This is a genomic window from Caballeronia sp. EK, from assembly GCF_014384845.1.
GTDB classification, from domain to species: domain Bacteria; phylum Pseudomonadota; class Gammaproteobacteria; order Burkholderiales; family Burkholderiaceae; genus Caballeronia; species Caballeronia jiangsuensis.
Genome location: NZ_JACSUE010000014.1, coordinates 113,612 through 155,577 on the forward strand (window position 1 = coordinate 113,612; position 41,966 = coordinate 155,577).

The 41,966-nt window shown below is 64.4% G+C and carries 40 protein-coding genes and 1 pseudogene (1 of these 41 cut by a window edge); 26 read left to right on the forward strand and 15 right to left on the reverse strand.

What is annotated here, in order from left to right; all coding sequences use genetic code 11:
• The 7 genes from cyoB to IAG25_RS32250 all read left to right on the forward strand — a co-directional run.
• Positions 1–452: the end of a cytochrome o ubiquinol oxidase subunit I gene (gene cyoB / locus IAG25_RS32220; protein WP_187608461.1), read on the forward strand. The gene continues 1,558 nt to the left of window position 1, outside the view; only the last 452 of its 2,010 coding nucleotides appear in the window; its start codon lies beyond the left edge, outside the window; the stop codon is at positions 450–452.
• On the forward strand, positions 452–1,060 hold the full coding sequence (gene cyoC, locus IAG25_RS32225) for a cytochrome o ubiquinol oxidase subunit III (protein WP_187608462.1): 609 nt from the start codon (positions 452–454) through the stop codon (positions 1,058–1,060). Before cyoB ends, cyoC begins: the two co-directional genes overlap by 1 nt.
• Positions 1,060–1,392, forward strand: coding sequence for a cytochrome o ubiquinol oxidase subunit IV (gene cyoD / locus IAG25_RS32230; protein ID WP_187608463.1), 333 nt, complete (start codon positions 1,060–1,062; stop codon positions 1,390–1,392). Before cyoC ends, cyoD begins: the two co-directional genes overlap by 1 nt.
• A 189-nt stretch (positions 1,393–1,581) precedes the next feature.
• Positions 1,582–2,109: a 2,4'-dihydroxyacetophenone dioxygenase family protein gene (locus IAG25_RS32235; protein WP_187608464.1), complete on the forward strand. Its 528-nt coding sequence runs from the start codon at positions 1,582–1,584 to the stop codon at positions 2,107–2,109.
• 50 nt (positions 2,110–2,159) lie between these two features.
• The gene (locus tag IAG25_RS32240; protein WP_187608465.1) at positions 2,160–3,461 is read left to right on the forward strand and encodes an MFS transporter; all 1,302 of its coding nucleotides are present in this window, start codon (positions 2,160–2,162) and stop codon (positions 3,459–3,461) included.
• 11 nt (positions 3,462–3,472) lie between these two features.
• Positions 3,473–4,201 carry an SDR family NAD(P)-dependent oxidoreductase gene (locus IAG25_RS32245; protein WP_187608466.1) on the forward strand — a complete coding sequence of 243 codons (729 nt, stop codon included), beginning with the start codon at positions 3,473–3,475 and terminating at the stop codon, positions 4,199–4,201.
• A gap of 10 nt (positions 4,202–4,211) precedes the next feature.
• Positions 4,212–5,009: an IclR family transcriptional regulator gene (locus tag IAG25_RS32250; RefSeq protein ID WP_255504100.1), complete on the forward strand. Its 798-nt coding sequence runs from the start codon at positions 4,212–4,214 to the stop codon at positions 5,007–5,009.
• Here IAG25_RS32250 and IAG25_RS32255 read toward each other — a convergent pair.
• Positions 5,006–6,460, reverse strand: coding sequence for an AarF/UbiB family protein (locus tag IAG25_RS32255; RefSeq protein ID WP_187608468.1), 1,455 nt, complete (start codon positions 6,458–6,460; stop codon positions 5,006–5,008). The genes IAG25_RS32250 and IAG25_RS32255 overlap by 4 nt on opposite strands.
• Before the next feature lie 357 nt (positions 6,461–6,817).
• On the opposite strand from IAG25_RS32255, the gene IAG25_RS32260 reads away from it, so the two are divergent.
• A complete protein-coding gene (locus IAG25_RS32260) occupies positions 6,818–7,228 on the forward strand; it encodes a hypothetical protein (RefSeq protein ID WP_187608469.1) in 411 nt (136 codons plus the stop codon).
• Here IAG25_RS32260 and IAG25_RS32265 read toward each other — a convergent pair.
• Positions 7,204–7,671 carry a response regulator gene (locus IAG25_RS32265; RefSeq protein WP_187608470.1) on the reverse strand — a complete coding sequence of 156 codons (468 nt, stop codon included), beginning with the start codon at positions 7,669–7,671 and terminating at the stop codon, positions 7,204–7,206. The genes IAG25_RS32260 and IAG25_RS32265 overlap by 25 nt on opposite strands.
• A gap of 210 nt (positions 7,672–7,881) precedes the next feature.
• Here IAG25_RS32265 and IAG25_RS32270 point away from each other — a divergent pair, with 210 nt between their 5' ends.
• Positions 7,882–8,121 carry a hypothetical protein gene (locus tag IAG25_RS32270; RefSeq protein WP_035502222.1) on the forward strand — a complete coding sequence of 80 codons (240 nt, stop codon included), beginning with the start codon at positions 7,882–7,884 and terminating at the stop codon, positions 8,119–8,121.
• On the opposite strand, the gene IAG25_RS32275 is transcribed toward IAG25_RS32270, so the two are convergent.
• Genes IAG25_RS32275 through IAG25_RS32285 form a run of 3 tightly spaced genes read right to left on the reverse strand, consistent with a single transcriptional unit; the run spans position 8,118 to position 12,409 of the window.
• Positions 8,118–9,656 carry an efflux transporter outer membrane subunit gene (locus tag IAG25_RS32275; RefSeq protein ID WP_187608471.1) on the reverse strand — a complete coding sequence of 513 codons (1,539 nt, stop codon included), beginning with the start codon at positions 9,654–9,656 and terminating at the stop codon, positions 8,118–8,120. The two genes, IAG25_RS32270 and IAG25_RS32275, sit on opposite strands and share 4 nt — an antisense overlap.
• A 1-nt stretch (position 9,657) precedes the next feature.
• Entirely contained in the window at positions 9,658–11,244 is a 1,587-nt protein-coding gene (locus IAG25_RS32280; protein ID WP_035502226.1) for a DHA2 family efflux MFS transporter permease subunit, read from the reverse strand.
• A 4-nt stretch (positions 11,245–11,248) separates the two neighbouring features.
• Positions 11,249–12,409 carry an HlyD family secretion protein gene (locus tag IAG25_RS32285; protein WP_187608472.1) on the reverse strand — a complete coding sequence of 387 codons (1,161 nt, stop codon included), beginning with the start codon at positions 12,407–12,409 and terminating at the stop codon, positions 11,249–11,251.
• Positions 12,410–12,719: 310 nt separating this feature from the next.
• Between IAG25_RS32285 and IAG25_RS32290 the strand changes: the two genes are divergently transcribed.
• The gene (locus IAG25_RS32290; RefSeq protein ID WP_187608473.1) at positions 12,720–13,274 is read left to right on the forward strand and encodes a universal stress protein; all 555 of its coding nucleotides are present in this window, start codon (positions 12,720–12,722) and stop codon (positions 13,272–13,274) included.
• On the opposite strand, the gene IAG25_RS32295 is transcribed toward IAG25_RS32290, so the two are convergent.
• Positions 13,253–13,999: an IclR family transcriptional regulator gene (locus IAG25_RS32295; protein ID WP_187608474.1), complete on the reverse strand. Its 747-nt coding sequence runs from the start codon at positions 13,997–13,999 to the stop codon at positions 13,253–13,255. The two genes, IAG25_RS32290 and IAG25_RS32295, sit on opposite strands and share 22 nt — an antisense overlap.
• Before the next feature lie 101 nt (positions 14,000–14,100).
• Here IAG25_RS32295 and IAG25_RS32300 point away from each other — a divergent pair, with 101 nt between their 5' ends.
• On the forward strand, positions 14,101–15,294 hold the full coding sequence (locus IAG25_RS32300; RefSeq protein ID WP_187608475.1) for a fumarylacetoacetate hydrolase family protein: 1,194 nt from the start codon (positions 14,101–14,103) through the stop codon (positions 15,292–15,294).
• A gap of 7 nt (positions 15,295–15,301) precedes the next feature.
• On the opposite strand, the gene IAG25_RS32305 is transcribed toward IAG25_RS32300, so the two are convergent.
• From IAG25_RS32305 to IAG25_RS32315, 3 genes are all read right to left on the reverse strand, one after another.
• Positions 15,302–16,285 carry a substrate-binding domain-containing protein gene (locus tag IAG25_RS32305; RefSeq protein WP_187608476.1) on the reverse strand — a complete coding sequence of 328 codons (984 nt, stop codon included), beginning with the start codon at positions 16,283–16,285 and terminating at the stop codon, positions 15,302–15,304.
• A 70-nt stretch (positions 16,286–16,355) separates the two neighbouring features.
• Positions 16,356–16,754 (reverse strand): DUF302 domain-containing protein, encoded by a 399-nt coding sequence (locus IAG25_RS32310; protein WP_187608477.1) that lies wholly within the window; start codon positions 16,752–16,754, stop codon positions 16,356–16,358.
• A 1-nt stretch (position 16,755) separates the two neighbouring features.
• The gene (locus tag IAG25_RS32315) at positions 16,756–17,262 is read right to left on the reverse strand and encodes a GAF domain-containing protein (RefSeq protein WP_187608478.1); all 507 of its coding nucleotides are present in this window, start codon (positions 17,260–17,262) and stop codon (positions 16,756–16,758) included.
• Between the two features lie 350 nt (positions 17,263–17,612).
• Here IAG25_RS32315 and IAG25_RS32320 point away from each other — a divergent pair, with 350 nt between their 5' ends.
• From IAG25_RS32320 to IAG25_RS32335, 4 genes are all read left to right on the forward strand, one after another.
• Entirely contained in the window at positions 17,613–18,854 is a 1,242-nt protein-coding gene (locus IAG25_RS32320; RefSeq protein WP_187608479.1) for an ROK family transcriptional regulator, read from the forward strand.
• On the forward strand, positions 18,844–20,388 hold the full coding sequence (locus tag IAG25_RS32325) for a sugar ABC transporter ATP-binding protein (protein WP_187608480.1): 1,545 nt from the start codon (positions 18,844–18,846) through the stop codon (positions 20,386–20,388). The genes IAG25_RS32320 and IAG25_RS32325 overlap by 11 nt, the downstream gene beginning before the upstream one ends.
• Before the next feature lie 106 nt (positions 20,389–20,494).
• Positions 20,495–21,451, forward strand: coding sequence for an ABC transporter permease subunit (locus IAG25_RS32330; protein WP_371883985.1), 957 nt, complete (start codon positions 20,495–20,497; stop codon positions 21,449–21,451).
• A 71-nt stretch (positions 21,452–21,522) separates the two neighbouring features.
• The gene (locus IAG25_RS32335) at positions 21,523–22,470 is read left to right on the forward strand and encodes an ABC transporter substrate-binding protein (RefSeq protein WP_187608482.1); all 948 of its coding nucleotides are present in this window, start codon (positions 21,523–21,525) and stop codon (positions 22,468–22,470) included.
• A gap of 7 nt (positions 22,471–22,477) precedes the next feature.
• On the opposite strand, the gene IAG25_RS32340 is transcribed toward IAG25_RS32335, so the two are convergent.
• The gene (locus tag IAG25_RS32340; protein WP_187608483.1) at positions 22,478–23,392 is read right to left on the reverse strand and encodes a hypothetical protein; all 915 of its coding nucleotides are present in this window, start codon (positions 23,390–23,392) and stop codon (positions 22,478–22,480) included.
• 113 nt (positions 23,393–23,505) lie between these two features.
• On the opposite strand from IAG25_RS32340, the gene IAG25_RS32345 reads away from it, so the two are divergent.
• From IAG25_RS32345 to IAG25_RS32355, 3 genes are read left to right on the forward strand one after another with little or no spacing between them, the layout of a single operon-like run.
• Positions 23,506–24,006, forward strand: coding sequence for a molybdopterin-dependent oxidoreductase (locus IAG25_RS32345; RefSeq protein WP_187608484.1), 501 nt, complete (start codon positions 23,506–23,508; stop codon positions 24,004–24,006).
• Positions 24,003–24,551, forward strand: coding sequence for a nitrogen fixation protein NifQ (locus tag IAG25_RS32350; protein ID WP_187608485.1), 549 nt, complete (start codon positions 24,003–24,005; stop codon positions 24,549–24,551). The genes IAG25_RS32345 and IAG25_RS32350 overlap by 4 nt, the downstream gene beginning before the upstream one ends.
• 57 nt (positions 24,552–24,608) lie before the next feature.
• Entirely contained in the window at positions 24,609–25,010 is a 402-nt protein-coding gene (locus tag IAG25_RS32355; protein WP_187608486.1) for a winged helix-turn-helix domain-containing protein, read from the forward strand.
• Here IAG25_RS32355 and IAG25_RS32360 read toward each other — a convergent pair.
• Complete coding sequence (locus IAG25_RS32360; protein ID WP_187608487.1) at positions 25,007–26,317, reverse strand: DUF2325 domain-containing protein; 1,311 nt, start codon at positions 26,315–26,317, stop codon at positions 25,007–25,009. The genes IAG25_RS32355 and IAG25_RS32360 overlap by 4 nt on opposite strands.
• A 235-nt stretch (positions 26,318–26,552) precedes the next feature.
• On the opposite strand from IAG25_RS32360, the pseudogene IAG25_RS42155 reads away from it, so the two are divergent.
• Together IAG25_RS42155 and lpdA are read left to right on the forward strand one after the other, a co-directional pair.
• A pseudogene (locus tag IAG25_RS42155) lies at positions 26,553–26,771 on the forward strand (biotin/lipoyl-containing protein); the annotation flags it as partial.
• 165 nt (positions 26,772–26,936) lie between these two features.
• A complete protein-coding gene (lpdA, locus tag IAG25_RS32365) occupies positions 26,937–28,346 on the forward strand; it encodes a dihydrolipoyl dehydrogenase (protein WP_309243993.1) in 1,410 nt (469 codons plus the stop codon).
• Here lpdA and IAG25_RS32370 read toward each other — a convergent pair.
• Entirely contained in the window at positions 28,343–31,792 is a 3,450-nt protein-coding gene (locus IAG25_RS32370) for a response regulator (protein WP_187608489.1), read from the reverse strand. The genes lpdA and IAG25_RS32370 overlap by 4 nt on opposite strands.
• Before the next feature lie 346 nt (positions 31,793–32,138).
• On the opposite strand from IAG25_RS32370, the gene IAG25_RS32375 reads away from it, so the two are divergent.
• From IAG25_RS32375 to IAG25_RS32395, 5 genes are all read left to right on the forward strand, one after another.
• A complete protein-coding gene (locus IAG25_RS32375; RefSeq protein WP_187608490.1) occupies positions 32,139–32,444 on the forward strand; it encodes a DUF4148 domain-containing protein in 306 nt (101 codons plus the stop codon).
• A gap of 348 nt (positions 32,445–32,792) precedes the next feature.
• Positions 32,793–35,387 (forward strand): type VI secretion system Vgr family protein, encoded by a 2,595-nt coding sequence (locus IAG25_RS32380; RefSeq protein ID WP_187608491.1) that lies wholly within the window; start codon positions 32,793–32,795, stop codon positions 35,385–35,387.
• A complete protein-coding gene (locus IAG25_RS32385; RefSeq protein WP_187608492.1) occupies positions 35,350–35,571 on the forward strand; it encodes an RHS repeat protein in 222 nt (73 codons plus the stop codon). Before IAG25_RS32380 ends, IAG25_RS32385 begins: the two co-directional genes overlap by 38 nt.
• Positions 35,572–35,729: 158 nt before the next feature.
• Positions 35,730–37,139, forward strand: coding sequence for an MFS transporter (locus IAG25_RS32390; protein ID WP_187608493.1), 1,410 nt, complete (start codon positions 35,730–35,732; stop codon positions 37,137–37,139).
• 65 nt (positions 37,140–37,204) lie between these two features.
• Positions 37,205–37,432 (forward strand): hypothetical protein, encoded by a 228-nt coding sequence (locus IAG25_RS32395; protein ID WP_187608494.1) that lies wholly within the window; start codon positions 37,205–37,207, stop codon positions 37,430–37,432.
• A 6-nt stretch (positions 37,433–37,438) separates the two neighbouring features.
• Here the strand turns inward: IAG25_RS32395 and IAG25_RS32400 are convergent, their stop codons facing one another.
• From IAG25_RS32400 to IAG25_RS32410, 3 genes are all read right to left on the reverse strand, one after another.
• On the reverse strand, positions 37,439–38,191 hold the full coding sequence (locus tag IAG25_RS32400; RefSeq protein ID WP_187608495.1) for a TetR/AcrR family transcriptional regulator: 753 nt from the start codon (positions 38,189–38,191) through the stop codon (positions 37,439–37,441).
• Between the two features lie 236 nt (positions 38,192–38,427).
• Positions 38,428–39,642: a trypsin-like serine peptidase gene (locus tag IAG25_RS32405; protein ID WP_222946746.1), complete on the reverse strand. Its 1,215-nt coding sequence runs from the start codon at positions 39,640–39,642 to the stop codon at positions 38,428–38,430.
• A gap of 610 nt (positions 39,643–40,252) precedes the next feature.
• Positions 40,253–40,699 (reverse strand): hypothetical protein, encoded by a 447-nt coding sequence (locus IAG25_RS32410; protein ID WP_187608496.1) that lies wholly within the window; start codon positions 40,697–40,699, stop codon positions 40,253–40,255.
• Between the two features lie 185 nt (positions 40,700–40,884).
• Between IAG25_RS32410 and IAG25_RS32415 the strand changes: the two genes are divergently transcribed.
• On the forward strand, positions 40,885–41,966 hold a 1,082-nt coding region (locus IAG25_RS32415), incomplete at its 3' end, for a hypothetical protein (protein ID WP_187608497.1).

A 41,966-nucleotide genomic window follows, 5' to 3' on the forward strand; every position in this document is an offset into this window, starting at 1 on the left:
TCCGTCGCAACCAGCCCGCGTATCGCGACATCAGCGGCGATCCGTGGAACGGCCGCACGCTCGAATGGACGATGAGCTCGCCGCCGCCCGTCTACAACTTCGCGAATATCCCGGCCGTGCGTGCACTCGACGATTTCGCCGATGCCAAGGAACACGGCCGCATCGATGCGCGTCCGTACCGCGACATCCAGATGCCCTCGAATACGAGCGCGGGTCTCGTGATCGGTCTGTTCGCGCTCGCATTCGGCTTTGCCGCGATCTGGCACATCTGGTGGCTGGCGATCGCGGGTCTCGTCGGCATCGCCGCGACGGTGATCGGCTACAGCTTCCGTGAGAACGCCGGCTTCATCATCCCGGCTGCGACCGTGAAGTCGACCGAAGAGCGCAATCGTCCGCCGAAGTCGCCTAAGAAGTCCGCTACGGAGCGCGAACTCGAACTGGAGGCAATGTAATGTCGCAATCGACACTTTCCGCGCAGCACGCGCACGACCATGAGCACGAGCACCAGCCGCATTCGGTGTTCGGCTTCTGGGCCTACCTGATGACCGACTGCGTGCTGTTCGCGTCGCTCTTCGCGGCCTTCGCGATGTACGCGATGCAGACAGCAGGCGGCCCCACGGGCAAGGATCTCTTCAACCTGACCGACGTCGCATACGAAACGGCGCTGCTTCTCACGAGCAGCCTGACCTTCGGTTTCGCGATGATCTCGGCAACGCGCCGGAAGTCGGGTGCGGCGCTCGCGTGGCTCTTCGTCACGTTCGTGCTGGGCGCGGGCTTCCTGTGGCTGGAAGTGCACGAGTTCGCGCACCTGATCGCTGAAGGCGCGGGTCCGCAACGCAGCGCGTTCTGGTCGTCGTTCTTCACGCTGGTCGGCACGCACGGCCTGCACGTCACCATCGGCCTGATCTGGCTGGTCGTGCTGGCGGTGCAGATCGCGAGCAATCCCGAGATGAATGAGCGCGAACTGCGTCGCCTCGCCTGCCTGAGCCTCTTCTGGCATTTCCTCGACATCGTCTGGATTTGCGTGTTTTCCTTCGTCTATCTCGGGAGCGTCGTCTGATGGCACATGCTCATACCAATTCGAGCGACCTGCCGCACGTCACCGTGCGCGGATATCTCATCGGCTTCGTGCTGGCCGTGGTGCTGACCGTGGCGTCGTTCTGGGCAGCGACATCGGGCGCGTTCAGGGGCGAAAGCGCAATCGTCGCGCTTGCGGTGCTTGCCGCGGTGCAGGTCATCGTGCATGTGGTGTTCTTCCTGCACGTGAATGCGTCGAAGGGACAGCGCTGGCATGCGATGTCGTTCGCTTACACCATTCTCATGTCGCTGATTCTGATCGTCGGCACGGTCTGGGTGATGCATAACGTGCATATGCTGATGATGGCGCGATAACTCGCTCGACTTCATCGAGCGAATCGAAAGGCGGGCCCGCTTGCGGGTCCGCCTTTTTTTCGTCCGCGAATCTGGCTGCGTTCTGCACGATTTCGGCATCCGATGAAGAATCTTGACAATTCTCCGAACGAGGCAGAATATTTGTCCATAATTTGAATTCATCATCCACAATATGGACAAGGAGACGCAATGAGCGCGCCAAAGCCCGCGGCGGACGCCATGACGCCGTATCAACTTCCCTTCCCGAAAGAAGCGCAAAAGGAAATCGTCGTGCCTGCCGCGATTCCCGTCGACGAGCGCGAATGGGTTCCGCAAGCCGAAAACGTCTGGTTCCGCCCGTTGTGCCTGAACGTATCGACTGGGTACTGGATGAACCTTTTGCGCGTGCGCAAATCCGGCGTGCTGTCGCGGCATCGTCACCCTCAGGCCGTCCACGGGATGGTGCTGAAAGGCCGCTGGCGCTATCTGGAACACGACTGGGAAGCGACCGAAGGCAGCTACGTCTTCGAGCCGCCCGGTGAAACGCACACGCTCTATGTGCCGGAAGACGTCGAAGAGATGATCACCTACTTCCAGGTGAACGGCGTGATGTTCTATTGCGACCCGTACGGCAACTACACCGGCTACGAGGACGTGTTCACCAAGGTCGACATGTGCCGCAAGCACTACGAGTCGGTTGGTCTCGGCGCGGATTTCGTCGATCAGTTCATTCGTTAATTTCCCAAACCACCTCTAGCAGACTCAAAAGAGCATTCGGAGGAGACACCATGCTGGAAAAATCACCGCGCCTGAAGCGCGTTCAGATCGTCGCGATCGCCTTTCTGATGCTCGCGGGCATCGTGAACTATCTCGATCGCAGCACGCTATCCATCGCGAATCACTCCGTCACGCAGGAACTCGGCCTCTCCGCTTCGCAGATGGGCCTGCTGCTCTCCGCGTTCTCGTTCGCCTATGCGTTCTCGCAGTTGCCCATCGGCGTGATGCTCGACCGCTTCGGCGCGCGCATCATGCTCGGCCTCGGCATGTTCGTCTGGTCGGTCGCGCAGTTGTTCGGCGGGCTAGTCACGAACCTGCATCAATTCCTCGCGGCGCGCATCGCGCTCGGTATCGGCGAGGCGCCGCAGTTTCCGGCGGGCGCGAAGGTCGTGTCGGAATGGTACGCGCAACGCGAGCGCGGCAAGCCAACTGGCATTTTCGTCACGTCATCGACGATCGGACCCGCGCTCGCGCCGCCGATCCTCACCGTGCTCCTGCTCAACTTCGGCTGGCGCAACATGTTCGTCATCATGGGCGCGCTCGGCATTGCGGTGTCGATCGGCTGGTACATCGTCTATCGCAATCGCCGCGACGTGAAGCTCGAAGCGCATGAGCTCGCGCATCTGACCGAAGGCGAGCCGGCGCAGCGCGCGGAACGCAACATGACCTTCGCGGAATGGCGCGGCCTCTTCGGCAAGGCGACCACGTGGGGCATGATCTTCGGCTTCATGGGCGTGATCTACATGGTGTGGCTGTACCTCACGTGGCTGCCCGCGTATCTCGAACACGAGCGTCATCTGACGATCGCGAAGACCGGCTGGGTCGTGACGATTCCGTATCTCGCGGGCACGCTCGGCATGCTGTCGTCGGGCTTTATCGCCGATGGCCTGATGGCGCGCGGCGTCGCCCCGATCCGCAGCCGCAAGTGGCCGATCTGCTCGGGCCTCATCGGCGGCGCGCTCTTCACGGTGCCGGCCGCGTTCACGCCGAACCTCACGCTCGCGATCGTCTATCTCTCGGCCGCGATGTTCTTCGTCAACATGGCGAGCGGCGCGGCATGGGCGCTCGTGTCCGTCGCGGCGCCGCGCCACATGGTCGCGTCGCTCGGCAGCATCCAGAACTTCGGCGGCTATTTCGGCGGCTCGTTCGCGCCGTTCATCACCGGTCTCGTGGTCGACAAGACGCACTCGTTCGTGAACGCGTTCCTGATCAGCGCGGGCGTCGCGTTCGCCGCCGCGCTCGTCTACATGTTCGTCGTGCGTTCGCCGATCGAAGACGCCGAGCAGCAGGCCGCGCCCGTACCCGCCGTCTAAATCACACCGTTATGACTTTTCAAGCTGATCTCTTCAAGGGCAAGACCGTCGTCGTGACCGGCGGCACGCAGGGCATCGGCGCGGGCATCGCGCAGCAGTTCGCGGCGCTCGGCGCGCGTGTCGTCGCAGCGGGGCTCGCGCCGACCGATGACCAGCGCGACGCCTTGGGCAAGGGCATCGAACTCGCCGCGCTCGATGTCGCCGATGCCGCCAGCACCGCCGCGCTGTTCGCAACGCTCGACTCGCTCGACGTGCTCGTCAATTGCGCCGGCATGATCCGTCGCGGCGACGAGCACGACATCGAAACGTTCGAGCGCGTCATCGCCGTGAATCTCAACGGCACGATGCGCATGTGCGCGGCCGCGCGCCCCTTGCTCGCGAAGAGCCGTGGCTCGATCGTCAACACGGCGTCGATGCTGACGTTCTTCGGCGGCGGTCTCGTGCCCGCGTACAGCGCGAGCAAGGGCGGCGTCGCGCAACTGACGAAGTCGCTCGCGATCGCCTACGCCGCCGACGGCATCCGCGTGAATGCGGTCGCGCCCGGCTGGATCGCGACGCCGCTCACGCAGGCGCTGCAGGAAGACGACGGCCGCTCGCAAGCGATCCTCGAGCGCACGCCAATGAAGCGCTGGGGCCTGCCGGAAGACGTCGCGCGGGTGACGGCGTTTCTCGCGTCGCCGGCGGCGTCGTTCATGACGGGCGCGATCGTGCCCGTCGATGGCGGTTATCTCGTGGCATGATTCACGCATCATGCCTTCAGACATCACTTCCCTCGACGCCGCCAGGGCCTCCGGCACCGCCGCCTTCTCGAAGTTCATGGCGGTGCTGCAACTCATCGCCGATGCCGACGAGCCACCGACCATCGCGCGTCTCACGGCCGCGAGCGGCTATCCGCGCCCGACGGTGTATCGCATCGTCGGCGCGTTGCTCGCGGAAGGGCTGGTGGTCGAAAGCGCGCGCGGCGGATGCTACGCGCTAGGCCCGCGTCTGATGTCGCTCGCGAGCCGAAGCTGGGAGCGCTCGGACCTGCGCATCGCCGCTGCTGATGCCTTGCAGACGCTGCGCGACGCAACGCAGGAAACGGTGCATCTGGCGGTGCGCAGCGGCTCGGAGATGGTGTATGTCGAAAAGCTCGAAAGTCCGCACGCGGTGCGCATGGCTTCGCGCATCGGCACGCGCGTGACGCTTTATTCGAGTTCCGTCGGCAAGGCGTATCTGTCGACGCAATCGCCCGCCGAACGCGACGCGCTCCTGCAAGGCATCGCGTTCGCGCGCTTCACGCCGAACACGATCGTCGATCGTAAAGCGCTCGACGCCGAACTCGACGCGACGCACACGCGCGGCTACGCCGAAGACCGCGAGGAAAACGAGGCGCAGATTTTCTGCTACGGCAGCGCGATCGTCGGCGCGAACGGCGCGACGCTTGGCTGCGTGAGCGTCAGCATTCCGCTGTTCCGAAAGAGCGCGACGCCGCTCGAAACCTATATCACGCCGCTCAGGGAAGCGTGCCGCGCGATCGCGGAGCGCATGAGCCCGGGCACGCGCTAACGAAACACCGTACCGCGCGTGCGTTGCGTCGCCGCCGCGTAGTGCGCGATGAGCGACGGCAAACGCGGCAGCGTATGCGGCCAGTGCGTCGCTTCATGCGCGAGGCGCGCCGCCAGGCTTCTGAAACTCAACTGATCAGCGGCGAGCCGCACGATGACCTTGCGCGCGATCTTCCACACATCGACATCCGGCGCGATGTCCTCAGCGACACGCTCGATCCTTTCCGCCGCTCTCGACAGCAACACCGCCCGCGACGCGATGCGCCCGTGCGCCGCGCTGAACATATGCTCGGCGGGCGCCTTGCCGATCGCGCCGAACAGATGCGCGACACCGGCGCCGTGCCTTGCATGCGGCGACGCGAAACGCTCCGCCTCCCGCCGATACGTCGCTTCGACGCGCACCTCGTGATGCGTCACGTTCGCGCCGGGCCGGCCGTGCTCCAGATGCGCGCGGGCCGCCGCCTTGTGATCGCCCTCCATGAGCGCATGCGACACGCCGACGAGAAAATCGCGCTCGTGAGCGGCGAAGATCATCATCGGGTTATCGGCTTCGAGAACGATCTGGCCGCGCGTGTCCGGCTCGATGCTCACGCGCGCGCCCGCCGCATCCAGTCCCGCGTGATACAGCCCGACGCCCAGCGCCATTTCGAAGAACGCTTCGATGAGCGTCGCGAGGACATCGGCCTGGTCGAGCCCGCACGATGCGAGCGTTTCCGCATCCGATAACGCCGCCGTTTCGATCGCGCGCGTGGTCAGCACGGCATCGTTGCAATAGTCCCAGAGCACTTCGGGCACGGCGAGGCGGTTGTCCTCGCGCAGCCGGAAGCGCAGGTAGCTCTGATCGGCGGCGCGCTGACGCAGGTCGATCATTGCGTCGACGCTCTCTCGCGCGCGACGAACCCATTCCACCGGATGCATGTCGCGCGCTTTCGTCGAGCGTCGCTCCGCGAAACGCGCCGCCGCGAGCGCGAGATCCAGATCGTCCTCGAGTTCGGCACGCGTGTCCGCGCGCAATAGCGTGACGCGCACGGGCAATGCGCCGATGCGCGCGACGTGCGTTTGCTCCGCGACGCCCGAGCGTAGCGGCACATCGCTCAGTGCCGTGAGTTCGAAGGACAGCGTGGCGGGAAACGCCGCTTCGCAAGCCGTGCGAAAGCGTTCCGCATCGTAAGGCGTAAAGAGTCCGTCGAGTTCGGAAAGCGCGACGCGCACCGCCGTTTCCGCAAGCGCGGGATGACGCGCGAGCGCGCCGGATGCGTTCTCCAGCACGCGCGAAAGCTGCGAGAGCGCGGGCACGCCGGCGCCGAGCGGCGCGGCACGCGCGCCATGCGTTGCGAAGAAGCGCGCGACGCGCGTCATCGCCGCGCCGTCGTCGGTCAGATGCGTCTGATGGCTTTCATGCACGAACGCGCGGCCAAGTCGCCAGAGCGTCGCGAGTCGTCGGACGAACAAATTCAGGCTCGCTGAAAGTGAGTTGGAAACCGCTGAAAGGCTGAAATGCCGTCGTGCATGGCATCCGGATTGGTCAATGTGTAACACGATTCGGCCGGGCGTGCACGTGGATCGCCGTTTGTTTCGGCATCCTTCGTAGATGCATTTCGTCTCGGGCGTTTCGATTTCCGATTCAGTTCGAGATCCGTTTTCAGCGCAGCAAATTGTTCACCACTGTATCTTTTTGTCGATGCACAATTCAGAACAGTCCTAATACGGTATCTTATTAATACGCAAAGTACAGCGTATCAACATCAAGTCCGAGGTAACTTCGAGCGCCTGTGCAAGAAGACTCATAACGATAAATCGAGAGGCGCCATGCAAGACCATTCCGAGCCGCCGATGGCGAAAGCGATGTACATCCTTGGGCAGATCGGCGCGATCATCTGCCATGAACGCGGCCCGCGCCCGCAGACAGCGGTGCTCACAAAAATGGCATCGCGGCCCGCAGAAGGGTTTTCGATCGCCGTCGCGAGAATGAACGAAATGTGCCCGCCGCGACGCGGATATCGCCGCGCGCTGCTGCGATGGAAGCACAAGGAGATCGACCGTCTGAGCAGGATGCTGCCCGATCCTCTGCCGACAGCCGCTTCCGCGCACACGCAGATGCCGTTCTGGGCCGGTTATTGCCAGTACTGGGAAGACATGCTGAAAGAGCACGCTCAGCGCGATATCAATCATCTCGTGCTGAAGCTCGACGTCATTCAGCGCATGCGCACCGATGCGTGATCGCCTTCGCCTTCCCGCGTCGAAAAATAGCCGCGCAGCACCGCGATCATTCCGTCGAGTTCCGTTGGCTTGACGAAGTAGCCGTTGAAGCCGGTGCGCTGCGCGCGCGTCAGGTCTTCCGGGTCCGTGCGGCTCGTATGCGCGATCAGCAGCATCGAGAGATCGATCGCGCGGATTGCTTCGGCCGCCTCCCAGCCATCGCCGAGCGGCATCATCAGATCGAGCAGCACGACGCCCGGCCGCCATTTGCGCGCGATCGACACCGCGTCGAGCCCCGTGTGCACCGCGCGCACGGTGAACTCGGCGTCTTCAAGCGCAAGACAGATCGCGCGGGTCGCCTCCAGATCGTCATCGGCGATGAGCACGCGCGGCTCGTCGTGGCGCGTCGCGCACGGCGGAATCTGCCACAGCGCTTGCGAAGAAACACGGTCGTGTCGTTGCATCGTTTGGGCCTCGGAATGGATGGAGATGACAGCAACGATCATTCCCTCGCGAGCGTTCGGAAGTCATCGTCAGGCGGCATGCGGCTCGCCGACGTTACACTTCGGGAATACCCGGTGGCTGTCACGGCGCGCCGATGCACGGGCGCCGTGCAGGATCTTCATCGCCGTGCGTGACGATGGTGCATACATCCCCAAACGAGAGGCTAAACGATGTTCGTCGTGTATTGGCTCGGCGGCAACCCTGATATCGAGGGCGCGGCGCATTTCAAAAGGTTCGATGAAAACGCGCTCGCCGACGCGCTGCGCTTTGCGGAAGAACTGCGCAAGCGCCAGGCCGATGGCGACGACATCGGCTTCGTCACGCTATGCAGTGAAAACCCGCATGCGGTCGGTAAGCCCGGCGTTGCCGATCCGCCCGCCGATTACGACTGGAAAAAGCGCCGCCGTTAATTTTGCGCGGTCGCGGATTCATCGTCCTGCCATCCGCCGCCGAGCGATTTGTAAACAGCGATGAGATCGGTCGTCACGTTGACCGTCGATTGCGCGAGTTGCTCGCGCGTCTGCGCAAGCTGGCGCTCGGCATCGAGCACGGTCACGAAGGGAGTGATGCCTTTGCGATAGCTCTCCGTCGCGAGTTGCAGGCTGACGCGGTTCGCTTCGACGGTGCGCGTGAGCGCCGCGCGCCGATCCTGCTCCGTGCGATACGACACCAGCGCGTTATCCACTTCCTGCAACGCATTGAGCACGGTTTGCCGATACTGCAACGCCGCCTGCCCCGCCTGCGCCTTCGCCACACGTACGTTCGCACGCAACGCGCCGCCCTCGAAGATCGGCAGCGAAATGCTCGGCCCGATCGACCAGAACAGACTCGACCAATGCGCGAGATAGCGCGCCTTCGTCGCACGCGTGCCCACCTGTCCAGTTAGTGAGATATCCGGATACATCTGCGCGACCGCGACGCCCACTTCGGCCGTCGCCGAATGCAGTTGCGCTTCGGCCCGACGGATATCGGGACGCCGGCGCGCGAGCGTCGATGGCAAGCCGACCGGCACCGTCGGCGGCACGGGCGGCACCGCGCGCGCATCCGACAGTTCCGCGTCGAGCGTGCCCGGCGCGCTGCCGGTCAGCACGGCGAGGCCGTTCAGCGCCTGTGCGATCTGCGCGTCGAGCGTCGGCAGTTGCGCCTGCAACGATCCGACTTGCGCGCTCGCGCTTTGCACGTCCTGCTGACTCGTCAGGCCGACGCGCGCCTGTTCGCGCGTGAGGTCGAGAATCTGTTGCTCGGCGTCGATCTCGGCGAGCGTGATCTGCTTGATCGTCTGCGCGCCGCGCAACTGTGCGTACGTACGTGCGACTTCCGATTCGAGCGACACGAGCGCATCGTTGCGGCTTTCGATCTCCGCCTGCGTCTGCGCATTCGCCGATTCGACCGAGCGCCGCACGCGACCGAAGAGATCCAGTTCCCACGATGCATCGAAGCCGTCCTGAAAGAGCGTGACCGGGCCCGTCGCGGAATCGATGCCCTGACGTATCTGCGCGCCGTTCGCGCCGAGACTGTCGAGCCGGTCGTACACGCCCTGCGATTCGAGCAAACCTTTCACGCCCAGTTGCTGGCGTTTCACACTCGCGCTCGCACTGACTTGCGGCAAGCCCTGCGCCGCCGCCGACACGCTTTCTTCGCGCGCCGCCGCGATGCGCAGCACCGCGCTCTGCAAATCGAGATTGCCCGCGACCGCGCGATCGATCAGCGAATCCAGCGTCGGATCGTTGAACTGCTTCCACCAGCGCGGATCGGGATCGGCCGAAGTCTGCGCCGTCGATGGCGAATCCGCATGCGGCACGCGCGGATCGTCCGGCGCGTTCTGCGCGCGCTGCGTGTCGCTCCAGTCGGCGGGGACATCGGCTTTCGGCGGCGTGTAATCGGGGCCGACCGCGCAGGCGCTCAATGCGAGCGCGAGCATCGGCATACTGTGACGTAATCTCATCTCAATGCCCTCCCGCCTGGCCGGACGCCTTCACGGGCGAAAAGAAGAACGTCAGCGGAATGAACAGGAACGCGAAGATCGCGCACGCGGCGAACACGTCGAGATACGCGAGGATCGTCGCCTGCGAAACGAGCGTCTTGTACATCTGGCCGGTCGCAGCAGACATCGCCTGCGTCATCGTCTGGCCGGAGTCCATCAGCGTGCGCGCGATGCGCTGCACCGCTTCGTTGTAGGGCTGATTGAGCGGCGTCAGATGCTCGACCATATGCGCCATGTTCGCCTGCGTGCGCTCGCGGATCATCGCGGTCGCGAGCGATATGCCGATCGAACCGGCGACGTTGCGGAACATCGTGAAGAGCGCGGACGCGTCGTTGTTCATCGACTTCGGCAAGGACAGATACGCGAGCGTCGTCACCGGCACGAACAGAAAACCGATGCCGATGGACTGCGCACTGCGCATCTTCGTCAGCGTCACATAGTCGATGTTGGGCACGAGATGATGCGAATACAGCAACGCGCATCCCATCAGAAAGAAGCCGAATGCCACGAGAAAGCGCGTCTGGATCACGTTCATCAGCTTGCTGACGATGGGAATCAGAAACACGATGCATATCGCGCCGGGCGACAGCACGAGACCGGCGAGCGTCGCGGTGTAGCCGAGTTGCTGTTGCGCGAGTTGCGGTATCAGCACGGCGCTGCCGTAAAGCACCGACGCGAAGCCGACGATCGCCGCCGAGCCGAGCGCGAAGTTGCGGTCCTTCAGCACGCGCAGATCGACCACGGGTTTCTTCGCGTACAAGAGCCACACCGTCGCGCCGACGATACCCACCGCCGCGAGCACCGCGAACGTCACGATGAAGTTCGACGAGAACCAGTCGTCGTCCTCGCCGCGATCGAGAAACACTTGCAGACAGCCGAGCCCGAGCGCGATCAGCCCGATGCCGACCACGTCGATACCCACCTTCTTCGGATCCTGCCGCTTTTCCCACGGCGGGTCTTCGACGAACTGCGTCACCGCGATGGTCGTCAGCACGCCCACCGGCACATTGATGAGAAAGACCCAGCGCCACGTGAAGTTATCGGTGATCCAGCCGCCGAGCGTCGGGCCGAGCACCGGCGCGACGACGATCGCGACCGCCGAGATCGAGAACGCGCGGCCGCGTTGCTCGGGCGGAAAGGTATCGAGAATGATCGACTGCTGGCTCGGCTGCAGGCCGCCGCCGAAGAAGCCCTGCAAAATACGAAAGATGATGAGTTGCCCGAGGTTCGTCGCGATGCCGCACATGAAGGAGCAGACGGTGAACGCCGCGATGCAGATGAGGAAGTAGCGCTTGCGGCCGAGTATCTTCGAGAAGTACGCGGACAGCGGCAGCACGATGCCGTTCGCGACGAGATAGGACGTGAGCGTCCACGTCGCTTCGTCGTAGCTCGCGGACATGGTGCCGGAGATATGCGGCAGCGCGACGTTCACGATGGTCGTGTCGAGCACTTCCATGAACGCCGCGAGCGTCACGACGACCGCGATCAGCCACGGATTCGCGCTCGGCTTCCAGCCGCTGTGATCGTGTTGCGCGGTGGTATCGCTCATGGTTTCAATGCCGCAGCATGACGGTCGGCACCACGGACAATCCGAGCGGCAGCGAGGTGCCCGGCTTCAGTCCATCGTCGATGAGAATCTTCACGGGCACGCGCTGCACGATTTTCACGAAGTTGCCCGTCGCGTTTTCGGCGGGGAACGCGGAGAAGCGCGAGCCGCTGCCGAGCTGCACGCTGTCGACATGACCATGCAGCTTCATCGCGGGATATGCATCGACATCGATATCGACCTTGTCGCCCGGCTGCATCCGATTCAGTTGCGATTCCTTGAAGTTCGCGGTGACCCAGACGCGCGTCGTGACGAGCGTGAGAATCGACGTGCCCGCCTGCAGGAACGTGCCGAATTGCACGTTGCGCTTCGTGATCCAGCCATCGGCCGGTGCGCGCAACTCCGTGTACGAGAGATTCAGTTGGGCCGCCTCGACTTGCGCCTGCGCCTGACGCACCTGCTGACGCCGCTCCTCGACTGTCGCGAGCACCTGCGCGATCTGCTGCGGCACGAGGCTCGCGGTGCGCACCTGCGCGCGTGCCTGCGCGACGTTCGCCTGCGCGCTTTTCTGCTGCGCGTCGGCGGTGTCGATGTTCTGTTGCGAGGTCGCGCGAATATCGACGGAATGCTGACGCTCGTAGGCCGCGCTCGCCTGCACGAGATTGGCGCGCGCCGTGAGTTCCTGCGCCTGAGCCTGCGCGAGCTGCGCGGGATACTGCACGCGCGCGACTTCGAGCTGCGTTTCCGATGCATGCAGTTGCGCCTGCGCGAGTCCGAGTTGCGCGCTCGCCTGATCGAGTTGCGCCTGATAATCGCGCGGATCGATCTTGATGAGCAGATCGCCCTGATGCACGAAGCGGTTGTCGTCGATATTCATCGTCACGACATAGCCCGACACCTTCGGCGCGATCGTGACGGCGTCGCCGTCGGTGTAGGCGTCGTCGGTGCTGACCTGATTGCGCGTCAGGAACCACCAGACGAATGCGCCGATCGCCAGCACGACGACCACGATGCCCAGAATGATGAGCGGCTTCTTGCCGGGCTTTTTGGCGGGCTTCTTTTCGTCGTCCTTCGCATCTTTGTCTTTATCGGCTGCATCGCCTTGCGAAGACGCGCGCTCGCGTTCGCGCGCGTCGTCTTGGGTATCGGAGTCGTCTCGATCTGACATCGCCGCTCACTTTCGGGTGGTTCCCGGACGAACGCCGGGCGGAACCGCAGGCTGAACTTGCGTGGAATGCGCGAATACCGCTCGTGCAAAGGCATTCGGGCGACGGGAAGCAAACACCGTTCCCCAGGCAGCGCGATGCGCTCGAAACCGAACGTGTGTGCGGGCTGGCGCGAAAAGCGCAGCCGGCGCGCGCCGAAGCCCGGTCGCGCGATTGTTAAGTTCCTTTGTAAAAGATGCAGGCTCGCGCTCATTCGCGGCTAACTTTGCGCGCCGATCATCCGGTCTGAGCGAACCACACCGGAGACATACCATGTACAAGCACATTCTCGTCGCGGTCGGCACGAGCCTCAGCGAAAGCGCCCTCACCACCGCCATCACGCGCGCCCGCGCCTGCAATGCGCGGCTCACGGCACTGCATATCGTCGATCAGATGCCGTGGTGGGCCATCGTCACCGCCGACAGCAATCCGGGCGACACGCTCGATGTCATCGACGATCACGCGCGGGCCGTGACACGCTATGCGGCGCGCCTGATCGACAGCGCGGGCATCGACGGCGTCGCGCGCAGCATCACGCAGCCGCTCGACGGCACGAGCGTCGGCGAGCTGATCGCGAAGGAGGCGAAAGCGGCGGGCGCGGATCTCATCGTGCTCGGCGGCGAAGCGGATACCGGCTGGCGTCACGGCGAAGCGCGTCTGCGCGACGTGGTCTGCTCACACGCGCGCTGCGATGTGCTGATCGCGGCGCACGCGGCGGCGCCGTTGCATGCGGAGAAGGAAATGGCATCGATCGAGGCGCGCTTCGCCGCTTCGGCGGGCCGTGTGGACGCGCGCGCGTCGCATCGTCAGAGCGACGCGCGCAAGTGAGACGCGAGTTGCACGATGCCGATCGAAATCTGCTTTTCACGCTTCGGATCGAGCCGTCCGATGGGCACGCTCGTCGATACCGCGACGCGCTTGCCCGCCGGCGTCCTCCCGACATAGGCCGCGAAGCACGCAAGACCTTCGGCGACTTCCTCGCGCTCGACGGCGAGCCCGCTCGCGCGGATCGACGCGAGTTCGCGTAACAACGCCGCGCGCCGCGTGATGGTGCGCGGCGTTACTGCTTCGAGACGCTCGGGCAGGCGTTCGATCACGGTTTCATCGGCCATTCCGGCCAGCAGCGCCTTGCCGAGCGCGCAGCAGTGCGCGGGCAAGCGCGAGCCGAGATCGGACACGAGCCGAACCGGACGATGCGCATCCTCCCGCGCGATATAGACCACTTGCACGCCGTCGAGCACCGCGAGCTGCACGACTTCGTTGTGCTTGTTGATGAACGCGCCCGCGCCTTCGCGAAACGCGGCCTGCAGCTTGTCGTGACGCACGTACGCGTTGCCGAGCTCGAAGAGGCCCACGCCGATCATGTAGCCGTCGTCGTGCTTTTCGATCCATTGCATGCGGGCGAGCGTTTCGAGCATCAGATAGAGCGTGCTGCGCGAGAGGCCGGTCTCTTCGGCGAGCGACGCGGCGCGCACCGGTTTCGCGGCGGCAGCGAGGGCTTCGAGAATGTCGCTCGCGCGGCGTAGCGCGGGGACGTCGTAGGTTTTTTCCATGTGCGAATATTCCAACAGGTTGGATAATTAATCAACCCGATGGACACTGCCACGCACGCGGGCTACGATCGGTTTTCCTTTCCCGCCCGTCATTCGCATACATGCAAACCGTCAACGTCTCCTCCTTTCTGCCCGAAGATTTCGCCGACGCCGTGCTGATCGGCCGTGTGTGGCGTCCCGCGCCCGTGAACGGTCCCGCCGTCGTCGCGGTGCGCCGCGGCGAGGTGTTCGACATCACGCGCGCCGCGCCGACGACAGCCGATCTCTTCGACAGCGCCGATGCGCTCGACATCGCGCGCAATGCCGAAGGCGAGCATCTCGGCAACGTTCAGGATCTGCTGCAAGCGACGCTCGACGGTTCCGCCGATGCCGCACGCCTGCTCGCGCCCTGCGACGTGCAGGCCGTGAAGGCGTGCGGCGTCACGTTCGCGGTGAGTCTGCTGGAACGGGTGATCGAGGAGCAGGCCGGCGGCGACGCGAGCCGCGCGCAGGAAGTGCGCGACACGATCAACAAGCTGATCGGCGCGGACCTGTCGAAGATCAAGCCGGGTTCCGAAAGCGCGGCGAAGCTGAAGGCCGAACTCGAGCGACGCGGCGCGTGGTCGCAATACATGGAAGTCGGCATCGGGCCGGACGCGGAGGTGTTTTCGAAGTCGCAGCCGATGTCGTCGGTCGGATTCGGCGCGGACGTCGGCCTGTATCCGACATCGCAATGGAACAACCCCGAGCCGGAGATCGTGCTCGCGGTGAACGCGCGCGGCGAGATCGTGGGCGCGACGCTCGGCAACGACGTCAATCTGCGCGATATCGAAGGCCGCAGCGCGCTGTTGCTCGGCAAGGCGAAGGACAACAACGCGTCGTGCGCGATCGGCCCCTTCGTGCGGTTGTTCGATGGACGCTTCACGCTGGATTCGGTGCGCGCTTCGAGCCTGTCGCTGCGCATCGAAGGCGCGGACGATGGCTTCGTGCTCGACGGCGTGAGCCACATGAGCGAAATCAGCCGCGATCCGGCCGATCTCGTCACGCAGACGCACGGCGCGCATCATCAGTATCCGGACGGCTTCATGCTGTTCCTCGGCACCATGTTCTCGCCGATCAAGGATCGCGATACGAAGGGCGGTGGATTCACGCATCATCTCGGCGATGTCGTGACGATCTCGACGCCGAGCCTCGGGGCGCTGGTCAATACGGTGAGGTTGTCGACCGAGATCGAGCCCTGGACGTTTGGGGTGAGGGCGTTGTATCAGAGTCTTGCGGCGCGGGGGTTGTTGGGGAAGGCGGGCCAGGCAAGCTGAACCCCTCTCACGACGCCCCGAACCGAAACCCCTTCGCCTGCCCCTTCGTCACCAGCTGAACCGGCGTCTCCATATACGGCGACAAATCCCTTTGCCGCCGCTTTTCGAGCAGCGCCTTCACCGCGACATCCACGCCGAACACCGCCTGCCGCGCGCCGAACTGCTCGACCGTCGCGAGCAGGCGGCCGTCGTCGAGCATCGGCTGCACGGCGTCGATATTGTTGTAGCCCGTCACCAGCACGCGGCCCTTCTTGCCGGCGATACGGATCGCGTCGATCGCGCCCATCGCGATATTGTCGTTCGCGCAGAGCAGGCCGCGCACATCCGGATGCGCGTAGAGCATCTGCAACGCGATCGACTTGCCGCTCGCCGCGGTCCAGTCGCCGCTGTCGGCATCGGCGATGCGCAGTCCCGCCGCGTTCATCGCATCCTTGAAGCCGAGCGTGCGCTGCTGCGCGTTGAGATCGTTCGGCGGACCCTCGATGATGCCGACCTCGTCGCCCGCCTTCAGCCTCGAGCCGAGATATGCGCCGACGAGCTTCGCTCCGCGCCGGCTATCCGGCCCGACGAACGGAATCGTGATGTTCGCCGCGTCCTGCGCGGCTTCGTCGAATGGATTGTCGATCGCGATCACGATGATGCCCGCGCCGATCGCCTTCGCGGCCACGGGCAGCAGCGCCTTCGAGTCCGCGGGCGCGATGACGATCGCGTTGACTTTCGCGTCGATCAGCGTTTCGACGATGTGGATCTGCCCGGCTACGTCGTTGTCCGTGAGCGTGCCGTTCGTCGCGAGATCGAGCTGCGACGCGTAGTGCCGCTGGTAATTGCGCGCGCCTTCGATCATCGACGTGACGAACGGATCGTTCAGCGACTTCATGACGAGCGCGACGGTGGCCTTGTCGGACGCCGCGCGCACGTCGCGCGCACGCACGAACGCGCAAGCGCTCAGGGCGCAGGCGGCAAGCAGGCGTCGGCGGACAAGGCTCGTCATGGAATATTGAGACGGAAGGAAAACGTCTCATTGTAGACGCAGGCGTACGGCCGCCGATGACGTCGGAATGTCAGCGCGCCGCCGCCTCCACGAGCGCGGCCACGCCGCTGACGGGCTTCATCGCGTCGGCGTCGAGCCCGTGACGCGCGCGCAAGTATTCCGTCGCGTTATAGGAGAGCCACGCGCGGCCGTCCGCGTCTTCCCACGACAGAATCTTGAGCGGCAAATCGAGCGCGGCGGTCGGCACGGCCTGCATCAGCGGCGTACCCGCCTGCGGATTGCCGAACACGAGCAACTGGCTCGGCGGCATCGTGAGGCCGGCGCGGGCGGCGTCGCCGCTGAAGTCGATGCGCGCGAAGAGCATCAGTCCGCGCGCGCGGATCAGCGCTTCGAGTTTGTCGGCGGTGGCGATGGCGCCGTGCGCGCTCGCAATCGTGACGACGCCGTTATCGGTCGGCCCGGTGGACATATCAACGCTCCGTTTGCTTGCCCCACGCGAGCGCGACGAAAGCCGTGCACAGCGCTTCCATGCCGAGCGCGTCTTCATCGTCGAAGCGGTTCGGCACGGGGCTATCCACATCCCATACGCCGATCAGCGTGCCATCGCTCGCGACGAGCGGCACGACGATCTCCGAACGCGACGCCGAATCGCACGCGATATGCCCGGGAAACGCATGCACGTCCGGCACGACCTGCGTGCGCCGCTCACGCGCCGCCGTGCCGCAGACGCCGCGTCCGAGCGCGATGCGCACGCACGCCGGCTTGCCCTGAAACGGCCCGACGACGAGCTCCGTGCCATCGAAGAGATAGAAGCCGGCCCAGTTGAGATCGGGCAGCGAGTGATAGACGAGCGATGAAAAATTCGCGGCATTGGCGATGAAGTCGCTTTCATCGGCGATGAGCGCGCGGGCTTGCTGCAGCAGGTCGTCGTATTGCGCGGCCTTGCTGGCGTGCGTGGCTTGGGAAATCGAGAACATGAAGCGACGAAGGAAGTGTCGAAAAGTGTCGCCGACGATAGCACATCGATTCGCCGGGCGCTTCGCCTGGCGCCGCCCGTCGAAAGCTGGTTTATCGCCGTCCGTAAGCTCGGTGGAAAGCATCGGCGCGCGGCTTGGCACTGCCGGTTGCATCGCCTAGTGTGGAAGCGCACCGGGTCCGCGATTTGCGTCCGCAGAGCATCGCGCCTCATGCGATCGCCTCCTCAATGCATACTTAAAAAGCAGCTCCGGGATTTCCCTCCTTTACTTCGACGCGCCGTCAGTCTTAAATAAATCAACTTGATTTAATTAATGGCCGCGACTCGATGGCCGTCCTTCGGAGACAGCGCGTGAAATCCCCAAGCGGCAGAGGAAGCAACTCCGCAACCGTGCGCCGGTACAACGAGCGCCTGCTGTTGCAGGCGCTGCGGCGCGCCGAGCCGGCATCGAAAGCCGAACTCGCGCGTCACGCGAATCTGACGAGCACGGCGGTCGGCAGCATCGTCGAGTCGCTGGAAAATGCGGGACTGATCGAATACACCGGGCGCCGTCTCGAAGGCCAGCGCGGCCAGCCCGCGTCGCTGATCCGGCTCGATCCGCGCGGCGCGTTCGGTATCGGCGTGCGGCTGGATCGCACGGGCATCGAGACGGTGCTCGTGAATTTCGCCGGCGACGTGCTCGCGCGCAGCGCACTCGATGCCGTGCTGCCGCATCCGACCGAGGCGCTGGAGATCGTGCGGCGCGACATCGCGAAGATGCTCGGCCTGCTCTCGGCCCCGGAGCGCGAGCGGCTGGCGGGCGTCGGCATCGCGCAGCCGTTCAATCTCGGTAGCTGGCTGCGCGAACTCGGCCTGCCCGCCGAAACCTTCCGCGCCTGGGACGAAACCGATTTCGCCGATGAACTCGGCCGCGCGCTGTCGCTGCCCGTCTTCAGCGAAAACGACGGCAACGCCGCCGCGACCGCCGAGCTCTTCTACGGTCACGGCCGCCGTTGCGACGACTTCGTTTATCTCTTTCTCGGCTCGGCGATCGGCGGCGGCATCGCGATCAACGGCGACTGTCTGCGCGGCGCGTCGGGCAATGCGGGCGACATCGGCGTGATTCCCGTGCCGCCGAGCCGCCTGCCGTCCGCGCCGCAGCCCGCGGGACCGTGGGACATCCTGCTGTCGCGCGCGTCGCTGAACGCGCTCGTGCGGCATCTCCACTACTGCGGCGCGGCGGCGGACAACCGCATCGACCTGCAGGCGTGCATCGAGCAGCGTCTTCCGGCTGTCGATGAATGGATCGACGACTGCATCGAGGCGCTCGCGCCCGCCCTGCGCGCGACGCTCTGCGTGCTCGACGTGCCGATGGTCGTGATCGATGCCGATATCGACGGCGGCCTGCTCGACCAGCTCGTCAAGCGCCTCTCGACGACGCTTACCGCCAACGCGCCCGAAGCGCGCGGCACCCCGACGCTCGTGCGCGGCTCCTTCGGCCCGGATGCGGGCGCGATCGGCGCGGCCACGTTGCCGATGTTCTTCAACTTCTCACCGCGCGCGGCGATTCGCCACGCGGGCATCAAAACCCAAGAGGTGAACCATGCCGCATGACCCTTCCACCCGAACGCCGCTTCTGGAAATGCGCGGCATCAGCAAGACCTTTCCCGGCGTGCGCGCGCTCAACGACGTGCGCCTGTCCGTCTATCCCGGCGAAGTGCATTCGTTGATGGGCGAAAACGGCGCGGGCAAGTCCACGCTGATGAAGATCCTGTCGGGCGCGTATCAGGCCGACGCGGGCGGCCAGATTCTCATCGACGGCAAGCCGGTCACCATCGACGGGCCGCTCGCCGCGCGCGCGCTCGGCGTCGCGGTGATCTATCAGGAACTGAGCCTCGCGCCGAATCTTTCCGTCGCGGAGAACATCCACGCGGGACGCGAGCTGCGGCGCAACAGGCTTGTCGATCGCAAAGGCATGGAGCGCGGCTGCGAGGATGTGTTGAAACGCCTCGGCGCGAGCTTCAAGCCGCATACGCTCGTCGGCGATCTGTCGATCGCGGAGCGGCAACTCGTCGAAATCGCGCGCGCCGTGCATGCGCATGCGCGCATCCTCGTGATGGACGAGCCGACCACGCCGCTTTCGTCGCGCGAAACCGATCGTCTCTTCGAGCTCGTGCGCACGCTGCGCGCGGAGGGCATCGCGATCATCTACATCAGCCACCGGATGGCGGAGATCTACGAGCTGTCGGATCGCGTCTCGGTGCTGCGCGACGGATCGTACGTCGGCACGCTGATGCGCGAGGAACTGTCCGCCGACAGCCTCGTGAAGATGATGGTCGGCCGCGACATCTCCGGCTTCTACAAGAAGCAGCACGCACCCTACGATCCGGGCAACGTCGTGCTGTCCGTGCGCGATATCGCCGACAACAATCGCGTGAAAGGATGCAGCCTCGACCTGCACAAGGGCGAAGTGCTGGGCATCGCGGGACTGGTCGGCGCGGGCCGCACGGAGCTTGCGCGCCTCATCTTCGGCGCGGAGGAAAAGGCGCGCGGTGAAGTGTCGATGCACGGCAAGCCGGTGAAACTGCGCACGCCGCGCGACGCGATCGACGCGGGCCTCGTCTATCTCACCGAAGACCGCAAGGGCCAGGGCCTCTTCCTCGACATGAGCGTGCGCGACAACATCAACATCACGGTCGCCGGACGCGATGCAAAAGTGGGCGTGATGGATCTGCCGCGCGGCAACACGCGTGCGAAGGACGCGATCGCCGCGCTCACCATCCGCGTGCCGAACATGCGCGTGAACGTGGGCGCGCTGTCGGGCGGCAATCAGCAGAAGGTGCTGCTGTCGCGTCTGCTCGAAACGAAGCCCGAGGTGCTGATCCTCGACGAGCCGACGCGCGGCGTCGATATCGGCGCCAAGTCGGAGATTTATCGAATCATCAACGATCTCGCGCGCTCGGGCGTCGGCGTGATCGTCATCTCGAGCGAGCTGCCGGAAGTCATCGGCGTGGCGGACCGCGTGCTCGTGATGCGCGAAGGCGAAATCGCGGGCGAACTCGGCGGCCATTCCGGCAAGCCGATTTCGCAGGAAGGGATCATCGAACTGGCGACGGGCTCGAAGGTCGCGCTCGATCAGGCGGCTTAAGACACCAAGGAATCTGGAGAGAGACATGGCTAACACGACGAAACACCACGACACGGGCACCACGCCGGTTGCGAAGGCGGAAAGCACATCGCAACGACAGAACCGCATCGAACATCGCGAGCGCATGCAGGTGCTGATGCGAACCGCGGGCATGCTGCCCGTCCTGATCCTGCTGTGCATCGGCTTCGGCGTCGTGACGGACGGCTTCTTCAGCTTCCAGAATCTGTCGATCGTCACGCAGCAGGCTTCGATCAACATCGTGCTCGCAGCGGGCATGACCTTCGTGATTCTCACGGGCGGCATCGACCTGTCGGTCGGCTCGGTGCTGTCGGCGGCGGCGGTCACCGCGCTGCTCGCGTCGAATATACCGGGCTGGGGATGGCTCGGCATTCCGGCCGCGCTCGCTGTCGGCCTCGGCTTCGGCGTCGTCAACGGTCTCCTGATCGCGCTCCTGAGACTGCCGCCGTTCATCGTGACGCTCGGCTCGCTCACCGCGGTGCGCGGTATCGCGCGGCTGATCGGCCACGACACGACCATCTTCAATCCGCAACTGTCGTTCGCGTTCATCGGCAACGACACGCTCTTCGGCGTGCCCTGGCTCGTGATCATCGCGATTGCGGTCGTGATCGTGTCGTGGTTCGTCCTGCGCCGCACCGTGCTCGGCCTGCGCATCTATTCGGTCGGCGGCAATCCGGAGGCGGCGCGTCTTTCGGGTATCAAGGTGTGGGGCATCCAGCTCTTCGTCTACGCGATCTCGGGCTTGCTCGCGGGTCTCGGCGCAGTGATGTCCGCCGCGCGTCTCTATGCCGCGAACGGTTTGCAGCTCGGCCAGTCGTATGAACTCGATGCGATCGCCGCGGTCATTCTCGGCGGCACGAGCTTCGTCGGCGGCGTGGGTTCGATCGTCGGCACGCTGGTGGGCGCGCTCATCATCGCGGTGCTGACGAACGGTCTCGTGCTGCTCGGCGTGTCGGATATCTGGCAGTACATCATCAAGGGCCTCGTGATCATCGGCGCGGTGGCGCTCGATCGTTACCGTCAGCGCGGCTCGGCTCGCACCTGATTCTCGCTATCCGGGCGCACTCGGTCCGCGTGCGCCCGCTCTCGAAAAAAGGACCAACTGGAGACAACAACATGCGCAAACACAATAAGCTTTTCGCCAGCGTCGCACTCGCTCTCGGATTCACCCTGTCGCTGTCGGCGCACGCCGCCGACAAGCAGTTGAAGTCCGTCGGCATCACGGTCGGCTCGCTCGGCAACCCGTACTTCGTCACCATCTCGCGGGGCGCGGAAGCGAAGGCCAAGTCGATCAACCCGAACGCCAAGGTGCAGGCGGTGTCGTCGGACTACGACATGAACAAGCAGTTCACGCAGATCGACAACTTCATCTCGGCGCACGTCGATCTGATTCTGCTCAACGCCGTCGATCCGAAAGCGATCGAGCCGGCCGTGAAGAAAGCGCAGAAGGCGGGCATCGTCGTGATCGCGGTCGATGTCGCGGCGGCGGGCGCGGACGCGACCGTGCAGACCAACAACGTGCAGGCCGGCGAGATCTCCTGCGATTTTCTGGCGAAGAAGCTCAACGGCAAGGGCAATGTCGTGATCGAGAACGGTCCGCAGGTGTCGGCGGTGATCGATCGCGTGAACGGCTGCAAGACCGTGCTCGCGAAGAATCCGGGCATCAAGATCCTGTCCGACGATCAGGACGCGAAAGGCTCGCGCGAAGGCGGCATGAACGCGATGCAAGGTTATCTCACGCGCTTCCCGAAACTCGACGGCGTGTTCGCGATCAACGATCCGCAAGCGATCGGCACGGACCTCGCGGCGAAACAACTGCATCGGAACAACATCGTGATCACGTCGGTCGATGGCGCGCCCGATATCGAAACGGCGCTCAAGTCCGACACGATGGTGCAGGCATCGGCGAGCCAGGATCCGTGGGCGATGGCGCAGCAGGCGGTCAGCGTCGGCTATGACCTGATGAACGGCAAGAAGCCGAGCAGCACGACGATCCTGCTGCCGTCGACGCTCGTCACGCGGGAAAACGTCGGCAGCTACAAGGGCTGGTCGTCGCCGCGCTAACGCAGCGTCATTTGATCGGCACTATGCGCAGCGCGCTCGGCTTGTCCGGCGCGCTCGACCGGTCCACCGCGATCAGCCGTTTGCGCGCGACATCCACCGCGACGCCGCGCGGCGCTTCGAAACCGTCGGCGACCACGGTGGCCCGGCCGCGCTTCGAAAAGCTGCACACGGCGTGCGCGCCGCACTTCGTGTAGAGCGTGCCGTCGGGTGACGCGGCCATCAGGTCGGGCGCATCGACGGTCGCGAAGACATCGCTCGCGGGCACGGGCGCGCTCGCCGCCCGCGCCGCCTGCAAATCCACTTTGTAGATGCGATTCGCGGCCTGATCGCTGACGTAGAGCATGTCGCCGACCGCCGCGAGCCCGACTGGCTTCTCCAATCCGGTGACGATGTCGCGCTCGATCATCTGCCGGGGCGCCGTGCCGCGCGTGATCACGCTGACGCCGCCTTCGGGTGGCGCGCTGCCTTCCTTCACGAACCAACTCGACAGAAACGTGCCGCTGTCGAGCACGAGCAGGCCCAGACGCCGCCGCGCCGAATTCGTGTCCGACGCGAGCGCGACCTGGCCGCTCGGCGCGACATCGAAGACCGCGGCCGCCGTGCCGAAGCCGAATTGCTCGACGAGCAGATGTCCGTTCGGCGCGAACGCGATCTGGCTCAAGCCGGTGCGCTCGCCCGCGGCCGCCGGAATGCGCGCATAGACCGAGAACGCGGGCGCGTCATCGTCGCCGATATGCGTCGTCATCACGATGCCGTTGGTCCTGTCATCGGTGACGAACACCGCGCCGTCCGAATCGCGCACCGCGACGCCGTTCGGCGTGCCCGCGAGCGGCACTTTCTGCGCGGTCGTGCCTGGCGCGACCGAGCCGCACGCCGCGAGGAAAACCGATACCGCGATTGCCGCCATCAGGCGTCGATTCATGCGCTTCTCCCGTCGATAAGCCGAAGATCATGTCCGATATGCCGCGAGAAACATGGCATCGCGCCGGACGTCGTAATATATTCGGAGACATAACGCTGCTCAAGGCCACATTCATGGACCTCGCATACTCGATTCCTTCGCCGTCGATCGCCGCTCAACCCGTTCTCGTCGAGATCGGCGGCGCGGTGCAAAGGCCGCTCACGCTCGATCTTGCCGCATTGCGCGAATTCGCGTGCGCGAGCATCGAGCCGTTCGACCTCGTGTGCTTTTCGACGGGCCGCTACATCCGTCCGATGGGAAGCTATCGCGGCGTGCAGTTGCGTGCGCTGCTCGACGCGGCGGGCGTGCGCCGCCTGGACAACACGGATTTCAAGCGCACCGTGTTTCTCGCGCACGCGCACGACGGCTATGCGGTGACGTTTTCATGGCACGAGCTGTTCAATACGCCGATCGGCGCGCAGGTGATCATCGCGTATGAGTGCGCGGATCGCGAACTCGGCATCGAGGATGGCTTGCCGGTGCTCGTGTCGGGTGCCGACACGGTTCACGCGCCGCGCCACATGAAGCGCCTCGTGCGCGTGGATGCTCACGTGCTGGGCACGTCGCATCGATGAACGAATCAGCGCGTGCGCTGCTCGCGCACGCCGTACATCCCGATGCGCCCGATTCCGTGCTGTTCGCGCGGCTCATCGGCGCGCGCGTCGAATCGGGCGATCTGCTTCTGCTCGGCCTCGACGCCGGCGCGCTCTCGCGGCTCATCGGCCGGCATTTTCCCGGCGCGAAGATCGATCGTCCTCCGGGCGCGATGCTCTGGTCGGCGCACTGGCCGTTCGTGCGCGATCTGCGCGGCCTCCTGATGTGGCACGACCGCACGGCGGCGCGGCATCGGGAAGACGCCGTGTGTCTCGCGGCGATCATATCCGCCGCGTCGCTGCGGCCCGATCATCTGTGGCGCGATCTCGGCCTCGCCGGACGCGACGACGTCACCGATATGCTCGGGCGTCACTATCCCGATCTCATCGCGCGCAATGTCGCGAATTTGCGCTGGAAGAAGTTTCTCGCGCAGGAAGTCGCGCACGCGCGAGGTGAAGCGCCGACATGCGCGCCGGGCTGTCCCGGATGCGAGGATTACGCTTTCTGCTATCCGGACAACCGATAACGCCGACGGCTTATCCGTGAAACGCCCGTCCGATTTCCTTCGTGTATTCTCTCGGGCATGGCGACGACCCAGAAAACCACCGCAAGCGCAAAGGTCACTGACACGGCGAACCAGCCCGCCGAAGTGCGCTTTCGCATACGCATCATGAAAGGCGAAACCATCGCGATCGGTCCGGGCAAGGTTTCGCTGCTGGAAGCGGTGCGCAAGCACGGCTCGATATCGGCGGCGGCGCGCAGTCTCGACATGTCGTACCGGCGTGCGTGGCTGCTCATCGACGAGCTCAATCGCGCGCTCAAGTCGCCCGCGACCATTTCCGAGCAAGGCGGCCAAAGCGGCGGCGGCTGCGTGCTGACGCCGGTCGGCGAGAGCATCGTCCGGCTTTATCGCGATGTCGAAGCGCAGGCGCAAGCGGCCTGCGCCGGGCAGATCGAATCGCTCACGCAGTTGCTCAAGCCTTAACCGTGACGCAGGCAGAATGCGGAGGGCGGCGGCGCGCTCGCGTGCTTGTTCTGCGCGCTCGCGGTCAGCCGCGCGACAAATTCCACGAAACTCGCGACGCTCGCCGTGCGCAGCGGCGAATACTCGACGCCATGCCGCTCGCAGACGCGCTTCAGCATGCTCATCGAATCATGATCGATGCAGTCGACGGGAAAGAGCACCACATCCGCGTTAGGCAGCGCGGCCGCGAGTAGCCCCTTGCGATCCTCGATGCCGCCGTCGTGGACGATCAGCTCACCGCCCGCCGCGTCGACCAGCGCCTTCAGCACCGCGTTCGAATTCGGCCTTCCACCGACATAGACAACGCGCTTTCCGCTCACCCAATCGATGCCGCGCCGGCGCGCGCCGGGTTGATCGTCGGCTTCGAGCGTCGCGCGTTCCAGCGCCGCGCATTCGGCCTGCACCACCTTCAACAGCGCCTGTGCTTCGCCCAGCTTGTTGCGCAACGCACGCGTCTGTTCCTCTTCGGACAGCGCGCGCTGCTCGGCGGCCTCGCGGCGGCTCGTGTGCAGCGCGAGGCGACGCTCGCCGTCCTCGACCTTTTCGCGCAAACGCTCGACTTCCGTTTCGATATCGGCGGCCGACCGGTCCGCCTCGCGTTGCCCGAGCGCGGCGAGTCGCAGCGCGTGCTCGTTCGATTGCCTGACGGACGCATCGCGTTCCGCGCTCAGTTCGAGCAGACGCGCCTGCTGGCGCTCGATCTTTTCCCTGAGTTCCTGATTCTGCGATTCCAGCGCGACGAGCCGCCGGATATCCGCGCGATTCGCCGCGCCGACCAGATGCGACAGCATGTGCAACTCACCGAACGCCGACTGCCGCACTTCGATGCTCGCGTGCGGATGCGACATCAGCGCCCAGTACGCGGGCGGAATATCGCCGGATTTCAGCGCTTCGTTCCAAAGGTCGAGCAGCGCCTGCGGATCGCGTGCGGCGTCGAAACGGCGGATCGCGCCGGCGTAACGTTCGTCGAGCGCCTTGTTCAGCGCCTTCGCGCCCGCGCCGCCCGCAATCGCGAGTTCGACGGCCGCATGATGAATCTCGAGATCGCTTGCGTGATGACGGTCGAGGTCGGTGAACTTCGGCACGAGCTTGCGCAGTTCGCCCGTCGAAAGACAGGTGCCGATGACCGAGCAATGCAGATGCGAATCCAGTTCGGCGAGACGCGCCCGACGGCGGGACGTGCGCAGATCGGCCTCGGTCGGCTGACAGCATGCGTCGCGTGCGCCGAGCGCGCTCGTGCGGGCAAGTTGAAACGGAGGGGTCTGCATGATCACCTCGTGCTCGATCGGCTGGCCTGACGTGCCTCGTAATATACCACTGAATATAGCGACGGCAAAAAGACGGAGCGGCGCACCGAACGCGGGCCATATCCCGCGCGCACCGTGCGGACAGGGCGTATCCTACGACTTCGGCGCGCCGGCCCGGCCTGCGAAGGCCGCATCCGCGAGGCATGCGACGCCTGACGTTTCCAATCGCGAGAAATCGCTCACAAGGAGAATCTGAATGGCCAGGGTTGAAGTCAAGGTTCCGCAGCTTTCCGAATCCGTCACCGAAGCGACGATGTTGCCGTGGAAGAAGAAAGCGGGCGACGCCGTGGCGCAAGACGAAATCCTCGTCGAACTGGAAACGGACAAGGTGGTGCTCGAAGTGCCCGCGCCCGCCGCCGGCACGCTCGCGGAAGTGGTGAAGAAGGAAGGCGACATCGTTCACGCGGACGAACTGCTCGCGATCATCGATACGGAAGCGAAGGCTTCCGCCGCCGCGCCCGCCCCCGCTCCCGCTCCGGAAAAGCCCGCCGCGCAACCTGCTCAACCGGCGCAGCCAGCCGCAGCCGCACCCGCGTCCACGCCCGCCGCCGCTTCAGGCCAGAAGGCCGACTTCGATGTCATCGTCATCGGCTCCGGTCCCGGCGGCTATATCGCCGCGATCCGCGCCGCGCAACTGGGCCGCAAGGTCGCGTGCGTCGAGGAATGGATCAATCACGCCGGCAAGGCGAAGCTCGGCGGAACGTGCCTGAATGTCGGCTGCATTCCGTCGAAGGCGCTGCTTGCATCGAGCGAGCAATTCGAGAAGGCGCAACTGCATTTCGGCGATCTCGGCATCACGATGGACAACCTTGCCGTCGATGTCGACAAGATGGTCGGGCGCAAGGAAGCGATCGTCGAAAAGATCACGGGCGGCGTCGAATTCCTGTTTCGTAAGAACAAGATCACGTGGCTCAAAGGTCACGGCAAGCTCGCGGGCAAGGACGGCGCCAATTACAAGATCGACGTGAGCGGCGACGGCAAGAGCGAAAGCCACACCGCGCAGCATGTGATCATCGCGACGGGTTCGAAGGCGCGTCATCTGCCGAATGTGCCGGTCGACAACAAGATCGTCTCCGACAACGAAGGCGCGCTCGCCTTCACCTCCGTGCCGAAGAAGCTCGCCGTGATCGGCGCGGGCGTGATCGGGCTGGAGCTCGGCTCCGTGTGGCGCAGACTCGGCGCGGAAGTGACGATCCTCGAAGCGCTGCCCGAGTTCCTCGGCACGACCGATGCCGCACTGCAAAAGGAAGCCGCGAAGCTCTTCAAGAAGCAGGGCCTGACGATTCACCTCGGCGTAAAAATCGACGGCGTGCAGACGACGGATTCGAGCGTCTCCATTTCGTACCAGGACAAGGACGGCAACGCGCAGACGCTGGAGGCGGATCGCCTGATCGTGTCGATCGGCCGCGTGCCGAACACGGACGATCTCGGCCTCGATTCCATCGGCCTGTCAGCGGATGAGCGCGGCTTCATTCCCGTCGACGGTCATTGCGCGACGAAAGTCCCGAACGTCTACGCGATCGGCGATGTCGTGCGCGGCCCGATGCTCGCGCACAAGGCCGAAGACGAAGGCGTGCTCGTGGCGGAGATCATCGACGGGCAGAAGCCGCACATCGACTACAACTGCATTCCGTGGGTGATCTACACGCATCCGGAAATCGCGTGGGTCGGGCAGACGGAGCAGGCGCTGAAGGCCGAAGGCCGCGCGATCAAGGCCGGCCAGTTCCCGATGCTCGCGAACGGCCGGGCGATGGGCATCGGCGAAACGGACGGCTTCATCAAGATCATCGCCGATGCGACAACCGACGAGATTCTCGGCGTGCACATCATTTCCGCGAACGCGTCGGATCTGATTGCCGAGGCGGTCGTGGCGATGGAATTCAAGGCGGCGAGCGAGGATATCGGGCGCATTTGCCATCCGCATCCGTCGTTGTCGGAGGTGATGCGCGAGGCGGCGCTGGCGGTGGACAAGCGCGCGCTGAATATTTAAACGCGCCTCGGCATCCACACGCGCAGCAGCGAGTAAAGCCGGTCGACGTCGATCGGCTTTGCCAGATAATCGCTCGCGCCCGCCGCGAGACATTGCTCCTGATCGTCCTTCATCGCCTTCGCCGTGATCGCGATGATCGGCAGCTTCCTGAAACGCGCGTCCTCGCGGATGCGCCGCGTCGCTTCGAGTCCGTCCATGCCGGGCATCATCACGTCCATCAAGATGACGTCGATGTCCGGATGCCTGTCGAGCGCTTCGATCGCCTCGAAACCGTTACGGCCGATATCCACCTTCAGCCCCTGATGCTCCAGCGCGCTCGATAGCGAGAAGATGTTGCGGATATCGTCATCGACGAGCAGCACGCGGCGGCCATCCAGCACGCGATCGCGCGAGCGCGAGACGTGCAGCATCGCCTGGCGATCCGCCGACAAATCCGTCTCGACCTTGTGCAGGAACAGCGTCACTTCGTCGAGCAGACGCTCCGGCGAGCGCGCGCCCTTGATGATGATCGACTGCGAGTAGCGCATGAGTTCCGCTTCCTCGTCGTGCGTGAGATTGCGGCCCGTGTAGACGATCACCGGCGGGAACGAATACGCGTCGATGCCGGCCATCTGCCGCAGCAGGTCGCCGCCCTGCATGTCGGGCAGCTTCAGGTCGATGATCATGCAGTCGAAGATCGTCGTCTTCAGCAGTTCGAGCGCGTCGCGGCCGAACTCGACCGGCGTGATTTCCACGTCCGCATCGCTGATCAGCTCGACGATGCTCTGACGCTGCCGCGCATCGTCCTCGACGAGCAGCACGCGCTTGATCTTCTGGCTGCTCTTCTCTTCGAGCCGCTGGAAGATCGCCGTCAGTTGCTCGCGCGTGGTCGGCTTCACCGCGTAGCCGATCGCGCCGAGATGCAGCGCGGCCTCGCTTCTGTCCGATGCCGACACGACATGCACCGGAATATGCCGCGTCTTCGGATTCGCCTTCAGTTCCTGCAAGACCACGAGCCCCGAGCGATCCGGCAGGCCGATGTCGAGCAGGATCGCGTTCGGCGCGCTGTCCTGCGCGAGCTTGAGCGCCTCGCCCGCCGTCCCGCTCACGATGCAGCGATAACCCAGTTCGTGCGCGAGATCGAGCAGCACCTGCGCGAAGTCCGGTTCGTCTTCCACGACCAGAACGAGGCGGCGGCCGGGTGCGGCGTCGGCGCGATCGTCGTCGATGACGTGGATCACTTCGATCGGCTGCTCGGCCGGCAGCTTTGCTTCGATGGCGACGGACGCCGGCGCCTGCTCGACCGCTCCCGGCAACGCGGCCGCGCCGTAAGCGATGGGCATCGTCAGCGTGAACGTGCTGCCCGTGCCCTGCGCGCTGCGCACCGCGATATCGCCGCCGAGCAGATGCGCGAGGCTGCGTGAAATCGACAACCCGAGCCCCGTGCCGCCGTAATGACGGCTCGTGGTGCCGTCGGCTTGCTGGAACGCTTCGAAGATCGCTTCGAGCTGGTCCGGCGCAATGCCGATGCCCGTATCCGTCACGACGAACTGCACCGCGCCCTCGCCCGCCCGCCTGAGCGTGAGCGACACCGCGCCCGCGTCCGTGAACTTCACCGCGTTCGACAGCAGGTTCCTCAGAATCTGTTCGAGACGCCGGAAATCGGTCGTGAGCGTCGGATAGTCGTCGATATCGTTGCGCAGTTCGAGCCTGAGCTTCTTCTGCCGCGCGAGCGGCTCGAACGTGCGCGAGAGCGTATCCATGATTCGCTGCAACGGCACATCTTCGATATGCAGATCGAGCTTGCCCGCCTCGACCTTCGAGAGATCGAGAATATCGTTGATGAGATTGAGCAGATCGTTGCCCGCGGAATAGATCGTCTGCGCGTACTTGATCTGGTCGTTCGTGAGATTGCCGGCCTTGTTCTCGGAGAGCAGCTTCGCGAGAATCAGCGAACTGTTGAGCGGCGTGCGCAGTTCGTGCGACATGTTCGCGAGGAACTCGGACTTGTAGCGGCTCGCGCGTTGCAGCGCTTCGGCGCGCGTTTCCAGTTCGCCCTGCGCGGCGTTGAGCGCGACGTTGCGTTCGTCGAGCACGCGCGCCTGCTCGGCGAGCTGATCGTTGGTCTGCTCCAGCTCCGCCTTCTGATTCGCGAGATAGACCTGCGCCTGCGAAAGCGCGGTCGTTTGCTGTTCGAGTTCCTCGTTGGTCGTGCGCAATTCTTCCTGCTGCATCTGAAGCTCTTCGTTCAGTTGCTGCGTTTCTTCGAGTACATGCTGCAAGCGCTCGCGATACTGCGCCGCCTCCACGTAATCGCCGATATTGCCCGCGATCGTCTTCAGGAACTGCTGGTCGCGCTCGGTCAGCCTGTGCATCGCGCCGAGTTCGATCGCGCCGTTCGCCTGGCCTTCGTTTTCGATCGGCACGATGACGAGGCTCGCGGGCACGCTCGCGCCAAGCGCCGACGTCACCTTCCAGTAGCCGGCGGGCACGTCGTTCATGCTCGTCAGCTTGCGCGCGTGCACCGCCTGTCCGACGAGGCTCTTCACGCCCGCGAGCGAATCGGGAACCGGTGCGCTGTCGGGATCGAAGCCGAAGCTCGCGGTGCGCTTCAATGCGCCATCGTTTTCGCGGACGTAGAACGCGCCGATCGACACCTTCAGATAGTCCGCGAGGAAATCGAGAATCGTCCGGCAAAGCTGATCGAGCGATTGCTGGCCGATCACCTTTTCCGCGAGTTGCGTCTGCCCTTCGTTCAGCCACGCCTGCTCCTGCAGCGCGCGCGTCTGACGCTCCTGTTCGCCGATCGCGGCGCCGAAGGCACTGGAAAGCTGCATCAGCTCGCGCCTGCCGAAGATCGCGAGAATCACGGACAACGTCAGGCTCAGAAACAGAAATACGGCGACGGTGATGGTCGTGAGCTGCTTCGCCGATTCCACGCGCTGCAGCCGCAAGGTCTGCTCGATGTTGAGAAACGCGGCGAGTTCGCGCTCGGTTTCCGCGCGTTCGGCCGAGCCGCGTCCCGCGCGCACGAGCGCGACGGAATCCTGGGCGTGGCGGCGCGCGTCGATCAAGCCGTCGGCGACCTTGTCCCATTGCGCCTGCAACGCACGAATGCGGATCAGGCGATCGACTTGCGGCGCGTTATCGGAGACGAGATCGGCGAGCGTGTCGATATCGGCGCCGAGCTTCGGTTTCGCGGTTTCATAAGGCGCGAGAAACGCTTCGTCGCCCGTGATCAGATAGCCGCGAATCGCACTTTCCTTTTCGCTGACGAGCCGCCCGAGTTCCTGCGCGTTACCGATCACGCGCTCCGAATGCTCGACCCAGTTGATGCCCGACAGCAGATACAGCACGAGCACGACGAACGCGATCGCCGTGACGAGTCCCGTTCCGAGCGGCAGCGCGATATTGCGCAAGAGAATACGACGAAAACTGGCCTCGTCGACACCGGACCGCAATGGCATAGACAGCTCCGAATAAGCGTGAACGTCGCGCGCCGGGTCGATGTCTCGAACAGCCCTTATGACGGCGACAATCGCGAAAGTTGTAGTTATTGTTTCAGCCGCTGCGCATCATACCCGGTTCGGTTCCGCGCCGTGACGGGCTTCGGGCATGTTCGTGAAAGGTAGCACTGTAGCGCTTTTCGGCACGTTCGTTCGGATGCTTTCATGCTGCTGAACGTTTGAGCGGCCCGCCTTACAATGAATCCGCGACATTCGATACGCATGCCGCCGCGGCCACGAGCAAGGCATCATCGGCCCGGGAAGTGATTGCTGGTTGCTTGTTGATCAACCGATCCATGGAGAGGATATGAAAGCAACGTTTGGCAGCAAACTCGCCGTCTCGTTGATAGTGGCCGCTTTCGGCGTGACGGCCGCGCCGCTCGCGAGCGCGCAGGACAGCGCGACGACCGCCACCGGCACGACGCAGGCCGCGCCGGCCACGAAGGCGGACAAGAAGGCCGCTCGCAAGCAGGCACGCGCGAAGAAAAACGCGGAGCTGAAGAAGCTGGAAGATGCGGGCTACAACCCCGCGAAGAACGACGACGCGAGTTATCCGCAGGACATTCAGAACGCGCAGAAGAAGGCGGGTATTGGAGTGGGTGCTAGTCAGTAGGTTGTTGTTTGAAGCCGCTTCGGTCGTAGCGATCGGGGCGGTGTTTTGCTCTCCTCGGGAGCATCGGGCGCGGAGTCGAATCGGAGCGCGCCGCCGAACGTCGTTTTACAGGTGGGACTTCACGAACTCACCGCAGTGGCGCGCCGCGTCACCCTGCGATCCTACTGGTCGCCCGGCAAGATCCTCACCGCGTCACCGCAGCCGTAACTTTGCTCAATACGCGCAAGCTTTTCAGATAAGTCGGCTTGCGCGTGCCGCAACGCCCCTCTAAAAGAAGTCGACAGTGTCAACCCTCGGGCGATCGTCAGGCATCACGTCTGTCATCCCCCGATTTCGCACGGAACCCCAATGGAAGCACAAACAAGGCGCTCCAATGCCCTCGCGCGCTGGATCACTGGCAGGCAGAACTATTACCTTAAAGTTCGCGGCGCAACCCCGACCGACAGCCTGTCGATCAAGTCATTCAGAGCAGTCGAGCGCTTGGGCGAGCCGTATCACATCACGCTCGAACTCACCGCCAATGTCGAACTGGCGCGCGCCGATTATCTCGGGCGCAACGCCACCTTCAGCATCGAGCCGGCGCCGGACGAAGGCGCACCGCGCGAGTTCAACGGCGTCATCACCCGCTTTACCCGCACGCGCAAGACGCGCGACTTCTGCGCGTTTCGCGTCGTGGTCGAATCGCCGCTCGCGCGATTGCGCCTCACCAAGCGCTCCCGCATCTATCAGAACAAGACCGTCCCCGACATCATCGAGGCGATCCTGTTATCGCACGACTTTCTCACGCATCAGTTCGCATTCAAGCTGCGACGCACGTTCCCGAAGCTCGCCTTCCACATGCAGCATCAGATGTCGGATTGGGAGTTCGTCCATCTTCTGATGCGTCAGGCGGGCCTCTTCTGCTATGCGCGACCGGGCGATTTCGGCGATCAGGTGATCTTCGCCGACGATATCGACGGCTACGACTACACCTTTCGCGCCCCCGCGATGGTTCGAGAAACGTCGGGCCTCGAAACCGGCAACGAAGCGATTCTCTCGTTGCAGACGCATAGCGTGACGGTCGCCCAATCGGTGCGGGTTCGAAACTACAACCCGTCGAAGTCATGGGAGCCGTTCGAGTCGGAAGTCAACCTCGCGCGCGACGACAAGACCACCTACGGCCAGTCCTACACATGGGGCAGCCATCATCTCGATGCCGACAGCGCCAAATGGGAGGCGCGACTGCGTCACGAGGAAGCGCTATCCGGACAGGTCCGGTTCGAGGGCACGAGCACCGTATCGGCTTTCTGCGCAGGACTCGTAGTGCGCACCGACGAGAAGCTGGCGGATGCACCGCATGGCATGGTGCTGGTCGAAGTCATTCATCAGGCGGCGCGCGACAAGTCGTATCACAACTCTTTTCGGGCGATTCCCGCAGACCGGCCCTACCAGATGCCGATGCGCGAGCATCTTTGGCCGAAGATCGCCGGCACGTTGAGCGCACGCATCACGACGCGAGACGACGACGCCGAGTTCGCCGAAATGGACGAGCACGGCCACTATTCGGTGCGCTTCGACTTCGACACGGACGAATGGCCGGGCGGCGGTGAAAGCGTGCGGATGCGACTCGCGAAGCCCTTTGCGGGAGCCAACCAGACGGGCATGCACTTTCCGCTGTTGCGTAACACGGAGGTCGGCATCGCGTTTGCGGGAGGCGATCCCCGGTATCCGTTTATCGCCCATGTCCATCATCACAGCTTCGCGACCGACCTGATTTATGGGCGCGACGGATGGAACACGCGCAACGTCATTCGCACCGTCAGCAATAACAAGCTCAGGCTCGAAGACGCCAAGGGCAAGGAAGGTGCGAAGCTCGCGACCGAATACGGCGGCAAGACGCAACTGAATCTGGGCTATATCGTCGATTCAGCACGCCAGAAACGAGGTGAAGGGTTCGAGCTGCGCTCGGATTCGTGGGGGGCGCTGCGCGGGGGTAAGGGGCTGTTCCTGTCCGCCGATGCGCAGAAGGCCGCAGGCGGTCAGGTGCTCGACATGTCGGCGGCGCTCGCGCAATTACAGACGGCGCAGGCGCGGATGCAGAGCTTATCGGAAGCGGTCAAGAAGGCGCAAGCAGTCGTGGCCGACTGCGAAGCGCAGAAGGCGTTGCTGGAAACGCAACTGAAGGACTTGCAGCAGGCGGTGCTGCTTGCCTCCGCCCCGCATGGCGTCGCGCTCACGAGCGGCGAGCACATGCAACTGTCGGCGGGCGGGCATCTGTTCACGACTACGGGCGGCAATGCCGATGCCGCGATCGGCGGCAACTATACGGTCGCGGCGGGCAATGCCGTGTCGATCCTGGCCATCGCGCAAGGCGTGAAGCTCTTCGCCGCCGAGGGCAAGGTGGACGTGCAAGCGCAAGGCGATGCGCTCAATCTCGCCGCGCTCAAGGGCGTGACGATCGCCAGCACCGAGGATGCGATCACGCTCAACGCCAAGAAGGAACTGACGCTGTATTGCGGCGGCTCGTACATCAAGCTGACCGGTGCGGGCGTGGAGATCGGCAGCCCCGCCGACATCAACCTGAAGGGGCCGCTGCGCGTCGGCGGGTCCGCCACCAAACAGAACGCGCTGCCGCTGATGCCCAGGCAGGAAACGACCGGCATGCAGTTGTGGCACGCGTATCCGAACGGCGAGCCGGTCAAGAACGCATCGTATCGGGTCGATTTTCCGGATGGGTCGTTTCGCGCGGGCAAGCTCGACGAGAACGGCAAGGGGATGCTCGTCAATACGCCGCGCGGGGGCGGCAGCATCAAGTACTTCGAGGACGGTTATCCGGTCAAGGACGACAAGCGCAAGTGGTCGGAACCCACGGGCACGGCGGATGTGCCGACAGACGGGGCAGACGCTGCGCTGCCCAGCCTGACGGGTGCTGAAGGAACTGAGCCGCGTTCGTTACGAGTATGACGAACGCGGCAACCTAAGCCGCAAAACCGAACCGAACGGCGTGACGTGGGTCGACGACGCAGATGACTCCGCCGTCGGTACGAAGCCAAATGCCCAGCGCCGCGCCGCGCCGCACAATCGTTTTCGCCTAAATCCCGCCCCAACTCCCGTCCTCGTCGTTCCCGAAAAGCCGAACCTCGCCTGACGGCGACTTATTTTTTCCCAATTGCGTTTATTAATTATAGATACATATAATAAACCAGCGTCGAAACCGGCGGGCCCCCGCTTCGCGTGAACACCGGCATGTTGCCGGCCCAGTGGCATTCATGGACGGCGCGAGCCGTCGGCAACGAGGAGTTGTACATGTCGCAAGCAGAGCTTCACACTGGCCCGGCATTTCCGCCGCGCGCCGGGCATTCGACGGCATCAGACCGTGGCGATGCGTGGAGCGGGAACGTGCCCGTCGAGGAGTTCATCGACGCGCACCGCTTCTCGCGCTTCCAATGGACGCTGATGGGCGTGTGCTTCCTGATCGTGCTGATCGACGGCATGGACACGGCGGCCATCGGCTATATCGCGCCGGCGCTCGTCAAAGGCTGGGGCATCACGAAGGGCGCGCTCGCGCCCGTACTGAGCGCCGCGCTCTTCGGGCTCGCGGCCGGGGCGGTCATCTCCGGCCCGGCGGCGGATCGCTTCGGGCGGCGCGCCGTGCTCATCGCCGCGACGGCTTTCTTCGGCGCGATGAGCCTCGCGACCGCGTTCAGCGGCTCGATCGAATCGCTCGTCACGTTGCGGTTTCTGACGGGCATCGGCCTGGGCGCGGCGATTCCCAACGCCATCACGCTCGTCTCCGAATACGCGCCCGCGAAAAGCCGCTCGATCATCGTCAACACGACGTATTGCGGCTTCACGGTCGGCGCGGCGCTCGGCGGCTTCATCTCATCGTGGCTGATACCCGCGTTCGGCTGGCACAGCCTCTTCGTCGTGGGCGGCGTGCTGCCGCTCGTGCTCGCATGCTTCGTCGTGATGCTCGTGCCGGAATCCGTACGCTATCTCGTCGGACGCGGCGCGCCGAAGGAGAAGATCTGGAAGCCGCTCTCGAAGATCGCGCCGCTCGATCTCGCGCGCATCGATTCGTTTCGCCTGTCCGAGCGCGCGCAGACGCACGCGAAGTCGTCGGTCGGCGCGATCCTTTCGCGCAACTATGTCGTCGGCACGCTGATGCTGTGGCTCGTGTATTTCATGGGCCTCGTCATCTTCTATCTGCTGATGAGCTGGATGCCTCTGCTCATGAACGAAGCCGGCTTCACGCCCGAGCGCGCCGCGCTGCTCACCGCGCTCTTCCCGCTCGGCGGCGGCATCGGCACGATCGCGTCGGGATGGCTGATGGATCGCTGCAACGCGAACGTCGTCGTGATGCTCGGGTATCTGCTGACCGCCGTGTTCATCTTCGTGGTCGGTCAGGCGATCGGCAGCATCGGTCTCGTGAGCGCCGTGATCTTTCTCGCGGGCACGACGATGAACGGCGCGCAATCGTCGATGCCCTCGCTCGCCGCAATGTTCTACCCAACGCAAAGCCGCGCAACCGGCGTCTCGTGGATGTATGGCGTCGGGCGCTTCGGCGGCATCGCGGGCGTCGCGCTCGGCGGTCTCTTCGCGCAATGGAAGCTCGGCCTGCCCGCCGTTTTCGCGCTGCTCGCGGTGCCTTCCGTGATCGCGAGCATCGCGCTCTTCGTCAAGCTCAAGGCGCATCCGGAAACGGAACACGCCTGATTTTTCGGCGGGCTGCCCGCATGACGGGCCGCCCGCTTCATTCACCGTAACGACAGGAAACACATATGAGTCAGGAATTGGAATTGTTGACCGGCAAGCTGCATGGCCTGACCGCGGCGATCAGCGTGATTGCGGCGGCGCTGCCGCAACAGGCATCGGCGGATGTGCAGGAGACGCTGCGCGAGATGATCGGCGAAACCGCGTCGTCGGACTTGCCCGGCGCCACGCTCGCATCGATGCATTCGACCATCGCGCAGGTCATCGAATCGATGGAAATCGGCCTGCGACGCTGACGTTTTTCAGGCGGCGCGCGCGGTGCGGGCCGCCTTCGGCCGGGCCTTCTTCGCGCTCGCCGATGCCGCGCTCGCCTGCGCCTCCAGACCGCCGACGATGAAGTTCGTCAACTGTTCGAGCGTCTCGTTCGCGTCCCACGGATCGCACGCGCCCTTGGCGAGCACGTCGAGACGATGGGTGTCGGAGAACGCGTAGAGATATGCGCCGATCATCATCGTCACGCGCCAGTAGAGATCTTTCGCGGGGAGGCCGGGCAGCGCGGCGCGCAGGGCTTCGACGTAGGCATCGGTCGAATCGCCATATGCGGTGCTGCGCAGGCTGTACGAAATTTCGGGCGGCTCCGTGTGCAGCCGCGCTTGCAGACGAATGAACGCACGCCCGCCGTCGGTCTTGCGCAGCGCGACGAGCGGCAGCAGAAACGCGCGCACGATTTCGCGCACACTCGCATCCTTTCCGTCGGACAATTCATGCAGGAGCGTTACGCGCTCCTCGGAAATGAGCATCGCGCGGCGCAGGAACACCTGCTCGAAAAGCTGCTGCTTCGTGCCGAAGTAATACGTGATGAGCGCCTGCGTGACACCGCACGACGCGGCCACTTCCTTGAGCGACGTGCCCGCGTAGCCGCGCTGCGAGAAATCGACCTCGGCTGCATCGAGGATGTTCTCACGCTGATTGATGTTCCCCGTCGGGCGGCCGAGCCGTTTGCGCTTGCTCGACGCGCCATGTGCGCGGACGTGAGTGGTGTCGTCTTTCGTCATGCCTGGGCGGTGCTGCCGATGAAGTGAGAAGCCGCGTCTCGCTTGCGGCCCGGATCGCTTCCTATTTTACGGGCGTTTCAGGCATGCTCCAGCGAATTCGTCTGAAGCGCTGGTTCTCGAGTCGTTTTCCTGAATCGTGTGGCTGCTGGCAGCGTCGATATGACGCGTTCGATCTCGTCCGATACGAACGACGGTGGCCCATTGTCCGTTCGACCGGCGGGCCACCGAAGCCTGCGCTAGTTGCAATATCCCTGCGATCCGAACGTGCCGCCGCCCGGCGCCGCGCCGCTGCACAGCGTATTCAGCAGCGATGCGATATTGCCCGACCCGTAGTTGCCATAAGTCGCGTTCGGATACTGCGTGTTCTGACGAAACTGCGACGCGTAGTTGTCCTTGTTCGCGTTCGGATCCGCCGATCCCCACGAGGTCACGCCGACGATCGCGAGCGTCGATGAATTGCCCACCGCCGCGCCGCCGGAGAGAACCGCATCGCGTGCCCGGAAGTTGACGATCCACGGACCGCCACTCGCGCCGCCCGTGAGATTGCTGCCCTGCCAGAGTTGCGATGCGCCGCTGACCGTCGTCGTATAGGTCGGGCCATCGGTGCGCTGCATGATCGCGCCGCCATCGATCAATGCGGGATAGCCGAAGGTCGTCACGGCAGCGGTCTGAAGATTGCCGGTCTTTGGCGTCGATATGAAGGAATAGTTGTTATAGCCATAGTTCAGATAACCGGTGATGTCGCCGATGAATTGATTCGATGCGTTCTTCGCTATCACGATGACCGCGATATCGTTGTTGCGCGCCGAGCCCGATCCGGTGTCGGTGCCGTTCGCCCACGTCGATGGCCGGACGAGCCCGGCCCAGGTCCATGTGCCATAAGGCGCGATCTGGGCGGCGGTGGCTCCGGAAGCGCCGTAATGCCCGGGTCTGAACTGCCAGCCCGAGTACAGCGTATTGCCGCTGCCGAACGCCTGAATGCAGTGCGCCGCCGTGACGATCACGCTTCTGCGAATCAGGCTCGCGGTGCAGTATCCGGCCGAGAACGTGAGTTTGCCGATCGCCCGATACGGATAGGTCGTGCTGAGGTAATTCGCGCTCGTGGTGCCCGACGCGCTCTGGTTGCCGTCCTGCACGCGACCTGTCGTATAGGGGATGCCAAAGTCGCCATACGCTCTCGTCTGCGCATTGCTCACGATGCCGCTCTGCGTGTTCACGCCCGCGGGATATGGCTCCGGGCCGGTGTTCGGGACGATCGTGGATGTATCCGGCGGCAGAAGCACATTGACGACCGGCTTGAGACTCGATATATCCGGCGCTGCGTCGCGCGATGCCGCCGGATTCGTATTCACGATGACTTCATCGTCCGCATGTGCGACGTTGGCGCTCGCTAACGCCAGTGCGACTACCGCCGTCGCCTCCACGCAGGCGACTCTTTTCGATCTTTGCATGACACCCTCCGGTTGATGGATACGATGTGTCGGATGAACATCGATCTTCAGTTGTTTTGTATTCCTAATTCTTATGAACATCACTTGGCCGGCAATCAGTGCGACGTTCGTGGTCTGATTCATCGGATGCATGCGGGTCGTCTCGTCTTGTTTCGAACGAAGAAAGCCCGGTTCCGGCACGCGCTTAACTTCGACGAATTCGGGCGCGCGCCGCGCAATACGATCAGGAAAGCGAACAATAAATAACTCTAGTTCAAATTTTCGCTAACCTCGATCTCGCCTATTTGATCAGCGGATAGGGGCGGTGATTTGTGGCCTCATCGAGAATTGCGGTTCATCGCACAGAGTGCGCTTGACGACACTCCTTCCATACAGATAGCCTACATCCAGCTTTCGAAACAAGCCCACACGAAGCGCCTCGCATACGGGGCTCCGGATCACGCCGCTTCTTCGATGTTCGACGCGCACGGTCGCGATGGCCGTCATTCCCGGCCATGACTTCGGTGAGCGAAGCCGCGACGGGCGCAACCATTCCGGCTCTTCTGATCGTCCGCAAACGTTCTCTGCGCGCTCGCGCACGGCGCGAAACGACGACGCCCTCGTCTCCGGTTCAGTACCGCACAGAAGGCTGCGTACAGCCTGTCATTCTTGCCCCACATCGCGTTTGACTCTCCAGGTGGACGCGTGGCGAAGAAACATTACAAGGGGCACACATGAGTAATCCTAAAAAATTCAAATTGAATACCGCGATCAAGCTGAGTGTGATCGTGATCGCGGCGGCCATGTCGAATTTCGCGTCGGCGCAAACGGCGGGAAATCCTTGCGGCAACCAGACTTCCGAGGGGTGTGTGCCGGTCGGCCCGAGCGCCGTGATGACGGTTGCAGCGATGGATTCGTCGACGAGCGTATCGCCGTCGACGGAACCGACGGTCGACACGGTGTCGGCGGTCGTGCCCTTGCTCCAGGGCGGGCGCGGCGGCGAGGGATCGGCAGGGGTGAGCTCGGGCGGCGGCAATTCGAGCGGCTCGGGATCGGCGTCCGGATCCGGCTCGGGCACCGGCTCGGGTCAGGGTTCGGCGAGTAGCGGACCGGGCTCGACGGCGGGCGCTGGCGGCACGAACTCGGGCGGCGGCAAGGGTACGGGATCGACGGGAAGTGGAAACGGCAGCTCGGGGCCGGGCGGTGGCAATTCCGGCGGGGATTCGGGTGGAGATTCGGGCGGCGACACCGGTGGCGACGGACATGGCCATGGTCACGGACATGGTCACGGTCATGGCGATGGTGACGGTGACGGTGACGGCGATGGTCACGGGCATGGTCATGGCCACGGTCATGGCGATGGCGACGGTGACGGCGATGGTCACGGACATGGCCACGGTCATGGCGACGGTGATGGTGATGGCGATGGTCACGGGCATGGCCACGGTCACGGCGATGGCGACGGTGATGGCGATGGTCACGGGCATGGTCAGGGCCACGGTCACGGCGATGGCGACGGTCATGGCGACGGTCATGGCGATGGCCACGGCGACGGTCATGGCGATGGCCACGGCGACGGTCACGGCGACGGTCATGGTGTTGGCCACGGCGACGGTCATGGCGACGGCCACGGCGACGGTCATGGCGACGGTCATGGCGATGGTCATGGCGACGGTCATGGTGTTGGCCACGGCGACGGTCATGGTGATGGCCACGGCGATGGTCACGGCGACGGTCATGGTGTTGGCCACGGCGACGGTCACGGCGATGGCCACGGCGATGGCCACGGTCATGGCGATGGAGACGGTGGACACGGACACGGCGGCATCGGCCATGGCGATGGTGACGGCGGACACGGACATGGACATGGTGGTGCTGGCCATGGCGACGGTGGTCACGGCGACGGTGGTCACGGCGATGGCGGTCACGGCGATGGCGGTCACGGCAACGGCTCGCCTGGCGGTCATGGCGGCGGCAGCGGCTCAGGTAGTGGCCACGGCGGTGGCGGCAATGGCGGCGGCAATGGCGGCGGCAACGGTGGTGGCGGCAACGGTGGTGGTGGTAACGGCGGTGGTGGTAACGGCGGTGGCAACGGCGGTGGTGGCAACGGCGGTGGTGGCAACGGCGGTGGTGGCCATGGCGGTGGCGGCAATGGCGGCAGCGGTAACGGCGGCGGTAACGGCGGCGGCCATGGTGGTGGCAACGGCGGTGGCAATGGCGGCGGCGGCAACGGCGGTGGCGGTAACGGCGGCGGCGGCCATGGTGGTGGCGGTAACGGCGGTGGCGGTAACGGCGGTGGCGGTAATGGCGGTGGCGGTAACGGCGGTGGCGGCCATGGTGGCGGC

Coding starts and splice junctions, on each gene's coding strand:
- cyoC (WP_187608462.1), top strand. CDS start 452: ATGTCGCAATCGACACTTTCCGCGCAGCACGCGCACGACCATGAGCAC.
- cyoD (WP_187608463.1), top strand. CDS start 1,060: ATGGCACATGCTCATACCAATTCGAGCGACCTGCCGCACGTCACCGTG.
- IAG25_RS32235 (WP_187608464.1), top strand. CDS start 1,582: ATGAGCGCGCCAAAGCCCGCGGCGGACGCCATGACGCCGTATCAACTT.
- IAG25_RS32240 (WP_187608465.1), top strand. CDS start 2,160: ATGCTGGAAAAATCACCGCGCCTGAAGCGCGTTCAGATCGTCGCGATC.
- IAG25_RS32245 (WP_187608466.1), top strand. CDS start 3,473: ATGACTTTTCAAGCTGATCTCTTCAAGGGCAAGACCGTCGTCGTGACC.
- IAG25_RS32250 (WP_255504100.1), top strand. CDS start 4,212: ATGCCTTCAGACATCACTTCCCTCGACGCCGCCAGGGCCTCCGGCACC.
- IAG25_RS32260 (WP_187608469.1), top strand. CDS start 6,818: ATGCAAGACCATTCCGAGCCGCCGATGGCGAAAGCGATGTACATCCTT.
- IAG25_RS32265 (WP_187608470.1), bottom strand. CDS start 7,671: ATGCAACGACACGACCGTGTTTCTTCGCAAGCGCTGTGGCAGATTCCG.
- IAG25_RS32270 (WP_035502222.1), top strand. CDS start 7,882: ATGTTCGTCGTGTATTGGCTCGGCGGCAACCCTGATATCGAGGGCGCG.
- IAG25_RS32275 (WP_187608471.1), bottom strand. CDS start 9,656: ATGAGATTACGTCACAGTATGCCGATGCTCGCGCTCGCATTGAGCGCC.
- IAG25_RS32280 (WP_035502226.1), bottom strand. CDS start 11,244: ATGAGCGATACCACCGCGCAACACGATCACAGCGGCTGGAAGCCGAGC.
- IAG25_RS32285 (WP_187608472.1), bottom strand. CDS start 12,409: ATGTCAGATCGAGACGACTCCGATACCCAAGACGACGCGCGCGAACGC.
- IAG25_RS32290 (WP_187608473.1), top strand. CDS start 12,720: ATGTACAAGCACATTCTCGTCGCGGTCGGCACGAGCCTCAGCGAAAGC.
- IAG25_RS32295 (WP_187608474.1), bottom strand. CDS start 13,999: ATGGAAAAAACCTACGACGTCCCCGCGCTACGCCGCGCGAGCGACATT.
- IAG25_RS32300 (WP_187608475.1), top strand. CDS start 14,101: ATGCAAACCGTCAACGTCTCCTCCTTTCTGCCCGAAGATTTCGCCGAC.
- IAG25_RS32305 (WP_187608476.1), bottom strand. CDS start 16,285: ATGACGAGCCTTGTCCGCCGACGCCTGCTTGCCGCCTGCGCCCTGAGC.
- IAG25_RS32310 (WP_187608477.1), bottom strand. CDS start 16,754: ATGTCCACCGGGCCGACCGATAACGGCGTCGTCACGATTGCGAGCGCG.
- IAG25_RS32315 (WP_187608478.1), bottom strand. CDS start 17,262: ATGTTCTCGATTTCCCAAGCCACGCACGCCAGCAAGGCCGCGCAATAC.
- IAG25_RS32325 (WP_187608480.1), top strand. CDS start 18,844: ATGCCGCATGACCCTTCCACCCGAACGCCGCTTCTGGAAATGCGCGGC.
- IAG25_RS32335 (WP_187608482.1), top strand. CDS start 21,523: ATGCGCAAACACAATAAGCTTTTCGCCAGCGTCGCACTCGCTCTCGGA.
- IAG25_RS32340 (WP_187608483.1), bottom strand. CDS start 23,392: ATGAATCGACGCCTGATGGCGGCAATCGCGGTATCGGTTTTCCTCGCG.
- IAG25_RS32345 (WP_187608484.1), top strand. CDS start 23,506: ATGGACCTCGCATACTCGATTCCTTCGCCGTCGATCGCCGCTCAACCC.
- IAG25_RS32350 (WP_187608485.1), top strand. CDS start 24,003: ATGAACGAATCAGCGCGTGCGCTGCTCGCGCACGCCGTACATCCCGAT.
- IAG25_RS32355 (WP_187608486.1), top strand. CDS start 24,609: ATGGCGACGACCCAGAAAACCACCGCAAGCGCAAAGGTCACTGACACG.
- IAG25_RS32360 (WP_187608487.1), bottom strand. CDS start 26,317: ATGCAGACCCCTCCGTTTCAACTTGCCCGCACGAGCGCGCTCGGCGCA.
- IAG25_RS32370 (WP_187608489.1), bottom strand. CDS start 31,792: ATGCCATTGCGGTCCGGTGTCGACGAGGCCAGTTTTCGTCGTATTCTC.
- IAG25_RS32375 (WP_187608490.1), top strand. CDS start 32,139: ATGAAAGCAACGTTTGGCAGCAAACTCGCCGTCTCGTTGATAGTGGCC.
- IAG25_RS32380 (WP_187608491.1), top strand. CDS start 32,793: ATGGAAGCACAAACAAGGCGCTCCAATGCCCTCGCGCGCTGGATCACT.
- IAG25_RS32390 (WP_187608493.1), top strand. CDS start 35,730: ATGTCGCAAGCAGAGCTTCACACTGGCCCGGCATTTCCGCCGCGCGCC.
- IAG25_RS32395 (WP_187608494.1), top strand. CDS start 37,205: ATGAGTCAGGAATTGGAATTGTTGACCGGCAAGCTGCATGGCCTGACC.
- IAG25_RS32400 (WP_187608495.1), bottom strand. CDS start 38,191: ATGACGAAAGACGACACCACTCACGTCCGCGCACATGGCGCGTCGAGC.
- IAG25_RS32405 (WP_222946746.1), bottom strand. CDS start 39,642: ATGCAAAGATCGAAAAGAGTCGCCTGCGTGGAGGCGACGGCGGTAGTC.